The organism is Halomonas eurihalina (genome assembly GCF_008274785.1).
Taxonomy (GTDB): Bacteria; Pseudomonadota; Gammaproteobacteria; order Pseudomonadales; family Halomonadaceae; genus Halomonas; species Halomonas eurihalina.
Genome location: NZ_VTPU01000001.1, coordinates 1 through 55116 on the forward strand (window position 1 = coordinate 1; position 55116 = coordinate 55116).

Consider the following 55116-nt stretch of genomic DNA (forward strand, 5'->3'; position numbering starts at 1 on the left):
TGGGGTGGATGATGGGGATCGAACCCACGACCACCGGAGCCACAATCCGGGGCTCTACCACTGAGCTACATCCACCATGGACGACACTGCTCGACCGCTTCGCTCCGCCAGACGGGAACCATATATGGCGCGCCCAGCAGGACTCGAACCTGCAACCTACGGCTTAGAAGGCCGTTGCTCTATCCGGTTGAGCTATGGGCGCATTCTACGTTCCCAAGCGCCTTCCCGCAAGCCACTGACGAAAAATCTTACTGATCATTCAATAACTTGTGGTCGGGGTGGAGGGATTCGAACCCCCGACATCCTGCTCCCAAAGCAGGCGCGCTACCAAACTGCGCTACACCCCGCCGGCTCTTGCACGGCCCTGACGTCGCCGCAGAGGCCTCGTCAAGCGCTGCGTATTCTACGGAACTTTCCTTCTCCGTCAAGTCGAAAGCCTCATTGCCGCCGCTTTGCCTGAACGCTCCATCATGCGAAAATCCCTTCCTTCTCCCATCCGACCACCAGAGGGAAGCTCGATGACCGCCCAACTGATCGATGGCAAGTCCATTGCCGCCCGCGTTCGCCAGCAGGTTGCTCGCCAGGTGCAGGCACGCCGCAAGGCCGGCGCACGCAATCCCGGACTCGCCGTCGTTCTCGTGGGTGAGGACCCCGCCTCTCATGTCTATGTGCGCCACAAGCGGCGCGCCTGCGAAGAGGCCGGCATCGCCTCGGTCATGCATCAACTGCCTGCCGATACCTCTCAAAAAGACCTGGAGGCGCTGGTCGATGAGCTGAATGCCGACACCGCTATCGACGGCATTCTGGTCCAGCTTCCCCTGCCCGAACATCTCGACTCGCGCCCCATTCTCGAGCGCATTCATCCGCACAAGGACGTCGACGGTTTTCACCCCTACAACCTGGGACGGCTCGCCCAGCGCCTGCCACTACTGCGCCCCTGCACGCCCAAGGGAGTGATCACCCTGCTGCAGGAAAGCGATCTCAAGATTCGCGGCCTGGACGCTACCGTGGTCGGTGCCTCCAATATCGTCGGTCGCCCCATGTCGCTCGAGCTGATGCTGGCCGGCTGCACCACCACCGTCTGCCATCGCTTTACTCGAGACCTCGAAGCCCACGTGCGACGCGCCGAACTCCTGGTGGTCGCGGTGGGCGTGCCCGGCCTGGTCAAGGGCGAGTGGGTTCGCGACGACGCCATCGTCATCGATGTGGGCATAAACCGTCAGGAGGATGGTCGGCTGATCGGTGACGTGGAATTCGAGCCGGCCGCAGCCCGGGCCAGCCACATCACGCCGGTGCCCGGCGGCGTCGGGCCGATGACCGTCGCCTCCCTGCTCGAGAACACCCTGCTGGCTGCCGAGATGCACGACGCCATGGCATGACCGCAACGTGCAAGAACCTCGCGACTCGGTTAAAATGTGCCGCCTAATTTTCTGACTCGCGAGGCGTCTCGATGAGCGACAAGATGAATGTCGAAAGCTTCAACCTCGACCACACCAAGGTGAAGGCGCCCTATGTCCGCCTGGCCGACATCAAGACCGGCCTGCATGGCGACACCATCCACAAGTACGACCTGCGCATCTGCCAGCCCAACAAGGCGCACATGGAGATGCCGGCGCTGCATTCCCTCGAGCACCTGATGGCGGAACTTTCCCGCAATCACTCCGAGCAGGTCGTCGATATCAGCCCGATGGGCTGCCAGACGGGCTTCTATGTCGCCATGATCAACCATGATGACTACGACGGCGTACTCGCGCTGCTCGAAGGTACCCTGAAAGACGTACTCGAGGCCGATGAAGTGCCGGCCTGCAACGAGATGCAGTGCGGCTGGGCCGCCAGTCACAGCCTGGAAGGCGCCAAGGATCTTGCCCGCGACCTGCTGGCCAAGCGTGACGAGTGGACCCAGGTGTTCGCCTAAAGCCTGGTTGAAAAGTGGCTCAGCTCGGCAATACGGCGTTAAAAATCACCTCGAAGTCCTCGTTTACAGCTCCGGAGAAGCTCGTTTCATGAAACGCATCGGTATCATTGGCGCCATGTCCCAGGAAGTCGCGCAACTGGCGGCCATGCTGGAAGATCGCGAGACACGCCACCATGTCGGCAGCACTTTCCATTGCGGCCGGCTGCAGGGTGTAGAGGTCGTGATCCTGCAGTCGGGCATCGGCAAGGTGAACGCCGCCGTCGGCACCACCCTGCTGCTCGACATGTATCAGCCCGAGGCGATCATCAACACGGGGTCGGCCGGCGGTTTCGGCGAAGGGCTCGAGATCGGTGACGTGGTGGTTTCCAGCGAGGTGCGTCATCACGACGTGGATGCCGTGGTATTCGGCTACGAGCACGGCCAGGTGCCACAGATGCCGGCCGCCTACCTGCCCGACGAGCGCCTGGTACGGGTCGCACGCCAGAGCGTCGAGACCATGAACGAGGTCAATGTGGTCGAGGGGCTGATCGCCACCGGCGATGTCTTCATGGCCTGCCCGGAACTGGTGGAGCAGACCCGCTCCCGCTTCCCCACCATGCTCGCCGCCGAGATGGAAGCGGCCGCCATTGCCCAGACCTGTCACCTCTATGGCTGCCCCTTCGTGGTGATTCGCGCCCTTTCCGATATCGCCGGCGGCGGCGACAATCACCTCTCCTTCGAGGAATTCCTGGTCAAGGCCGCCGATCACTCGACGCGCATGGTCAGCGCCATGGTCGAGCGTCTGGCGAGCGAAGCTGTCGTTGTGGAAGACGCCACCGCCGAGTCGTGATCCCGAACATCACATCTCGCAGCCAACATCGCCCGGCCTACGCCGGGCGATGTTGTTTTAGGCTGTACCGGCAGACTGAGGAAACGCTGAAGAAATCTCCGAGCGTAGTGAAGCGCTAGGCGCACGGAGCGCAGGAAGCGAGACATAACAGTTAGTTAGGCGAGCTTTCGAGCAGCGCGCAACACAGCGATTTGCACGCGCAGGTATTTAAGCAGTGTTTCCCTGACGCATTCGCCACTCCAACACCTCCCCTCCCCGCAACGGCACGATGTCCTGCCCGTCCATGTACGGCAGCGTTTCCGGCACCGTCCAGGGCTCACGCACCAGGGTGACGGTATCGGTGTTGCGCGCCAGTCCATAGAAGTCCGGCCCGGCATGGCTGGTAAAGGTTTCCAGTCGATCGAGGGCCCCGGCCTGTTCGAAGGCAGTAGCATACAACTCGAGGGCCACAGGCGCCGTGTAGGCGCCGGCACAGCCGCAGTCGCTCTCCTTGTCACCCTTGGCATGGGGAGCACTGTCGGTGCCCAGGAAAAACTTGCCACTACCGGAAGTGGCGGCCTCTACCAGCGCCTGGCGGTGCCGTTCACGCTTGAGGATCGGCAGGCAGTAATAGTGGGGACGAATGCCGCCGACCAGCATGTGGTTGCGATTGAACAGCAGGTGATGGGCGGTGATGGTGGCAGCCACGTTGTCCGGCGCGGCGGTGACGAAGGCCGCGGCGTCGGCGGTGGTGATATGCTCGAACACCACGCGTAGCGCCGGGTGACGATCCAGCAGGGGCTTCATGACGCGCTCGATGAACACCGCCTCGCGGTCGAAGATGTCGATATCGGCATCGGTCACCTCGCCATGCACCAGCAACGGCATGCCGAGGCGAGCCATGGCGGCAATGGCCGCGTCGCAATGAGCCAGGTCGGTTACACCGGCGGCTGAATTGGTGGTGGCGCCGGCGGGATAGAGCTTGACGGCATGCACCAGGCCACTGGCATGGGCACGTTCGATTTCCTCGGCGCTGGTACGATCGGTGAGATAGAGCGTCATCAAGGGCTCGAAGCCCTCTCCCTCAGGAACCGCCGCCAGGATGCGCTGCCGATAGTCGAGGGCCTGCTCCGTGGTCGTCACCGGCGGCTTCAGGTTGGGCATGATGATGGCGCGGCCCATCTGACGGGCACTGGCGGGCACCACTGCTGGCAGCGCCGCTCCGTCGCGCAGGTGCAGGTGCCAGTCATCCGGGCGGGTCAGGGTCATCGAGTTCACGGCGTATCCTGTTCTTGGCGTGGGTTGGCAGTCCAACAGTATACCGCAATGTGACACACGCCTCAGCGCCCCGCTCGATCCACAGAAAGTCCTTCACGCCACGCGAATTTGACGTATCATCCCCGGCTGAGAACAGCCACGAGGACACCATGCCGAAGGTACGCCATTACGCCGATCTCGTCGCCATCCTGGCCGGCCTCATGTGGTTGATGGTCTACTGGTCGGTCAGCTACTCGGTGCATATCGGCAATATCGAGCCCTCGCTCGCCGCAATGCTGCTGACCGGCAGCCTGATTCTGACCAGCTTCGTGCACCGCCCCACCCGGGTGATGCTGAGACGCTACCATGTTCGCAAGCGCCGAACCGAGATGTGGATGCACATCCTCGCCCTGCCGCTGGTCCTGGCCTTTTTCCTGGCCATCGGGCTCGAGCAACTGATCACGCCTTTGAACGGCGAACAGAAGATGCTGCTGTTCAACGTCATGGCCACCGCCGGCTGGCTGGTGTTCATCTTCACGCTTGCCATCAAGCTGCTGATCCACACGATCACCGAACGGCGCAAGAACCGGCGCTGAACGCCAACGACCGTTCTCGTCGGTCCTCAGAAGCGCTCGAAACGATACGGCGCCATATCGATCTCCGTCGCCTCTCCTTCCATCATCTGCGCCAGCAACCGCCCAGTAGCGGGCCCGAGCGTAAAGCCTTGATGGCCATGGCCGAAGGCGCACCATAGCCCTCGACGGCCCGGCGCCGGGCCGATGACCGGCTTCATGTCGGGCATGCACGGCCGGGCGCCCTTCCAGGGCGTCGACTCGAGCCGCTCGCCGAGGGGGTAGAGCTCCCTGGCCCGAGCCTCGGCTGCCGCCAGCTGCTGGTGGTGGGCCGGCGCCTCGAGCCGCTCCAGCTCGGCGCCCGTGGTCAGGCGAATGCCGGCCCGCATCGGCGCCAGTAGATAGCCCACCTCGGCATCCATCACCCAGTGGTTCAGGTGCGCCCCGTCGGCGCTGCCGTAGTGCATGTGATAGCCGCGCTTGACGAACATCGGCACCGACAGGCCCAGGCGCTCGAGCCAAGTGCGCGACCAGGGCCCCATGGCCAACACGACATCTGCCGCCTGCCGTGTCTGACCGTCGATCTCGACACGCCATCCTTCGCTGTCCTGCACCACATCATTCACCTCGCCGCGCAGCACACGACCGCCCTCAGCCTCAAAGGCACGCGCATAGGCCTGCACCAGGGCGCCCGGGTCGGCCACCGACCAGGAATCCTGCCAGTGCACCGCCCCCGCCAGATCACCCGACAGGCTGGGTTCCATGGCAGCCAGATCCTCGGGCGCCAGCCGCCGGTACCGAACTCCGAAACGCGCATCGTTTTCCTCGGCATCCTCGAGCCGCGCCGCCAGCTTGCCAGCATTGCGATAGACCTCCAGCCAGCCATCGTGACGAACCAGCGACTCGGCCCCGGCGGCCTCGATCATGGGTCCGTGGGCGTCGAGGCAGAGGCGAATCAGGGCGGCATATTCCGGGACAAGGTGGCGATAACGGCTCGGGGCGGAATTCCGCCAGTACTGCAGCAACGGGCCCGCGGCTCGCAGCATGCCGCCCGGACGATAGCGAATATCGACTTCACGATTGGGCAGTACCCGCGCCAGGGTGGCCAGATCGCGGGGGAAAGGATAGGGACGCACCGCCTCGCGCTGGATCAACCCGGCATTGCCAAAGGACGTCTCGCGCCCGGGCTCGCGCCGATCTACCAGCGCGACATCGTGACCTCGCCGAGCCAGATGCCAGGCCACCGACACTCCGACCATGCCGGCTCCCAGAACAATGATTTCGCGCGCCATCCGACTCTCCTTTTTCCGCCATGGATCGGGCCGCCCAACGCAGGCGGCTACGGCTCAACAGGGCCGCGCAACGATTCTATCAGGACGGTGTCGATCGAGCCGTCTCAGTCGGTCGTACCCTCGGCTCGCTGCTCTTCCAGCAAGCGAGTACGCACGAAGTCCGAATGGCTGACATGCAGGAGTTCTGCCAAGCGACGGATGCGATGTTCCTCCAGCGCATCCTTCTTCCCATCGGAGTAGGCCAGCGCCCACATTGCCCTTACCAGCTCGACCCGCGCATCGTAATCGCATTCATCACGCACCAGCCGAACAAAACGGTGATGATCCACCGCCGTCTCGGCCTCGTGCTGGGCCAGGTCCATCAACTCGGCAAGCGCTTCGTCATCAAGACCGAAACGTTGCTCGAGTTCATTGCGCAGGGCATCGAGCTCGGCTGGCTCGAGGCGATAATCCGCACGTATCACCTCGCACAACAGCACCGCCGAGGCCAGGGCCAGTGTCGGCGGCTCCCGCGTCTCCGACGTCGCCGTCATGTCGTTGATCCAGCGTTGTAGCGACGCCAGCATGGCAATCTCCTCTGATATCTTGCTGTTGCCCCGGCATGCCGGCCGGGAGTTCATGTTGGGGTCGACCGCAGCATCGAGCGGATGTTCCCCCGTCCGGTTTAGGCTCGCAAGGTCTTCAACCGAGCCTGATCGGCGTTGCCGAAATCGGGGTCGACATAGATATGCATGCGACGGATCAAGTCGCCCTCGAAGGCGAAGACACTGCAGAAGCGCCCCTGGGAGATCTCGCCGTCGGGCCATGTCGTGCCATCCCGAAGACGCCCGGACTCGGTTCCTTCCACCACGACGTGATCCTTATCGACGATATAGCGAAAGGCATCGATGTCATGGACCAGTTCGGGCACCTCGCGGCGGATGCGCTCCTCGAACTCGATCAGCGCGGTCTTCCCCGATGCCGGCCCGAACTTGGGAAAATAGAAGCTGACGTTCTCGGTGAACAGCGCCGTCACCGAAGGGTCACCGGCATCTACCCGCCGGAAGTAATCCTGCACGATATCACGTCGTGAATTCATGCATTGGCCCCTCCATCGATGGTGAATTCCGCCCCGCTCACCGAACGGCCCTCGGGGCCTACCAGCCAGCGCACCAGGTTCGCCACGTCATCGGCTTCGTTGTAGCGGGGGATCGCCATGACGCCGCGCTGCAGATCCGATAATTCTCCATCGGCAGGATTCATGTCGGTATTCGTGGATCCCGGATGCACGACATTGACGGTGATTCCGCGAGGTCCCAGATCCCGTGCCGCCCCCTTGGTGAGTCCGATCAGGCCGGTCTTGCTCATCGCGTAAAGACTGAGTCCCGGCCAGGGAACGCGTGGCCCGAGGTTGCTGCCGATCGACACGATACGCCCCTCGTCGCGCATGCGACGCGCCGCCGCCTGAATGGCCACGAAGGGCGCACGCAGATTGGTGGTCAGGGTGCGATCGAGATCGTCACGCCCCAGCTCGGCGATATCCCCGGTCAAGAATACCCCGGCGTTGTTGACGAGAATATCGAGTCCTCCGAGGCTCGACACCACGCGCTCCACCGCGTCCTCGACAGCCTGGTCGTCGCGGCTGTCGGCCTGGATGGCCATGGCGCGACCACCCGCCTGCTCGATGTCCGACACCATGGCTTGTGCCTTGTCTTCGCTACCGGCATAGGTCACGGCCACCGCCGCGCCATCACTGGCCAGCCGTTTCGCCACCGCGGCACCGATACCCCGGCTGCCTCCCGTTACCAACGCTACCTTGCCTGTCAGCTGAGTCATGTTGCGGCTCCCGTCGTTTCTTGCGTTCGTCGTTTCTTGCATTCGATGGATCAAGATATTTATGTATTGATCAATACAAAAACAACCATGGCTGGACAATCTCGACCCTGTCAAGATATTTTTGTATCGAATGACACACAAAGGGAGGCCGATATGGCAACACGCGGCAGGCCACGCGGCTTCGACAGGGAAGCGGCCCTGACAAGGGCCATGGAAGTGTTCTGGGAACGAGGCTTCGACAACGCCTCCCTGGGTGAGCTGACTCGCGCCATGGGCATCAACTCCCCCAGCCTGTATGCCGCCTTCGGCAGCAAGGAAGCCCTGTTCCAGGAGGCCATGGCGCTCTACGTGAAGACTGCCGGCGGAGGCATCTGGGATCCCGTCGACAGCCTGGCGACCGCGCGAGACGCCATCGCCCATATTCTGTATGCCACCGCCCGGGCCTTTACCTGCCACGACCGGTCACGGGGCTGCATGATCGTGCTCGCATCACCCCAGGCTCAGGGCTCCAACCCATCGATCAGCGACGAACTGGAACAGCACCGACGCGGCAACCGGAACTGCCTGGAACAGCGTCTGCGCCGCGCCATCGACGAGGGTGAGCTGCCCAGCGACACGGACTGCCATGCCATCGCCACCTTCTACTCGACCGTGCAGCACGGCATGTCGATCCAGGCCCGGGACGGCGCTTCGCGGGAAGAACTGCTCAGTGTCGCTGACTGCGCCATGAGCGCCTGGGACAACTTGACGCGTGCTTCCTGACAGAAGATTCAGCGCTCCAGCCTATCTTTCTCTGCATCATGGGTATCCTTCAATTCCTTTCCTGCCATCACCGTCCATCAATCACTTGAACGTCATGCAACACGGACGCATTGTTGAACAGGGACGCGCCGACACTCTCTTTCTCCGGCCTCGCGGATCCTGTGCGCATAAACCCAGGGCTCGCGCTCAGTTGCGCAACTCTGACGGCCCGACGGACAACACGGAATCGACATGGACACAATGCAATCCCAGCCCTCGGCCTCTCTCTCCACACTGCTCGACCAGCTGTGCGAGCGACTCGGCGCCGGTGCCATACTCACCGGCGATGACGTCGCCGCTCGGTCCGTCGACTGGCTGACCGGTACGCCCTGCCACGCCGCTGCCATCGTGCGCCCCGGCACGCCCGATGAGCTGGCCGAGACACTGCGCCTGTGCCACGCAGCCCGCCAGCCGGTGGTAACGCACGGCGGATTGACCGGCCTGGTACACGGCACCGAGGCCTCGCCCGAGGAACTGGTGATCTCGCTGGAACGTCTCGATGCCATCGAGGCCATCGACCCGGTCGGCGCCACCATCACCGTTCAGGCCGGCGCGCCATTGCAGAAGGTACAGGAGGCGGCCGAAGCGGTCGGGCTGCAGTTCGCCCTCGATCTGGGAGCGCGCGGGAGCTGCACCATCGGCGGCAATATTGCCACCAACGCCGGCGGCAATCGGGTGATCCGCTACGGCATGATGCGTCAGCAGGTGCTGGGGCTGGAAGCGGTACTGGCCGACGGTCGAATCATCAGTTCCATGAGCCCGATGCTCAAGAACAACGCCGGCTATGACCTCAAGCAACTGTTCATCGGCAGCGAAGGTACCCTGGGGATCGTTACGCGGGCGGTGCTTCGCCTCCAGCCCGCCATGCCCGACACCCGCACCGCCCTGGTCGCCTGCCCCTCCTTCGATGCCATGACCGGACTGCTCACCCACATGCGCCAGACCCTCGGCGGCGAACTCAGCGCCTTCGAGGCCATGTGGCGCAACCACTATCGGCTGCTCACCGACGTCAGCGGCCGCCATGCACCACCCGTGGGCACCGAGTCGCCCTTCTATGTCATCATCGAATCCCAGGCCATCGATGCCGACCGCCATGGGGCACGTTTCGACCAGGCCCTCGAGTCGGCCTTCGAGGAGGGCCTGCTGGCGGATGCCGCGATTGCTCAGTCCGATGCCCAGCGTGACGGCCTGTGGGCCATCCGCGAGGACATCGAGGGGCTGGTCCATCTCCTCTCCCCCTTGATGACCTTCGATGTCAGCCTGCCAATCGGTGACATGGCAAGCTATGTCGAGCGAGTGGAAACGACGCTGCAAGAGCAATGGCCGCAGGGACGTCTCTCGGTGTTCGGCCACCTGGGCGACGGTAACCTGCATCTCATGGCCAGCGTCGGCAGCAACGACGCCGACACTCGACACCGGGTGGAAAGTTGCGTCTACGCGCCGCTGGCCGAACTCGACGGATCAATCTCGGCGGAGCACGGCATCGGCCTGGAAAAGCGCAACTGGCTGCCGATCTCGCGCTCTCCGGACGAGCTCGCCCTGATGGTGACCCTCAAGCAGGCCCTGGACCCGCATGGCCTGCTCAATCGCCACAAGGTCGTCACCTGCGCCGCTCAGGACGAGCACTGATCATCCGCCTTTGCCCTTCACTTTCACCAAGGGAGATGTCATGCCCCGCTTCGCCGACCACCTCTACCGCCCGGGCCCGGACAACCCCTTCCCCGGCATCTGGGTCCTCCAGCGCCGCATCGGCCGTGAAATCCCCCACCGCCTGGGATCCAACGAGGGCCTGGATATGCCGCACTCGGCCCTGCGCCGACATTTCGGCGATGCCATGGCCGAACATGCCTACTGTTATGGCGACGCCGAGGCGCAGGGTATTCGCGAACGCCTGTCCCGTCAGCAAGGCATTCCCGTGGAGGCCCTGCTGGTGGATGCCGGCGCCGACAGCCTGCTGGCCCTGGTGTTGCGCGCCGTGGCCCCCTCCGAGGCCAGCGTGATCGCCTCGGCGGGCACTTACCCGACCTTCGGCTATTTCGCCCGTGGGCAGGGCTGCCGTCTGATCGAGGTCGCCTATGACGAAGGTAGCGATCGACTCGCGCCCGACCTGGACGCTCTCGCACGTGCTGCACATGAAGAAAAGGCGCGCCTGGTGTATCTGGCCAATCCCGACAATCCCACCGGGCACCTGCACGACGACGACGCCGTGCGCCGCTTGCGCGACGCCCTGCCCGATGACTGCTGGCTACTGCTCGACGAGGCCTACCACGATTTCCGCGACGATGCCGACACACCCTTCGCCTCGGAAGTACTGCCGGGCGTGATTCGCTGCCGGACGCTCTCCAAGGCCCACGGCATGGCCGGGCTGCGTATCGGCTACGCCATCGCCGAACCCACGACCCTGGCGATGCTGATGAAGGTGCGCATCCACTATGCCGTCTCGACCCTGACCCAGGCCGCCGCCGAGGTGGTGCTCGATCACCCCGACGAGACCCGGCAGCACATCGCCAACGTCATCGACCGTCGACGGCGCCTCAGCGCTCATTTCCGGCAACTGGGCGCCGATGTCCTGCCGAGCGCCACCAACTTCATCGGCATCCGCCTGGGTAGCCCCGAACTGGCCAAACGCGTGCATGCCGAGCTGCTCGAGGAAGGCAAGCTCATCGCCCGCCCCGCGCACCCGGATCTGGGCCATGTACTGCGCATCACCGCAGTGGAAGATGCCATGGTTCCCGGACGCCTGGACACGCTGGAACAGGCCATCCGGGAAGACACGGCTTGAAGTCAGGGGCGCCGCAAGGAGTCACCGCGCCCCACGGCAAAGTACAGCAACCCTGCCTTGCGCACCGTCTCGGGATCATAGAGATTGCGGCCGTCGACAATCACCGGCAGGCCGAGCTGCTGCTTCAGCCAGCCAAAATCCACCATGCGGAAAACCTTCCATTCGGTACAGATCACCAGCGCATCAGCGTTCTCGACCGCGGCTTCCCGCGCGTCCACCAGCGCCAGGTCATCCCGATCACCATACAGGCGATGGCACTCCTCCATCGCCTCGGGGTCATAAGCCTGCACCCTGGCGCCGGCACGCCATAATGCCTCCATCAAAGTACGGCTCGGCGCATCGCGCATGTCATCGGTATTCGGCTTGAAGGCCAGCCCCCACAGGGCGATGGTGCGACCGGCCAGGTCACCATCGAAGGCACGCTCCAGCTTCTCGAACAAGGTCTGCTTCTGGCGGTGATTGACGCCCTCCACCGCCTCCAGCAATTGCGCCTGATACTGTACTTCTCCCGCGGTGCGCGCCAGTGCACGCACGTCCTTGGGAAAGCAGGAGCCACCATAGCCGCATCCCGGATAGATGAAGTGGTAACCGATGCGCGGGTCCGAGCCAATACCACGCCGCACCTGTTCCACGTCAGCCCCCAGGCGTTCCGCCAGGTTGGCGATCTCGTTGATGAAACTGATCTTGGTGGCGAGCATGGCATTGGCCGCATACTTGGTGAGCTCGGCGGCACGCACGTCCATGAACATCAGCTTTTCCTGCAAGCGGATATAGGGCGCGTAACATTCGCGCATCAATTCACGAACCCGCTCGGAATCGGTACCGACCACGAAGCGCGCACCATGCGTGAAATCCTCGATCGCCGCGCCTTCCTTGAGGAATTCCGGGTTCGAGCAAACATCGAAGTCGAGCGTTTCACCGCGCTCCTCGAGCACATTGGCAATGGTCTCTCGGACTCGGTCGGCCGTTCCCACCGGAACCGTGGACTTGTCGACGACGGCCTTGAACCCGTTCATGTGCCGCCCGATGGTCTCGGCAACCGCCAGCACGTACTGCAGATCGGCGCTACCGTCCTCGTCGGGTGGCGTGCCGACGGCAATGAACTGCAGGGTGCCAAACTCGACCGCTGCAACGGCATCGGTGGTGAACGACAACCGCCCCGCGGCGGCATTGGTGTTCACCAACTCCTCCAGACCGGGCTCGAAGATCGGGATTTCGCCGGACTCGAGCCGGGCGATCTTGTCGGCATCAACGTCCACGCACAGCACATCGTGTCCGACATCGGCTAGACAAGCGCCCGTGACAAGCCCCACATAACCGGTACCGAAAATGGTGATCTTCATTCCCTATTACCCCGCCAGAATCCTTGGGAAATACAATGTCATGACTCATCGCGCACGAACGAGACACCGATCGCCGCCCTTGCATCATCACGACAGACAGTGCGATGTGGAATCATTGTAACAGGGCTGCGGAGAAGGCCCAGAATTGCGCGGCCCCCGAACAGGCACGCTATGCTGATGAGTACGGACATCACCCACGCCACACAAGGACGCCCGGCATGATCGTTCGGCCCCTGGCGGCCGAAGGAGCTGACGTCATGGCCATGACAATGACGATCCGGGAGTACCTCCGCGCCTGCGATATCGATTACGAGGAGGTCCCCCATCCACGAGCGGTCTCGACCAGCCGCATCGCCCGTGTCTCGCACGTCGAGGGCGACCAGCTGGCCAAGGCCGTCATGCTGCACGGCGATGCCGGTTATCGCATCGCCGTGTTGCCCAGCGACCGTGATGCTGATCTGGAGCGGATCACTCAACTCTTCCATGAAGACCTGGAACTGGCCACGGAGGACGAGGTGCGCCACGAATTCGATGACTGCGACCCCGGGGCGGCCATTCCAGTGGGACAGGCCTATGGCCTGCAGGTCTATCTCGACGATCATCTGCGCCAACAGTCAGATGTCTACTTCGAGGCCGGCGACCATGAAACCCTGGTGCACATGAGTGGTGGAGAGTTCGACCGGCTAATGGCCGGCAGCCAGCACGGTGATTTCAGTCGTCCCCGCTGAATCCGGGACGAAACGACGGCCGGGGCATAACGCCCCGGCCTTCCTTCAACCGGCCGGTGTTGCCTCGATCACCAGGTTACGCGGGGTCAAATCACGCTTGCAGAAAGTCCCGAAGCCGACCTGAAAACCGGCCTCTTCCATCAGCCTGACGCGATCCAGCGCCAGCCAGACTTCCAGCGGCCGCCGGAACACATGACGCACGAGTTCGAGCCGGGTGACCTCATCCAGGCGCCGGAAACCTTCGGCCTCGTAACGTGCCCAGTCAATATGGGCGGGCAATGCCACGGCCTTGCGCCCGGCCGCCCATTGGCAGAAGGCGGCGAAATCATCGGGCATGCGACCATAGGCCAGGCTCGGCACCGGAAGATAGGCATCCCGACCCGAGACATCGCGTTGCAAGGCATCGAAGCCCAGGCGCCAGGCATTGGCGCGTCGGCGCTGACGACGCACTCCGCTCGGCGCGGTCACCGTTTCCTGCACTGCCATCGCCAGGTCGTCGCGGCACAGTCGCCAGCCTTGCTCGGCCATGTCCTGCCACCCCTGCTCGGACAAGGGACGATAGCGCTCCGCCTCGGTTCGCTGATAACAGCACGGCGCCAGTGTCACCGACGCGCCGCGCCGGGCGGCCAGCTCGAGCAGGCGACCGTGCAGGTCGCCACAGGCATGCAGCGCCATCACCCGGGTGCTCGGCGTCAGCCAGTGGCTGACCCCCTCGGCCAGCACATCCTGCTGATGCAGTTGCACCGCCACTCCCTGACGTCGCGCCAGTTCGTGGCCGGACCGACACAGCTCGGCCTGCCACTCCAGAGCCTCGACACCAACGCCATGCCAGCGTGCCATGCCGCGCGCCAGATGCCCCTTGCCGGCACACCATTCCACCAGTTCGGCGTCTGATGTCACCAGGGGAGCGAAGGCCTGGATCTGGCGCCACTTGCGGCCACCGACGAAGGCTCCCCAGGCATCGGGCAGTGTCGGCCCCTGCGGGGCTAGATCGGGCAGCTGCACCAATTCGGCCAGTTCGGCCACCGGCAACCATCCCGACAAGGGAGACGCCGTGAACGGATCGGCCTGCAACCGCTCCGCCTCGTCCTCGGACAACGCCCTCAGCGCCTCGGCCATCGCCGGATAACGACACTCCCAGGACAAGCGGCGATGCTGGAAAGGCAAGGGCTGCCACACCGGTTGCCACTCGGCCAGCACGGCACCCAATCGCCGAAAGCGGTGTTCATGACTTGGCGCCATCGCAGCCTCGCGGTAACCGGCAGTGAATGGAATATCGCAACGGGGCAGGATAACGCCGACCGTCGCAGCTAGCGAGCACCCCGAACAGTCATCCTATTCGTGTCTCACGATGCTGGAAGAGCATGAACTGCCGGAAGAGTTCCGCCTGACTACCTATATTGAGCTTGGCATAGAGACGCTTGCGATGATTCTTCAGTGTGCCGTGGGTGATTCCCAGCTCCTTGGCCATTTCCGGGCCGGTATGGCCACGCAGGATCAGCCAGGCAACCTGTCGCTCACGTTCGCTGAGACATTCTTGCCCAAAGCTTTCGAGTAATGTCGGCGACTCATGAGGTGCCGGCAGATGCAGACTGCTGGCGAGCCAGAACTGGCGAATCAGCGCCTCCAGCAAGGGAAACAGATAAGCTAGAGTGGCCATGAGTTCGGCTTGCCCGGTGGCGTGATGACGGCGATAGAAACCGAAGGACAGCGACAGACACTCGCCCTGTCCCAGTGGAAAGAAGGCTGCGGCCTCGTCGTACAGGCCAAGATCGCGATAGTAGGTCGCGAAATAGTCACTGTTGCGAAAACCGGCTGGAGCGATCTCATCCAGCGTCCAGAGCCCGGCTCGCGCTACCATCTGCCAGTGCCGATAGAAAGGGTCGAGCAAATACATGCGCTCGACGTATGGCATCAACACACGCCGATCCAACTCGGCCGAAAGGTTACTGGCCAGCACGGCCGGCCTTCCACCGCAGGGAAAGTGAAAGACCACATGGCTGATATCGGGAAAATAGGCCTCCAGCCCCTTGCCTAGCCCTTCCAGAAATTCGGGCGAGCGCACCTGGCCGGCCAGCCGGGCCACCGGAGCCAGGCTTGCGGGAGGTCGTGTATCGCGCACGGCCGGTGTCATGGGCACTCCCTCGCCGGATGGTGAGCCAGCGTTACCGTCGACCTATTGAACTCTCAGCCTACCTGATCGACTCGAGCATGGCAGCTGCCCGCTCAATCAACGCTGCCTGGTGAGGTTGCAAGGATTGCTGCCCCCATTGGGCGATCTCCTCGGCTGACGGATCCCTCGCCGAGACGGTGCTGCCAGCCAGCGTCTGTATCACGGCATGACCACAGAACGGTACATAGCCTTGGGAATAGCCGCCCTCATGCACCATGACCAAGCGCCCCCCACAGAGCTCGTCTGCAGCCTCTACCAACATCTGCGTCATGCGCCCGAAGGTTGTGCTGTTGAGCAACATGCACCCCAGCGGGTCCATCGCCGACGCGTCATAGCCACAAGCCACCACGATCAGTTCCGGCTGGAAGCGTGTCAGCGCCGGCAACACCACACGTTCCATGCAGGCGAGATAGGCACCGATTCCGCTGCCAGCCGGCAGCGGTACGTTAAGGTTATAGCCATAACCGGCCCCCTCGCCCCGCTCCTCGATGCTGCCACTGCCCAGCGGGTAGTTGTTGTCATGATGAAGTGAGAGAGTCAGCACCTCATTGGTGCCCCAGAAGGCTCGTTGGGTGCCATTGCCATGATGCACATCCCAATCGATCACAACCACACGGCCCAGGCGATGTCGTGCCTGCATGGCCATGACCGCCACCGGAATGTTGCCCAGCAGGCAAAAGCCTCGTCCACGATCGGGTTCGGCATGATGGCCCGGGGGACGGCACAGAGCATAGGCATTGTCGCAGTCGCCTCGCAGTACGGCCTGCATGGCTTCGATCGCCTGACCAGCGGATCGCCGAGCAATCGCGTAACTGTCACGGCCCACTGGAGCACATTCACCGGCCTCGCCATGCCCCTGCTCGCTCATCTCGGCAAGCTGCTCCAGATAGCGGCGAGAATGGAAGCGCAGTAGATCAGCCTCATCGGCCGGCTGCCCCTTGAGGGGAACCAGGTCGTCGACCAGGCCGGTCATCTCCACCAGATTGCGCAGCCTACGCTTGGTCTCAGGGTGCTCGGCAGCGCCCGCTGGCTGAACATGCCCCCCGGAGGAAGGAAAGACCGAGCAAGGACCGCCGTCATGCCACATGCAGTGTTCGTGAAACGCAAAACCGGTACGACGCATCGCATCATCCTCATTCAAGCCAACAGGAAATAGGCAACGGCACTGATCAGTGCCGCCAGCAATACATACGGGAGTTGAGTCAGCGCATGCTGGATTGGCGAAATACCGCAACCACGAGCACTGAGTACGGTCGCATCACCGAAAAAGCAGGCATGCGAGCCAAAGGCTCCGGCAGATATCATCGCCCCCAGGGTGAGCGGCAGAGAGGCGTCCGTAGCCTGAGCGATGGGAATAACAATAGGAAAAGCAATAGCGTAGACGCCCCAGAACGAGCCGGTCGCGAAAGCCAGCGCAGCGAGTAGCAGGAAGGTCACCCCGGGCAGCCAACTGCCGCGCATCACCGGCTCTACCCAGGAAATCAGGGTCTCGGTAAGTCCCAGGCTCTCGTTGACGGACTGCAGAATAAAGGCAGCAAAGACAATGCCCAACGGCAGCAGCATCTGCTGAAATCCCGCCAACAGCTCGTCGAACAGTCGGTTAAGCGGTGCGATATCCTGGGCAATGTAGAGTCCCAATGTCACCAGTAGCGCGAAGCCGACCCCAATCAAGGCATCGATATCGAACCACCAGGTCGCCAGCAGCAGGGTAACCACCGGCAAGACGAAGTTCACCAACCGCGGCGGACGATGGGTCTGACGTTCGGTATCGTCGCTCGCCAATTCGTCGTCACGTGCCTCTTCGCCCCGCTCGGCAGCCTTCATCCGACCAAGCGCAGGGACGATCCCCGAGGCGACCAAAATGACCAGCATCAAGGCTACCCACGGGTAGATCAGATAGGGCACCAGCCCCAGATAATAGCTGAACCCCTGCCCGGCCTCGGCCAAATGGTGGCTTTCCAGCAGCCCCGCCAGGTAGATCGCCCAGGTGGAAAAGGGGATCAACAGGCAGATCGGAGCCGCAGTGGAGTCGACGATATAGGCCAGCATCGAGCGCGAGATTCTCAAACGGTCGAACAGCCGCTTCATGGCCGCCGAAACCGTCATCGCGTTCAGATAGTCATCGATGAAGATCAGCGCCCCAAGGCCCGTCGCCCCGAGCATTGCGGTACGACGATTCTTGAGATAACGACCGGCACTATGGCTGAAGGCCTCGGTGCCACGCGCGAACTGCAGCAACCCGATCAGGCTCCCCAACAAGCCACAGACCAGAATGATCCACCCCATGGTGGGGTTCTGCATCACCTCGAGACCGGTCACGGCCATGTCCTGCACCGCCGTGGTCGGCGACAGGATCAAAAAGCCGCTGAGACAGCCCGCCAGTAGAGCCTCCAAAGTACGGCGTGTGATCAGCGCCATGCCGATCACTACCAGGGTGGGCAGCAACGCATAGAGGCCATAGGCCGCGTCCTCAACCAGCAGATGACCACTCAGACTCGCGGCCACTACGATCGCCAACAGGCCCAGGCCGCGACGCAGTCTGTTCTCCGCTCCCAGGCCATGTTCACGTGGATAGTGCGTCGATTCGTCCATTGCCATCCCCTTATTGTTGTTGAAGGACATGGCATTGATAGCACTGCCGCCTGCAGGGAACGATATCCCCAAGGGGACAACCGAAGATGCCTGCCAGCCACCACCCGCCGGTCGGGCGGATGGCTTTTTCATCCTCGACGGGCGGTGGCAGGAAGATTAACGTTCGTCGATCTCGGGTCGGAACCCGCAGGACAGCACGATGCGGTTCCAGCCGTTGATGACCACCACCAGGGAGGTGAGGCTCAACTGCTCCTCCAGGCTGAAGCTTGCTTTCATCCGGTCGCGAAGCGCCTGATCAACCTCGCTTTCGGCCAGCAGGGTGAGCGCTTCCGTCCAGGCCAGCGCCGCGCGTTCGCGCTCACTGAAACCCGGGGACTCTCGCCAGGCCGGCAGCACGTCGAGACGTGCCTGCCGTTCGCCATCGCCGCGAGCCTCTTCGGCATGCATCCGCTGGCAGAAGGCGCAGCCATTGAGCTGGGAGGCACGCAGGAAGACCAGATGAATCAGGCCAGGCTCGATGCCTGATGCCGCTACAGCCTCCTGGGTCGACTGGAGCCCCTTCACCAGAGCGGGCTGCAAACGATAGAAGTCGGCACGAGAAACATACTCTTGCATGATGCACTCCTGTTCGGGACATGGAGTGCCCAGCATGCGCGGGCGTCGCCGTCACGCCTTGTAGATTTGCGCCAACTTGCGTCGACGATATTCGGCCGGCGTTTCTCCGCCGTGGCGGCGAAAACGATGGGTAAAATGCGCCTGATCGTGAAAGCCGCATGCCAGGGCGACCTGGCTGATCGACGGCTCGGAGCGCGACAGCAGAGCCCTGGCATGCTTGAGGCGTTGCAGCAGATCCATCTGCGCGGGCGCCAATCCGACCTGATGGCGAAACGTTCGCTCGAGGGTCCGGCGACTCAAACCATGATTCGCCACTGCTCGTTCGATCGTGAAGCGCCCGTTGTCGATCAGCGGCAGAAGACGCTGCACATGACCGATTCGGGGACCACTCGCTTCCGCCCGGGCCAGCAGCCAGGCATCGAGCCGCGCCAGTCGATCCTCCAACGACAGGCGCGGCAAGGCATCACGTATGGCTGGCCAGTCATCGGGTGCCCGCCTCGCCCATTGCTCGGCATCGCTCAGCGTCTCCAGTGACATACCGAATAACTGGAAGGCCCCACCGGGGCGAAAGCGAATGCCCAGGCTGGCTCCCACGGTCGTGGTATAGGCCGCCACCGGGCGCCGTGTGATGTCCCAGCCGGCGGATGGTCTCGTGGTATCGAGCCCCCTGAACGTCAGAGTGATCCCGCCATCGGGGTAGAGCTTGTCACGGGTCGGCGTCTCCGGAGGCGGGCCTTGCACGAACCAGTAATGATCCACCCAGGGCCGCAAGGCCGGCACCGGCAGCAGACGATGGATGACCAGGCGCGGCAAGACCAGTGGCGTCAGACCGGAGCGATGCCGGCGTGGATCAACGGACTGTCGGAACGTCATTCAGACCCCGCAATATCGGTGACTCGGCAACGCAGGACAGTATAGTTCAGCTCCCCTCCCGTCATGCCAGACGCAGCAGGGCCGCAATGCAGCAAAAAAAGTTCCTCGAAGAGAGTAATTAGCCGGCTCAAGAGATGACGAACACTGTTTCTTTCATGTAGAATTCGCCTCGTTTTATCGCCCCTTCCGCCCTCCCGTCTCAGGATGCTTCCGTCATGCTGACAAACCATCGTTCTCCACACTGGCTCCGGCACAGCGCCCGGTGGCCAGGCTTTCTCGTGCTCGCACTGTCGATTCTGCTGTTCAGTCCTCTCGCCCAGGCGGCCTCCGCCGGCGAGCTCGATCTTACCTCTACCCTACCTGGCTTCATCGCCGTCACCCTCTTCCTGGTCGCCTATGCGCTGGTGATGGCCGAAGAGCAGTTGCACATGCGCAAGTCCAAGCCGGTGCTGGTCGCCGCCGGCCTGATCTGGGCGATGATTGGCTGGGTCTATGTCCACTCGGGTCTGCCCGATCCCGCCGAAGAGGCCTTCAGCGAAACCCTGTTGGAATACAGCGAGTTGCTGCTCTTCCTGCTGGTGGCCATGACCTACATCAATGCCATGGAAGAGCGTCGCGTCTTCGATAAGCTGCGCGCCTGGCTGGTCGAGAAGGGCTTCAGCTACCGGGCGCTATTCTGGATCACCGGCATCCTCGCCTTCTGGATCTCGACCATCGCCAACAACCTCACCACCGCCATGCTGATGTGTGCCGTGGTGCTCAAGGTTGCCGAGGGCGACAAGCGCTTCATCAACCTCTGCTGCATCAACGTCGTGATCGCTTCCAACGCCGGCGGCGCCTTCAGCCCCTTCGGCGATATCACGACCCTGATGGTCTGGCAGGCCAAGCTGGTCGAGTTCCAGGAGTTCTTCAAGCTGCTCGGTCCTTCGCTGGTGAACTATCTGGTGCCGGCGATCGTGATGAGCCTGTTCATCAAGAACCGCAAGCCTGCTGCCCTCGAGGAGCATATCTGGCTCAAGCGCGGCGCGCGGCGCATCGTCCTGCTGTTTCTGGTGACGATCGTCATCTCGGTACTGTGCCACACCATGCTGAACCTGCCGCCGGCACTCGGCATGATGACAGGCCTCGGTTTCCTGCAGTTCTTCGGCTACTACCTGCGCCAGAGCCTGCCTCGCTCGCTGGAGCGCAAGCGTACCCGCTACAGCCAGCGCGGCGACTGGCGCAAGCTGGAGTCACTTGGCAGCGTGGTGCCCTTCGATGTCTTCACCCGAATCGCCCGCTCCGAATGGGATACCCTGCTGTTCTTCTACGGGGTGGTGATGTCCGTTGGAGGACTGGGCTTCATGGGTTACCTGGCTCTGCTCTCCGAGACCCTCTACACGGGTTGGGATCCGGTCTGGGCGAACATCGTGCTGGGCCTGGTCTCGTCGGTGGTCGACAACATCCCGGTCATGTTTGCTGTCATCTCCATGGAGCCCGACATGTCCATGGGCAACTGGCTGCTGATCACCCTCACCGCTGGCGTGGGCGGCAGCCTGCTCTCGGTGGGCTCCGCTGCCGGTGTGGCGCTGATGGGCCAGGCGCGCGGCATCTACACGTTTGCCAGCCACATGCGTTGGGCGCCGGTCATCGCCCTGGGCTATGTGGCCAGCGTGATCGCCCACCTGATGATCAACGCTGACAGCTTCGCCATCTTCCACTAAGCTCCGAATGACCTGCTCCCGCCCGGCGCCCGCCGGGCGGGCTTTCACTCCTCACCTTCTTCCAGCCCGAGGCGTGCGTGCCATTCGGCGATGCTCTCGTCTGGATAGCCGGCGAAGCAGCGATCCCGCTCTTTTGGCTCGATCTCCACCCAGTCCGGCTTGTTCTCCAACATCAGGTGCACGCGCTCGGGAGGCCTTGGCAACTCGCTGTCGATGGCCGAGGCGAAGGGATGCACGAGCTCCGGCCAGCGCGGATCGAACACCCAGAGCGCGCTGGCACACCGCGAACAAAAATGTCGCTCCCCGGGGCTCGTCCGGCCGTCGATCTTGGCCTGATAGATCGACGTGTGCTCGGCACCATGAACCACCAGGGTGTCCGCATCGCCACTCAGGTTGACGGCATAACCGCCCCCACCGGCCGTCTTGCGACAGATCGAACAATAGCAGCGATTGAAGGGATAGGGATGCGGCGACACGACGCGAAACTGCACCGCTCCGCAATGACAGGAACCCTCGAGTAACATGATGATTCTCCCTGACGCCTTGCGTTAACTGGACTAAGCGTAGAAAACCGGGGGCAACAGAACCAGGCACTTTCTCCCCACAGCAACTTCTCACGCCTCCCCCGTATCCGAAACGCCAATGTTGGTGGACGCGGGTGTGCAGCGACGCTTCCCGCGCTAGGATGACACGGGTCGCCATTCACTCCATGAGGGAGTACCGATGCACAGGACAGCCAGCGCACGCCGAACACGTGCCGTGACACCAAGCGTGCCACCAGCGACACGGGAGGTGGCCAGTGAGTGATGCCACGGTGATTCATGTCGAAGATTTGTCGAAGGTCTATGACAGCGGTTTCCAGGCCCTCAAGGGCATCGATCTCGAGATCCGGCGCGGCGAGATCTTCGCCCTGCTCGGCCCGAACGGCGCCGGCAAGACCACCCTGATCAGCGTGATCTGCGGGCTGGTCAATGCCAGCGGCGGCAAGGTGCTGGTGGATGGCCACGACAATGTCCATGACTACCGCGAGGCCCGTTCGCGCATCGGCCTGGTGCCGCAGGAATTGACCGGCGAGGCCTTCTCCACGGTCTGGGACACGGTGAGCTTCAGCCGCGGCCTGTTCGGCAAGCCGGCCTCGCCCGGCCATGTCGAGAAGACCCTGCGCTCGCTGAGCCTCTGGGAAAAACGCCGCAACAAGTTGATCACGCTTTCCGGCGGTATGAAGCGACGCGTGCTGATTGCCAAGGCACTGGCCCACGAACCGCAGATTCTCTTTCTCGACGAACCCACCGCCGGCGTCGACGTCGAGCTGCGCCGCGACATGTGGGAGGTGGTGAGGGGCCTGCGCGAGAACGGCGTGACTATCATCCTCACTACCCACTACATCGAAGAAGCCGAAGAGATGGCCGACCGCATCGGTGTGATCCGTGCCGGCGAACTGGTGCTGGTGGAGGAAAAGCGCGAACTGATGCGCAAGCTCGGCAGCAAGGCGCTGACTCTGCATCTCAGCGAGCCGCTGACACGCATCCCCGACACCCTCACCGGCCATGACCTGACCCTCGAGGAAGACGGCCACGCCCTGGTCTACACCTACGATGCCGCACGCCAGGCAGAGGGCGAGGACGAGCCCGCAGGCATCGCCGAGTTGCTGGCCGACCTGGAAGCCGCCGGCATTCACTTCAAGGATCTCCACACTCGGCAGAGTTCCCTCGAGGAGATCTTCGTCAGCCTGGTCCGGGAGGACGCATGAACCTGAGATCCGTGAAGACCATCTACGTCGCCGAGATGGCGCGCAGCCTGCGCACCGTGCTGCAGAGCATCGTCTCGCCGGTGATCTCGACATCGCTTTACTTCGTGGTATTCGGCGCGGCCATCGGTACCCGCATCAGCGAAGTGGACGGCGTCAGCTACGGTGCCTTCATCGTACCCGGCCTGATCATGCTGATGCTGCTCACCCAGAGCGTTTCCAACGCCTCCTTCGGGATCTTCTTCCCACGCTTCACCGGCACCATCTACGAGATTCTCTCGGCGCCCATCTCGTATTTCGAGGTAGTGCTCGGCTTCGTCGGCGCCGCGGCCACCAAGTCGGTGATCCTGGGCCTGATCGTGCTGGCCACGGCCAGCCTGTTCGTGCCCTTCACCATCGCCCATCCATTGATGATGCTGCTGTTTCTGGTGCTCACCTCCCTGACCTTCAGCCTGCTGGGCTTCATCATCGGCATCTGGGCCGACGGCTTCGAAAAGCTCCAGCTGGTGCCGCTGCTGGTGATCACGCCCCTGACGTTTCTCGGCGGCACCTTCTATTCCATCGACATGCTGCCCCCTGCCTGGCAGGTCGTGACGCTGGCCAACCCGGTGGTATATCTGGTCAGTGGCTTCCGCTGGAGCTTCTATGGCATGGGCGATGTCAGCATCTGGGCCAGCCTCGGCATGATCGCGCTCTTCCTGGCGGTCTCACTGGCCGTGGTGAACTGGATCTTCCGTACCGGCTATCGGCTCAAGCCCTGACGCTCGCTTTCGCCACCTTCCACCGCTGCTCCATCGGGGCAGCCGAACCCGGGGCTCTTGCGGTATCATCGCCGCCCGTCATCCGCGAGCCGCGAGGTCCCCATGCCGATCCTGCACAGCATCATCCACCGCATCGACAAACGAGACGGCGAGAGCCCCGCCCGGGTCGTGCCCGCCTCGGGGGAACTCGAGGCCTCGGCCGCCCTCGACGAGCTGCTGGCCGGGCTCAACGACGCCTATCATGCCAAGGCCAAGAGCTGGGGACGCTTCAACGACGACACCCAGGCCAGCCTGCCCGGCCATCTGAAGCGCTACCTGGACGACGAACTCGATTTCACCGAACTGACCCACGAACTGGCCCATGCCATCGCCCCCCTGGTCGACGATCACCTGCCGTTGGGCGGCCACCTGCTGGTCGTCGATCATCGCCAAGGCGAGGCGCGCTACCTGATCATGGCGCTGCTTCACCACCGCGAGGGCTTCGGTATCGGCGAGCAACTGGAGATCGTGCCCAGCCGGCAACTCAACCTCTCCCAGATGACACTCGGCGCGCGCCTCGATATCGGCCAGTGGCACTCCGGCAGCGCCTCTCACCCCTATCTGTCCTACACGCGCGATCGCGGTGGCCGCAAGCTCGCCGACGCCTTCGCCGAGGTGCTGGGCGCCAGCGAATCGCTCGATGCCTCCCAGGAAACGCGCACCCTGCTCAAGGCCTTCAGCGACTACGTGGAAAACGAGGACCTGCCGGAGGAAACCAGCCGCGAGAAGACCGACGCCCTGATCGACTACGCCAGCGACCAGGCCAGCCGTGGCGAGCCGATGACGCTGGAGGAACTCTCCGAGTTGGTCGACGAGCAGCAGCCGAAGGCCTTCTACGAGCACATCCGCAACAGCGATTACGGCCTGGCACCCGAGATTCCCCCGGACAAGCGCACCCTCAAGGCCTTCAAGCGCTTCACGGGACGCGCGGCCGGCGTTTCGATCAGTTTCGACTCCCACCTGCTCGGCGCCGCCGTGGAATACGACGAGGAAAACGACCGGCTGATCATCAAGCAGGTGCCCACCGGACTGCGCAAGCAACTACGGAAAGAGGAATAAAGGGGCAAGACATAAGAGGGAAGAAGGAAGACAGCTGAGCGCAGCAATAAATCAGCGTTTCCCCCTAGCGCTCGCTCAGCGCCAACTTCACCCCCAATAGCACGAACAGGCCCCCCAGCCCCTTCTCCAGCCAGGCGCCGAGTCGCCGATGGCCGCTCATGGCACGCGCCAGCCGAGCGCCGAGGAACACCAGCGGCGGCTCGATCACTGCCGCCACCAGGATGATCAGGGCGCCGTGCAGGGCCAGTTGCAGGGCGGCGGGACCGGCCCCGGGCACCACGAACTGGGGCAGAAAGGCCAGGAAAAATATCGCCACCTTGGGGTTGAGCGCCGACACCAGGATCCCCTGACGGAAGATGGCCCCTGAACGAGGCGTGCTCGGCACGCTGACGCTGGATGCCGCTTCGGCCCCGCGACGCAACAGGATCTGCAGCCCCAGCCACACCAGGTAGGCCGCGCCGATCCATTTCACCAGCGAGAACGCCAGTGCCGAGGTGGCCAGCACTGCCGAGAGTCCCAACGCCGCCATGCCCACATGCAGCGCGGCACCGCTCCAGACCCCGAACATGGCGGCGACACCGCCACGCCGACCGTGCCTGGCAGTCTGTCCGAGAATGAACGCCATATCGGGGCCCGGCGACAGATTCAGCAGAACCGCGGCGGAGAGGAAGGTCATCCAATGGGCCAGCGAATAGGTCAGCATGATGACGGGCTCCTTGTCACTGTGACGACGATGGGGAGGACATATCAAGACTATCGCCGTTGAGCCGGAAAGGCGACGCCGATTCGACTGCCCTGCCATGAGGCACGCAGGCGCTCGACGGTAACCAACTGGTGCAGCCCAACATGAAAGCGGCGGCCCAAGACATGGGCCGCCGCATGACGAAATCCTCAACTTTTTGTTTTTGTTTTACTTTTTTTATACAGGCATGATTTTCGGATAATAAAGGACGTGAGCTGGCGTGCTCCTCTTGTCCCCTTCGGGGGACATTTTTTTTGTTGGGCCCCCGAGGTCCACCGACATGCCTGTCGTGATCTCGTTGTTTGCGCTCATGAAACGTCATTCGACACGCCGCGACAATCCGACCTTGGTTGCACGTATTCGACTCACGATGCTCACACGATTTGATGGAAATGGATTCCATGAAGCATTCTAGGCATCGGAAACGCCACAATGGAGTCTTTTCCCATGCCCCACTCCCGCCTCGGTTTCATCGGTATCGGCCTGATGGGCGATCCCATGTCACGGCGCCTGAGCGACGCCGGCTTCGATGTCACCCTCTGGAACCGCTCGCCCGAGAAAGCCGCCGCCGTGGCCGCCGACAGCAGCGCACGGCTTGCCGACGACGTCGCCTCGCTGATCCAGAGCGTCGATGTGATCATGCTGTGCCTGGCCAACACCGAGGTCGTGCAGGAGCTCGTGTTCGGTCCCGATGGCCTGGCCGAGCATGGGCAGCAGGGTCAGTTGGTGATCGACCTGTCCAGCAGCGACCCCGACGCCACCCGACACATGGCCGCGGCACTTGCCGAACGCCGCGGAATGCGCTGGGTGGATGCCCCCGTCTCCGGCGGTGTGGTCGGTGCCGAGGCCGGCACGCTCGCCATCATGTGCGGTGGGGAGAACCACGACATTGACGCCGCCCGCCCCCTGCTCGAACCGCTCTCCGCGCGCATCACGCACATGGGCCCGGTGGGCAGCGGCCAGGTGACCAAGCTCTGCAACCAGATGATCGTCGGCTGTCAGGCGGCGGTGATCGCCGAAGCCGTGGCCCTGGCCGAGACCAGCGGCGTCGATGCCTCGCGGCTCACCGAAGCTCTAGCCGGCGGCTTCGCCGACTCCACGCCGCTGCGCATCCTCACCCCGCGCATGGCCGCCAGCGACTTCACGTCGCCGCCCTGGCACCTGCGTACCCTGCTCAAGGACCTGGACATGGCCGTGACCCAGGGCGGCCGCTCCCTCAGCGCCACGCCAATGAGCGGTCTGGCCGCCCAGTTGATGCGGGCCCATGCCGCCCATGGCCACGGCGAGAGTGATCCGGCCACGCTGGTCGAGACCTATCGCCAAGCCTGACACCGCAGGTGATTGTCGGCACAGGCAGCCTTACGTACACTCGTTTGAATACAGACACGAGGCGATTCATGGCATTCGACAGCAGCTCGACCTATGTGGCCACCGAGGCCTTGAAGCAGGCGGTCAACGCCGCCGTCACCCTGCAGCGCCCCCTGCTGATCAAGGGCGAACCGGGCACCGGCAAGACGCTGCTGGCCGAGGAGCTGGCAGCATCACTGGATACGCGACTGATCACCTGGCACATCAAGTCGACCACCAAGGCCGCCCAGGGGCTCTACGAATACGACGCCGTCAGCCGGCTGCGGGATTCGCAACTGGGCATCGAAGGCGTGGAGAACGTGGCCAACTACCTGCATCCCGGCAAGCTGTGGGAAGCCTTCACCAGCGACGAGCGGGTGGTTCTGCTGATCGACGAGATCGACAAGGCCGACATCGAGTTCCCCAACGACCTGCTCCAGGAACTCGACCGCATGGAGTTCCACGTCTATGAAACCGGCGAGACCATTCGTGCCCGTCAGCGCCCGGTGGTGGTGATCACGTCCAACAACGAGAAGGAACTGCCCGACGCCTTCCTGCGTCGCTGCTTCTTCCATTACATCGACTTTCCCGACAAGCAGACGATGCAGGACATCGTCGACGTGCACTTCCCCGAGATCGCGCCACGCCTCGTCGGCCAGGCCCTGGAGGTGTTCTTCGAGCTGCGCGAGGCCCCGGGGCTCAAGAAGAAGCCCTCCACCTCCGAGCTGGTCGACTGGCTGAAGCTGCTGATGGCCGACGAACTGGCCCAGGAAGCGCTCTACCAACGCGACCCTGCGCGCGCCCTTCCCCCGCTGGCCGGCGCCCTGGTCAAGAACGAGCAGGATACCCAACTGCTCGAGCGGCTGGCCTTCATGATGCGTCGGCAAAGGCGCTGATCCGCCATGTTCATCGGTTTGTTCGAGACCCTGCGGCGCTTCGAGGTCCCGGTGTCGCTGCGCGAGTTGCTCGACCTGCACGCGGCGGTCGAGCAAGGCGTGGTCTTCGCCGACCTCCAGGCGTTCTATCACCTGGCCCGCACCGTGCTGATCAAGGACGAGCGCCATTTCGATCGCTTCGACCGGGCGTTTTCGGCCTGGTTCGAGGGTCTGGAGGACCTGGACGCAGGTATCGAGGCGCTGATTCCCGATGACTGGCTGCGTCGCGAATTCGAAAAGCAGCTCAGCGAGGAGGAGAAGGCGCGAATCGAATCGCTGGGCGGACTCGAGTCCTTGATCGAGACCTTCAAGCGCCGACTCGAGGAGCAGCAGGAACGCCATGCCGGCGGCAACAAGTGGATCGGCACCGGCGGCACCAGTCCCTTCGGCGCCTACGGCTACAACCCCGAGGGCATTCGCATCGGCCAGGATGGCTCGCGGCATCGCCGGGCGACGAAGGTCTGGGACGAACGTCGCTTTCGCGACTACGACGCCGACCGTGAGCTCGGTACCCGCAACATCAAGATGGCATTGCGCCGCCTGCGTCGCTTCGCCCGCCAGGGTGCGGCGGCGGAATTCGATGTCGACGCCACCATCCGCGCCACCGCCCGGGATGGTGGCCTGCTCAACGTCCAAATGCGCCCCGAACGCCGCAATGCCGTGAAGGTCCTGCTGCTGCTCGATGTCGGCGGTTCCATGGACGATCACATCCGTACCTGCGAGACACTGTTCTCCGCCGCCCGCGCCGAGTTCAAGCACCTCGAGCACTTCTATTTCCACAACTGCCCCTACGAAGGGCTGTGGCGGAACAACGCCAGGCGTGTTCGCGAGCGCACGCCCACCCGGGACATCCTCAACACCTACGGCGCCGACTATCAGGTGGTGATCGTCGGCGACGCCGCCATGTCGCCCTACGAGATCACCCATCCAGGAGGCAGTGTCGAGCATTTCAACGAGGAAGCCGGCGCGGTATGGCTGTCGCGACTGGCCCAGGCCTTTCCCAAGCTCGCCTGGCTCAATCCCATGCCGCATCGTTTCTGGGAGTTCACCCACTCCACCCAATTGATCCGCGAATTGATCGCGGATCGCATGTACCCCATGACGCTGAGTGGGCTGGAAGACGCCATGACGGAACTGGCTCGCTGACTGACGACAGTTAATAGCCCTTTATGGCTATAAAATAAGAATATAGCCTTTTTTAGCTATAAAGTGGAAAAATAGCGTTTATTGGCTATACTCCACCCATGACGCAACCCATAGCCGTCCTCACGGGCGATATCATCGATTCACGCCGCATCGACGACAGCCAGCATCTGCATGGCGTGCTCGACGACGCCCTCGACCGCCTGGCCTCGCACCACGGTGGCCGCTACGAGCGCTTTCGCGGCGACGGTTTCCAGCTTGCCGTGCCGCACGCCGAAGCCGCCCTGGAGATCGCCGTGGCGCTGCGCGCCTATCTCATCATGCACGGCAAGACGCGCCGCTGGGACGCTCGCGTCGCCGTTGCGATCGGTCAGGACGCCTGGCAGCCCGACACCGCCCTGGCGGCCGCCGATGGTCCGGTCTTCGTGACCTCGGGCCAGTGCCTCGATGCCCTGGACGACGATGCCCACCTCGCCCTTTCGCTGGTCGACGCACCCGAGGATGCCGGTCTCGACCTGCTGATCCGCTACGTTGACGAATTGATCGAGGGCTGGTCCCGGCACGCCGCCGAAATCATTCACCTGCGGCTCTGGCACGACGAATCGCAGCAGGCACTGGCCGAACGCCTGGGCATCCGCCAACCCAGCGTCCACAAGCGACTGCGTACCGCACGCTGGACGCTGCTGGCCGATACTCTGGCCTTCTTCCGTTCACGCCTGGCCACGGAGGGCCCGTCATCATGACCGCCGCGACCACCGCCACCCTGCTCGGCATGCTGCTGGTGCATCTGGCCGGCGATTTCCTGCTGCAGCCTCGCCGCTGGGTGGACTCGCGCCAGCAGCACAAGGCACGCTCGGCATCGCTCTATCTGCATGCCGGCCTGCATGGCGTACTGATCCTGCTGGTCCTGCTGCTGGCCGGGGCCAGCACCGCCTTCGCCGCAACCGGCGCCCTGGTGGTGGCGGCGAGCCACTGGCTGATCGATCTGGGCAAGTCGCACCTCGACCCCGGCAAGCTGCACTGGTTCCTGCTCGACCAGGCCCTGCACCTGCTGGTACTGCTCGGCCTGTGGCTGGTCTGGGTCGATGGCACGGCTCCGCTGACGGCCGCCCTGGCGTGGTTCACCCATCCCGACACCCTGGGCCTGTTGCTCACCTACCTGCTGGTCACGCGCCCCATGTCGCTGGCCATCGCGCTCGCCCTGCGCCCCTGGAGCCAGGACGTCGTCGACCCCGGCACTCTGGTGGCCGCCGGCGCCCGCATCGGCATTCTCGAACGCCTGCTGGTACTGACCCTGGTGCTTCAGGACGAACTCGCCGCCGTCGGCTTTCTGCTGACCGCCAAGTCGGTGCTGCGCTATGGCGACCTACGCGAGCGCAAGGACCGCAAGCTCACCGAATACGTCTTGCTGGGCACGCTGCTGAGCATCGCCCTTACCCTGGTGCTCGGCCTGCTGGCGCGTTCGCTGTTCTGGGGTGGATGAGGTCAAGATGATCAGACATCGGCGATTGGGAGCCCTGCCGTTGAGCGCTCTTGTGTTGAGCGCGCTGCTGGCAGGCTGCGCCCCTCTGGAGTCCCGCGACGGCTACCGCGTCGACCACGGGCACCCGTCATCCGCCCATGACAGTCGGGTTAGCCAGTTGATTATCCATTACACCCATGAGGACGAAGCGACGTCGCTGTCGATCCTGACCGGCCCTCGAGTGAGCAGCCATTACCTGCTGCCGGTGCCGGCGCGGCAAGGCGAGCAGCGCGTCTATCAGCTCGTCGACGAATCGCGTCGGGCCTGGCATGCCGGGGCCAGTCACTGGCGCGGCCAGAGCGGTCTCAATGCCACCTCCATCGGCATCGAGATCGTCAATGCCGGTCCCGAACCCGGTGCCGACCAGCGGCGCTGGGCGCCTTATCCCGACGCCCAGATCGACACCCTGATCGCCCTGCTCCGCGATATCGCGGCACGCCACGACATCGCGCCCGACGACATCCTGGGTCATGCCGATGTCGCCCCCGAACGCAAGGTCGACCCGGGGCCGGCCTTTCCCTGGAAACGGCTGCACGAGGCAGGCATCGGCGCCTGGCCCGATGCCGACGAGGTGGCCCATTACCGTCGACGCTTCGCCACGCGACCGCCCGACCTGGCCACCTTCCAGCAGGCGCTGGCCGAATGGGGCTATGCGCTGCCCACGAAAGGAAAGCTCGACGAGCGAACCCGAGCCGTGCTGCGCGCCTTCCAGATGCATTTCCGTCCGGCCGATTACCGGGGACGCCCCGATATCGAAAGCGCCGCCCGCTTGTGGGCCCTGCTGGCGAAGTACCGTCCCGAGGCCCTGGCCCGGCTGGAATCGCAGGAGCAAGCAGCGGAACTCAGTCGTTGAGCGACTCGATATCACGCGGATAGTGGATCACATTGTGAAAGCGGGTCGACGTCGTGGCGGCATTGCGATAGGCATGGGGACGATCGGCGGCGAAGCGCAGCCCCTCTCCCGTTTCCAGGCGCTGCCAGTCGTCGTCCAGGCGCATCTCGAGGGCCCCTTCGATCACCACCAGGTGCTCCACCACGCCCGGCGCATGAGGCGCCGACTCGCTGATCGCGCCCGGTGCCAGGGTGATCACGAACAGCTCGAAGCCCAGCAGCGGGTCGAAGGGAAACAACGGCTCCACCTGCATGCCGGAGGCATCCTCGCCCCACACGGTCTCGGCGCCGTGGCGCACCCTCTCCGACGGCACCGGGCCGCCACCCAGCAGGCCGGAAAATGACACCCGAAACCCGCTGGCGAGCTTCCAAAGGGTGGCCACCGTGGGGCTCGACTCGCCGCGCTCGATCTGCCCCAGCATGGCCTTGCTGACGCCGGTTTCCCGTGCCGTGCGATCCAGGCTCCAGCCGCGCTGCTCGCGCAGCGCCCTGAGCGTGGCGGCGATGTGTCGCGAAATATCCTCCATGCGACGCCGATCCTCCTCCGAGACATTCGCTGCTTCGACTCGCCCGCGGCGATCTCCACGAGCCCTGCCGCGGATTGTACGCGATAACGCACGATGCTATCTTGCCGAACTTGCCAAGAATGTGCGCTATAACGCACAACCATTCAGGAGACCGCACCATGTCCAGCAAACCCTCGGCAAACCGCCTTGCTGCGCCGCTCGGTGATATCACGCTCTCCACCCTCACGGCGGGCTTCATCGCCGTGCTGATCGGCTACACCAGTTCGGCGGTGATCATCTTCCAGGCCGCCGAGGCGGCCGGCGCCAGTCAGGCACAGATCGGCTCCTGGATGTGGGCGCTGGGAATCGGCTCGGGACTGACCACCATCGTCTTCTCGTGGCGCTACCGCATGCCGCTGCTCACCGCCTGGTCGACGCCCGGCGCCGCCCTGCTGGCCACCAGCCTGCCCGGCGTGGCCATGAGCGATGCCATCGGCGCCTTTCTCTTCTCGGCGCTGTTGATCACCCTGTGCGGCGTGACCGGCCTGTTCGAACGCCTGATGCACCGCCTGCCCCGCGCCCTGGCCTCGGCACTGCTGGCCGGCGTGCTGCTGCGCTTCGGGCTCGACCTGTTCATGGCCATGGAACGCAACCTGAGCCTACCGCTGGCCATGTGTGCCGCCTACCTCGCCGGCAAGCGCTTCTGGCCGCGCTACGCCATCCCGATGGTGCTGGCCGTCGGCATCGCCATGGCACTATTCGAGGGCTCGCTGCACCTGGGCGAGGTCACGCCGGCCCTGGCCAGCCCGGACTTCATCATGCCCAGCTTTTCGCTCTCCGCGATAATCGGCGTGGGCGTGCCACTGTTCGTGGTCACCATGGCCTCCCAGAATTTGCCCGGCATAGCCGCCATCCGCGCCGCCGGCTATGCGCCACCGATCTCGCCATTGATCGGCGGCACCGGTATCACGACCCTGGCCCTGGCCCCGTTCGGCGGTTTCGCACTCAACCTGGCGGCGATCAGCGCGGCGGTCTGCCAAGGGCCCGAGGCCCACGCCGATCCCGAGCGCCGCTACACCGCCGGCCTCGCCGCCGGCGGCTTCTACCTGCTGCTCGGCCTGTTCGGCGCCACCGTCACTTCACTGTTCGCCGCCTTCCCGGCCGAGCTGGTGATGGCCGTGGCCGGCCTCGCCCTGCTGCCGACCCTCGGCGGGGGCCTGGCCAACGCCCTGGCTAATGCCGAGCATCGCGACGCCGCCCTGGTCACGTTCCTCATCACCGCCTCGGGCATCAGCCTGGCCGGCATCGGCGCCGCCTTCTGGGGACTGGTGGGTGGCCTCGTCACCCTCTGGGTGCTGCACCGTCGAGCCTGAGAGGCGTCGCCGACTCGGCAGAAAACGTCGCCGTGGCGATGGGCAGCCCGACACTGGCCTGATAGTGTCATGACACGAACGAAGCGCTGACGCGCCGTCTGACCGATCCCCGACATCGTCGACGAGAAACGCCATGCCGACACCGCAACTGACGACTTGCCAAGGGGCGGAAATCGTCCCGTATCTTGAAGCGCTGGCGGATCTGCGTATCCGCGTCTTCCGCGATTACCCCTATCTGTACGACGGCGACCCGGCCTATGAAGCCGACTATCTCAAGCGTTACGCCGACAACTCGCGCAGCCTCTTCGTGCTGGCCCTGGACGGTGAACGCCTGATCGGCGCCGCTACCGCCCAACCCCTGGCCGACGAGTTGGAGGAGTTCCGCGCCCCCTTCGAGAAGGCCGGCTACCGGGTCGAAGACGTTTTCTATTACGGCGAATCGGTCCTGCTCCCCGGTTATCGCGGCGCCGGCCTCGGCCACGCCTTCATGGATGCCCGGGAGCGCCACGCCGCCAAGGCCGGCTTCACCTGGGTGGCCTTCTGCGCCGTGGAGCGGCCGGACGACCACCCGCGTCGCCCAGCCGATTATCGTCCTCTGCACGATTTCTGGCAGGGCCGGGGCTACCGGCGTATCCCGGAACTCGCCACGAGCTTCAGTTGGAAGGACCTCGACGACACTGAGGAAACCGCCAAGCCCATGGTGTTCTGGCTGAGGGAGACCCCGGCATGAGCAACGCCATTCTCAGCGTGGCCACCGCCCAGTATCCCATCGAGGCTCTCGAGGATATGGCGGCATTCCGCACCAAGGCGGCCCGCTGGGTGCACGATGCCGCCAGCCGGGGCGCCGAGCTGCTGGTGTTCCCGGAATACGGCGGCATGGAATTGACCTCCTTGCTGCCCGAGGCCGAACGCGACGACCTCCAGGCGCAGTTGCATGGCCTGCAACCCTGGCGCGAGGCCTTCCACGACACCTGGCGTGAGCTCGCCATCACCCATGGCGTGACACTGCTCGCCCCCTCCCTGCCCTGGCAACGCGAGGACGGCCGTTTCGTCAATCGCGCCTGGCTGTTCACTCCAGGCGGCGATGCCGACTTCCAGGACAAGCAGCTCATGACGCGTTTCGAGACCAACGAATGGGGCATTTCCCCGGGAGATGGCCTGCGCGTGTTCGATACCCCGGCGGGACGCCTCGGCGTCCTGATCTGCTACGACAGTGAATTCCCGCTGCTGGCACGGGCACTGATCGAGGCCGGGGCCGAGCTGCTGCTGGTGCCGAGTTGCACCGACACCCAGGCCGGCTACCAGCGCGTCAGGCTCAGCGCCCAGGCACGGGCCATCGAGCAACAGGTGGCGGTGATCCACTCGCCCACCGTCGGTGAGGCACTGTGGTCGCCGGCCGTGGATATCAATATCGGCCATGCCGCCGTCTACACGCCCTGCGATCGCGGTTTCCCGCCGGACGGCATCCTGGTGAAGAGCCACGACGCCACCCCGGGCTGGCAATTCGCCACCCTCGACCTCGAGGCCATCGCCGCCCTGCGCGAGCGAGGCCAGGTCGACAACCACGCCGACTGGGAGCGACAGCTCGAACGGCTCGGGTCTGGCGTCGAGCCGCGCCGGTTGATCTGAGTCCGAGCTTTTGCCGCCGATCCCGCCACACCGTACAATGCCATGATATCCCGCCCAGCGCGGCTTCATTCATGCTCAAGACAAGCCCCAGACCCGAGGTGACCCAGGACTCATGCGCGCCAGTCAACTTCTGATAGCCACCCTGAAGGAAACCCCCGCCGACGCCGACATCGTCAGCCATCAACTGATGCTGCGCGCCGGCATGATTCGCCGCCTCAATGCGGGACTCTATACCTGGCTGCCACTGGGGCTGCGCACGCTCCGCAAGGTCGAAAACATCGTCCGCGAGGAGATGAACCGCGCCGGCGCCCAGGAAGTGCTGATGCCCGCGATCCAGCCGGCGGAGCTCTGGCAGGAATCCGGCCGCTGGGACCAGTACGGCAACCTGCTGCTGCGTATCCGCGACCGTCATGATCGCGACTTCTGCTATGGCCCGACCCACGAAGAAGTCATCACCGATCTGGTGCGCAACGAGCTGCGCTCCTACAAGCAGGTGCCGTCCAACTTCTACCAGATCCAGACCAAGTTCCGTGACGAGACCCGCCCGCGCTTCGGGGTGATGCGCGCCCGCGAGTTCATCATGAAGGATGCCTACTCCTTCGATGTCGACCAGGCCGGCCTGCAGCGTTCCTACGACGCCATGTATGACGCCTATGTGCGCATCTTCACGCGCCTCGGGCTGGACTTCCGCGCCGTCGAGGCCGACAACGGCGATATCGGCGGCTCCGGTTCCCATGAGTTCCAGGTACTGGCCGACTCCGGCGAGGACGCGGTGGTCTTTTCCACCTCATCCGACTACGCCGCCAACATCGAGAAGGCCGAGGCACTGCCCGCACCGTTCGGCGAGACACCCGAGCGCCCGGCGCCCCAGGAAGAACTGCGCCTGGTCGACACGCCGAACGCGCGCACCATCGCCACCCTCGTCGAGCAGCATGGCCTGCCCATCGAGAAGACCATCAAGACGCTGATGGTGCACGGCGCCGAAGGCGGGCTGGTCGCCCTGCTGGTGCGTGGCGACCACGAGCTCAACGAGGTCAAGGCCGAGAATCTCCCCGAGATCGCCGCTCCCCTGACCATGGCCAGCGAGGAAGAGATTCGCGCGGTAGTGGGTGCCGGCCCCGGCTCGCTCGGCCCGGTGAACCGCGAGATGCCGCTGATCATCGACCGCAGCGTGGCGCTGATGAGCGACTTCGGTGCCGGCGCCAACGTCGACGGCAAGCACTACTTCGGCATCAACTGGGAGCGCGACGTCGCCCTGCCCAAGGTCGCCGACCTACGCAACGTGGTCGAGGGCGACCCCTCACCGGACGGCCAGGGCACTCTCTCCATCGCCCGCGGCATCGAGGTTGGCCACGTTTTCCAGCTCGGCACCAAGTATTCCACGGCGATGAACGCCACCGTGCTCGACGACAACGGCCAGGCCGTGCCCCTGCTGATGGGCTGCTACGGCATCGGCGTGACCCGGGTCGTCGCCGCCGCCATCGAGCAGAACCACGACGACGCCGGCATCATCTGGCCCGACGCCATCGCCCCCTTCAACGTCGCCCTGGTGCCGATGAACGCCCACAAGTCGCAGCGCGTGCGCGACGAGAGCGAACGCCTCTACCAGGCGCTCTCCGACGCCGGGCTCGACGTCCTGCTCGACGACCGCGACCTACGCCCCGGCGTGCGCTTCGCCGACCAGGAACTGATGGGCATTCCCCACCGCATCGTGATCGGCGACCGCAGCCTCGACAAGGGCGAACTGGAATACAAGGGCCGCCGCGACAGCGAAGCCACCATGATCCCCATCGACGACGTCATCGCCTTCCTGCGCGAGAAGATCGGCGGCTGAGGCATATCCATCTGCGATAAACCATAAAAACCCCACCAGGCTTCGAGAAACTCTCAATCCTGGTGGGGTTGGATTGTTGGGTAAGGAAAGCAGCGCTTTATCGGTGTTTGTGAGAACGCCTACGGCAGTGCCCAAGTTTCCGGTGCCCGTTACAGCTCATCACCATTGACCCCTGACCAGTGAAAAGGCTGTAACTCTCTAACAGGCTTGAATATTAGCTTATTATCAATATTTGTAATGGCAACAAGTACGTCCCCACCCCAATGGACCAGGCGCTCCTGGCAGATACCACAAGGGGTCAGAATCTTGAATGTAGAGTGCTCATCATCACGATAAACACATAGCGAATGGGTAACGGCTTCGTTGAATTTATGTGCTTCCAGATATGCCCCAACTTCCATACAAAGCGACAATGCATCATTTTTAGTTTCTGGGGCCACGCTAGTCAGAACCCGCCCAGTTGAAGTCATCACAGCTGCTGCGCCACCCCACCCTTCAGGATATCGGTCTAGAACAAGGTTAACCGCAGCATTGTATAAATCCATCTCGACGCTCATGATTAATCCTTAAAGAGCTATACCCTCACTAATTTAGTCGCTCTATTATTCGCTGGACAAATTATCTTGGTAAGGCGTGCTCCCCATTTATGATTTTTAGAAAAGCATGACTACCCCGCCACTCAAGGCAATCATAACTCGCGAGTCATAAAGGTACTATGTGGGTCCTCTTGGTAGTGAGAGAAGGGACCACAGACTTCGAAGCCAAACCGGGCATAGAGATAACGTGCGGGAACATAGGCTTCTGCAGAGCCCGTTTCGAGGCTCAGTCGCCGATAACCTCGTTTACTCGCGACATTCATCAAATGCTTCATTATCTCTGAAGCTACCCCTCTTCTAAGATAGGAAGAGGATGTATGCATAGATTTTATCTCACCATGGTATGGTGTTAGCTCTTTCAGCGCGCCACATCCGGCCAATTCAGCCCCCGACCAAACGCTCCAAAAGGTTACGTTCTTCGCCTGCAACCCCTTGACATCCAACGCGTGAGCGCTCTCTGGCGGAGAGTGTTTCGCCATATTACTAAGATGCTCCTTCAGTAACTCGGCCACAACCGGGCGGCTTGGCTCGTCCTCTATAACAACAAAAGAAACCGTCATGGTTATCTGACTCCATTGACCAACATCTAAACTAACAGAAAACTTGAATTTCCAAAAAACAACTTCGCATGATAACGCTTGTCAAATAACACTAGGAACTACGGTAGATTGATGATGCAACATTTTCCAGCGACCACTTTCCTTTACCCAAATAGAGCTTCGATAGGCTATTTCCACGGCTGACTTTATCGACCTATACGTAACCAAAATGTGTTTATCACCCAGCGCCCTGAACTCAAAATTACTGAGCTGATAATTAGTTTCACCAGAAAAGTCAGCATTACTTAGTACGTCATGTTTACGAATCACCATTCCGGAGCTACCAAACTCAAGAAACTCATCTGCTAGCAACTTCTGAAGACGGGCAACATTCTTTCGGGTGTCGGGATCTACCAGCTCCATTTCTAATGCTTCAATTTCTCGAAAAACATCCATCTCTAATCCCAATTACCATTTCGACCTATGACGCGCACAAAATGCCTCAGCCAAAGACCGAAACACATAAAGAGGTGCGCTTCCGCTCGTCACCCGGAGTCAACAGTTAGGCACTCACTTGGCATTCCATTCATAAACAGTGACGATTGACGACTTTGATATATGCACCGGATCACTAAATGCGATGGCCTTTGCTTCCTCCAGATCCGCCGCCCTAATCAGATAAGCACCTCCAGATTTATCCGTAAAAGGGCCAGCAAGCTCAAGCTGGCCTTTCTCTCTAAGATCATCAAGAAACGCATAGTGCGCTTCGATGACTGATGGATCAAACTGAGGTGTGCGGAAGGTCGTAACCAGATACCTAAGCATGCGTTTTCCTTTTACCAGATACCTAACACTCAAATATGCAGCATCCACATAGTTGTGCTCGTCACACTATGCGACACTACTCAGATTTTGACGAAAACAGCCCCCCTTGGCAGGTTTTCTTGCCAAAAAACATCGGGGACTACATGCTCCATCGAAGTCTTTTGTCACGCATATGCCATGTAGACTGAGACGCCTCCCTTTGGATGCCACGTCAACAAGCAAACAGTGCAGCCACCCAAACGCAACACATTACGCCACAAAGAATAAAATTGATTCAAAACTGCAAATGTAAAAAGCCATCTTGAACATCATGTTAGTTTTAAAGCCAAACGAGCCCATCATATGGCTTTCTTTTAAGTTCCTCGAGCCTGCTCTCGAGCGAGCCTACGTGTAATTCTAATTTGTGGCCATCGGGATCCAGAATATAAAGCGACTGCCCTTCACTTTTGTTTTTCTTCCAAACTTCCACACCTAGAGAAACGATGCGGGAAGCGTAGACCTCGAATTCAGTCGATGAAACGTCGAATGCAATATGAGTGTAGTCGCTCTTGGGACACGGTTCATCGCAAGACAGGCAGAACCATAAGTTACCCACAGATAGATAAGCCCCTTCATTCCATCTGACGTGAGCAGAAAAATTCAGAACATCTCGATAAAACTGGAGAGAGCGCTCCAAGTCACTGACTGCGATAGTTATGTGATTGATTCCTGAAATCACCATTTACTCCATTAAATATAACTCCCAGCTCACCGGAAAAATGGGAGCAGAGCGAGTAATTTATCCGGCGAAACTGATTTGTGACTTACTTCCCCCTATCCTCAGATACTGTATTTACCCATGCTTCTTCGTATATTCTTGGAGTTCTGGAAACTTTTCCTGCGGCGGAAACTTAGGAAAGCTATGCTCTGCTCCAGTAGTGGCCCACCCAAGCTTTTCATCCGTGTAAGTTTCAATGAATGGCTTGTACGTTCGAGAATCATCTAGCATAATTTAGCGTACATTTACAAAGTCATCCATGACTTCATGGTCGAGTGAAAAACCAGCTCATGCAATGCCCACAGAAAAAGTGATGCGTGGTTCCACGCAGCCCGCCGATAACAGGCTCCCCGGATGTGATCGACAAGTCAGTACTCGAAAATAGCGAACTCAAACTAAATGCGCTTGACGTCATTCTCTGACATCCTGTGCAGTGACAAGCCATTGTGATCATTGGAATTGCAATAACTTAAAATTCTATCTTCCCGCACCGGCAGCGACCCTTAATGTTATGATATATACTGTTCACTATAACCTATCTCCAAATTTAATAGGTTTAAAACTTTTACGCATCCCGACGAGCCAAGGAATTGGCGGCAAGGTACGGTCATTCACGCAGAGCTAACGTGCTGGATGAAGCGAAGCGTAAGCCAGTCACGTTGAGCGACGTGTTGAACAGACCTTCGGTGTGACTACTACCGGACCAGGGCTTGGAGCATTCCAAGCCTTTCATCGGCCGTAAAGACACCTTCCGAGACTGCGTTCTCGAACAGTCGAACCCAGTTGACTACATCTATATCCGCTGGACGTGTCTGGAACTGGCCATTTTTCCACCACGCCATCCGGATTTCTTCGCAACGCCCTTTCGTATAAATCCGTTCGAGACAGATTCCGTGCTTTTCCTGGTCTTCCCACGCACGCGCAAGGACATAGCAGTAGTCTGTCTCTTGGATTGCGAGAGCCCTAGCTTCACCTTCGGTCATATGCCGCTCCATGATCCGTGCACCGACCAAGCCCATCCGACGAAAACCGCGAAGCATTTTTTGGTCGAGTGGAAAGCATGGTTGGACGTTTTCACTCAAAGTCACCCTTCTGTGTGACTATTGTTGTAATTGCAGCAATCATGGTTGCGATACTACCCAGTGATGCTTGAATAGCCTCGCCTAGCTCGCGATATGGATTTAGCCACATAAACAGCAAGCCAATAGCTGAAATCACACCAAGAACCGTAACCATTACTGAGGCAGTGATAACTTTTCCTTTGGGTGCAAGATATAGTGTTATGTATGCGTAAAGCCACCCAAAGGCTAACGATGAAATGACAGGAAGGATATATAAAAAGTACCAACCGTCCTCACTAAACCCACCCTGCATCTTCATTCCAAACCATTGCATTAGGGTAAGCAGAAATGTGCCAATACTCGCGCCAACTACTGCTGCAAATGGAAGCAATGGCCATATCCACCATTGTGATGAACTTCGTTGTGGATTCTTGTAATTCATAAGAGTAGCCTCCGAACTACTTACCGCCCACAGCACGGGAAAATTTACCCCTGTGCCTTTGATAGTTAGGGCTTTGCTCACTACAGATCACCAAGATTCTCCTCAATTTTCTTTTTCATATGTAAAACAAGTTCCTCCATACCCTCATACTTGTCTTCCCATCTATCTTTAATCCTTCCAAGGTAGCCTTCTCGGGCGTACTTCAACAACCTCGCATGCTTAGGAGGGGCTTGATTTTCAGCCCATACCGAGGCAATATCCTTCGATGCGATATCACCAGTAGTAGCCGTCAGCCACATCCGCGACAATGTCAAAACCACATTTCGTTCATCACCAACAGTCTCGGTTAATAGATCTGGCAAGAAATCACGGATAGCATTTTTGATATCAGCTAGTGGCACCGGCTCAAAAAACCTCAGAAGCATCACTTCCATACAGCGGCAAGCTGTTATCGAGTACCTTTTTCAGAACAATGGTTAGATCAGGATCGCGTGTAGGCTCCGACACGCTCTCAGCCTCGAGCTTTTCTCGCAACCACTCACCATAGACGAATTCAGCCCGAGGCGGAAATCGCCAAGGGACAGCATCAGGCACTGCGACCACAGTAAGCTCTACCGGCCTTGTGCCTTTCGAGTTTCCGATAGCCCCAGATAATCTCATCAGTCGGGCAACCAAGGATTTCCTTTGCAGAAAGGTAGGCGAATGAGTGACCGCGACCAACACGTCAACGTCACTGTCACGTTTTAGGCCACCCACGATCGCCGATCCGTAAAGGTAGACACCGACGATCAAATCACCAAGCACGGCTTCAACGACTGACTGGGCGTGCTTTGCTTCTTCTGGGATCTCTAGATCTGCCATATGCATCGGAATTCCTTTTGCCCTAACGCTCAGCTTTGGGGCGGCTGAAGCGAAGCGTAAGCCGTCCCAGCCGCGATAGCGGCGACAATAGCGCCTTATTATGTGAACACACCCCCACCTACAGACCTTTCCTTGTTCTTTCTATTGCGGACTTAACCGCCGATAAAGCCTGAGGACTATTCGTTCAACGGGTAGTTCTGAGCATAGACGCCATTCTCTCAGTAATTTCTTTTGGCTCATAGCTCGCCAACTCAGAAGAAGAATCCATACTTATTTCCTCAAAACATTTAACTACCGTAGCCCCTTCACTTCGAGTAGAGTTGCTTTTCCTGGTCTGCTGAATGCCATACCTAAACTCCTTAAGCCACATAACGCCTAAAGTAGCGGCCGAGTGGAGTGAGGCCCAACCCCGCGGGGCGGTGCTGCCTGTTCTTATTATGCCGATTATGCCTACTTCCTCCGAACCTTGGGCCCCAAGAAATCCTCAACTTCATTAATAGCGTCTAAAACCCTCACACTAAACTCATCATCATCTGAGACGAAGTAAACCACTTTGTCGTTTTCAGCCACCCTATCTGGGTTATTGTCGACTTGTGTGCCTGGACCAGCGTATGCTCCCTTCATCCAGAAATGCAGCCAGATTGCGCCTCTAACATCTCCGATTCTTTTTTTGATTTCATTGAAGCAGTCATGAGCCTCATCAGACCAAACAATTTTTGTTTCTAGACGTATAGTTTGCATCTCGGCCCATATTTCATACAGGTGATTCATGCGCTCACCATAAATTCGCTGCTCTTCCTCGATTCTACGTCCGGCTTCAACCTCTTCCTTGCTCAAATGGAGAACAGGGTTTCTTACGTTTTGAAGAGCCAGCTGAATCTCATAATCCTTTAAAATTGCTTTTTCGCCAACTCGTACTCACTTGTTCCGCGAAGCTGTCTTCTCCATGTCGAAAGACCAAACACATTAATAAGTAGAGCACCAACTGCACCAATAATAGAAATCACATCTTTGGTTAAAGACCAATCAACTTTGCTTACTAAAACCATAAACTCAATGCATTCTCCTAAACATAACATTGCGTATCACCAGCAGAAAAAACATAGCAACAAGTAACGAAGAGCGGTGCTTTTTTCTATCCTAGTGCATGCGATTGTTATGATCGGCGCTCACGAAGCCTCTTAATTTCTTCAACACTGAACGGCTCTTTTCGGGTATGTGCGATACGGTGACAAGTGGGGCAAAGACAAACTAACTCATCAAGAGAAACGTCGCGCATCCCGTTTTCAGCAAGCGGCTTTATATGGTGGCACTCGATGACAAACCGTCCTTCGAGCTGAAGACGGAACTCGCAGGCTTGGCATGTATAGTCATCCCTCTTCTTGCACTTGGCCACTATACTGGCGTTCCGAGCCAGAGTAGTGATCTTTCTATCAATCTCATAGCCTTCAATAGCTTTTATATCGTCAAGAGCGTAGTCGGCTCGTAGCTTAGTTGCATTTGTTGTATCACGCATGCGGTGGCTAAGTGAACAATCAGGGTTTCTATCTAGGTGTTCAAAATGAGCAGAAGCGTGGCCGCCGCCACGATGTGGTCTGACAGGCTCTCCGCACTCGATGCAACTAAAGTTAAGATGTGACCAGCGATTTCCGCCGTCGCTCCGCTTCAGTTCAAGTTCAAGTTCAAGTGCACGATCAACACTGATTTTCTGGTTACGGTACAGACATTCGGTTACCGTTGGCATAATTTTCACCAGATTGTTTTTAGTTCATAACACCCACTTAAGTGGTGAGCAACGCTACCACGACACTCAATTATTACACCTTATATACAAAAACAAAATCAAACCAAAGCCCGCCGAGCGTTGCGAACCCATCTTGAAACGTTTGTTATATGCGTGTTTGAGTAGACAGTGTAACTAGATCATCGCTGTCGTATAAACGCTGTTTAGACTCTTGCATACCCAGCTTGCGGAGTAGTTTTTCTGATGCCAGATTTTCAACTACCGCCACACCAAAAACCTCAGATACAAAGCCCGTCTCCAAGGTAAAATTTAGAACGGCCTTTGAAGCTTCAAACGCGTACCCTTTACCTTGATATTGAGGTATTAATGCATATCTAATATCTGAAAAGTTAGATTAGGGAATTAGCTCAATGCCGACATAACCGATTTTTTGAGACGGATTATCCTTTAACGCTACAACAAAAGTGCCATAACCTCTCGACCAGTGAGCCACTTTGCTTGGTACGTAATTCTGGATGCATTCCAAGCTAAAAGGTTCTCCACCAGGCAAATATCTCGTTATTTCAGCGCAAGCAAGAAGCTTTTCATAAATATCAATATCTTCTGAGGTTACAGGTCTGAGTATTAATCTTTCAGTCTCAATCATCGAATTATCCATTTCCTCTAAGCATATAACGCCAGAGTTAAGTCGACCCGTGGCGAGGTGAATACTGCGTGCTAGCGTAGTGTAAAAGCACGTAGGTGGAGATCCGATACGGGTTCGGCTTGAACGAATTGTTAGTCGGCGCCTATGGCATTGACGTACCGTTGAGAGCAAACTTGAAATCCGAGGCTCTCGTAGAAGCGGTGCGCCTTTTCCCTATGGTCGCCGCTAGTAAGTTCGATGCGCTCACAGCCAGACTTTCGGCAGTAATCTTGCGCTTGACGTACGAGAAGGCTTCCAATACCGCGGCCACGAGCATGGCTGTACACCACCAATGATGTAATGCGACCGAGATGGCCTGGGGCATGGAATAGCGGGGTCAAATGGACACTCACTAGCCCAAGAAGACCATTGGGGGCTTCTGCAACCCAAGCCCGATCGGCAGAGCCGTTTGAAAGGCTACGAATATTGTCGCGTACAGTCTGCTCACGGACGACATAACCAAGCTCTGCGAATAGCAGAACGAGGTCGGGAGCATCCTCAGCGATAGGTGCCCGGAGGCGGACTGATGAGTTCATAGGTTTCAAGGATGGTTGTTCAGCCGCCTAACGCCGCTAATCATCCACGCGGCTTGTTTCGTCGGCTGAATTAGCTTTGTTAGGCGATTGTCTCGTTGCTGATTTTGTAGCGAATATGACTATTCCAACACCCAAGGCAATCATAACAACCAATATCATTATCATAGCACTCGATTGAACGCCAGTGACGTTGCTACTACCCTTTGACATGAACATATAGATAAGTGATAGAAGTAATAGCGGTATGGATAGGAGAAGCCCGACAACCTCAATCCAAAATAACGCGCGAGGCATCCTATCGGGAGAGACGGGGAAAATTTTTCCTAAATCCAAGGCATACACGAGGAAATACGATATTCCACACAATGCTGCTGCGATAAATGCAACCTCAAACCCTTCAATTGAAAAATAGACTAAGGGAAAACTACCAACCCCTAAAGCAGTTAGGAACACATTAAACACTCCCAGTTTTAAGGGAGATATATGCGAGAAATCTCTTTTCTCAATTGGGCCTCCAGGAATCAAGGTCCCAAGTAATACAGCGGATATAGCAAGCAAGCCCGCCACAGCATATCCAATGTAATTTTCCATAGGGTTTCCTCTCGCTTAACGCCGCAATCACGCGCTTGTCGCGTGCATTGCTTTGTTAAGTGGCTGTCGGATGAACGCGCGGTAGCTGGACGCGGACTCACCACTCATAGTACTTGCGCTCACAACCTCATCATGAACGCAGAAGAAACCAGCGAACACGTCGCGGAGCTCTTTCGGGCTACTGTGCCGCATCGGCAAACCGAGGCCGGAAATAAAGTCCTTACTTTCTTCCGAACAGAACTCCGATATATGAACGATCCCACTTGGCTTCAACACACGGATTATTTCCGCAGCCACTCGACCCCGTTCCTCGAGTGAAGTAATGCACGTAAGTACCGCGCAAATGATGACGGCATCGAATGCATTATCATCGAATGGCAGATCAAGCCCATCCGAATGTAGGAGAGGCAACCCAGGAAACGCCTTCCTTCCACGTTCGATCATTGCGTAGGAAGGATCAACGCCCGTTACATCAATGTAACCGCACTCAGTAAGTTCATTGGAAATCCGGCCGTATCCACACCCAAAGTCTAGCACCTTGGCTTTTCGGTCGATCATGCCTAGAAAGCTCGCTCGGTCAATTTCTAGGTTGAAATCGACGTCAGTCGCCACCTGCTCCCAACTGCCTTCGAGCATCGAACTCCCCACTTAACGCCGGCGATCAGCTGCGCCGCTTTTTGGTGTCAGCTGCATCGCTTTTGTTAGGCGTCAACGTGCTGTCAAGAGTCGCTGAACGCACGTAGCCGATCCTCGAGACCCTGCTTGAGCTCTCGATAGCTATCAAAGAAGATGACCGGGTAATCCTGCAGATCGAACTCTAGCTTCGTTCCCGCCCTAGCAATATAAATGGGCAGCTTGCCTATGCCGTGGGCGTAGCCCGCTTCGTAGAAAACGTTTGGTCGCGCTTCGGTCAAATCGGCGACTACGAACTGTGCCTTTTGGATAGACTCGAGAATTCGGTCCGTGATCCGTTCGTTGCTCTGAACCTCGTCAACACGCTCGGCCGAAAGGCCGCAACGTGAGCATGCTTCCTTGATGGAATCGAGAACGTCGTCGTATGGAGACCCGGTACCGATCGGCATCGCAACAAAGACGTAGCCAACTTGGACCTCGTACGAGATCTCCGGCTCCCCTTCGGGCTCGTCCGGGAGTGGATTGTCCCTTTCTTCCTCCAGCACGCCGATGGTCTCAGCGATCATGTCCAATACGACAGGATTCAGGCTTCGAAGATAGATGTCCTGAAAGATGTGTTCGAACGGATTGACATTTCGCATGATGAGGCCACCGACTGCGGGAGGTGGCGATATGGTCATCGTCTTCAAGCATCCCGCCTCCATCACATCGCGCTGCACCGATCGCTTTAGCTTGTTGATCTCCGTTCTGGCTTGCTCAGAGTGGGAGGCCTCCCACTCGCGCACCAGTTCGGCGAACCTCTGAAGCCTTTCGATCTTTGCGTTGTAGTCGCTCATTTGCTTTGACGCCTAACAGATATTAAATAGCCCGCTTGTTTATTCACTTGAACGAGCGGGCACGTTCAATATTTTTACACTTCAAACCTTAACCCATTGATTTTAAACTAAAAACATCATAACCGTGCAGCCTATCCAAAATTCGCGTGCTTGCGTGTTTTCTGGCATCAATAACACTGTATAAAAATCATGCCAAAAGATCGGAACGAACAGGCATGTGCAGTGGCCGCCGGTGGGTATCCAGAAGAGACAAAGTTTCTGGCACGCTACCGCCACCTACCCTGCACGGTGCGATGGCGCTCGGCCCTCTCCTTGCGGTAGTCCCCGGCGTATTGTCTTGTCATCATGCGGGCAATCTGGGTTGCCTTTCGTCCTTGAATTCAAGACTAATTGCCCCTTTGTGAGAGTGCAAAACAAACAAGGCGGGATGCTGATCGCATCCCGCCTTGTGGGTATAAGGGCTCGATTTCTGTCGCCGCGGTATCGAAAAGAGCGATTTTGCAGGGCAGCGGCTGCCTCAGACCATCTTCTTGTCTTCGACCTCGTCCGGAGTGGTGCCGGGCGGTAGTGGATGCCCCTTGGCCAGTTCGGCACGGGTGGCGTCGCGGATATCGAGCACTTCTACTCGGTAGGTGAGCGATTGCCCTGCCAGCGGGTGATTGGTGTCGATCAGTACGCCGTCATCGCGCATTTCCAGTACGGTGACGATCTCGGGGCCGTCGTCGCCGGGGGTCTGGAAGCGCATGCCGGGCTCCAGGTCGCTCACTGGGAAGGCATCGCGGCCGACCTCGCGCACCAGGGCTTCGTCACGCTCGCCGTAGGCTTGGGCCGGTGACAGAGTCACGCTCAGTTCGTCGCCCTCAACCCGATCCACTAGGGCGTCTTCCAGGCCGGGCAGGATATTGCCGTGCCCATGCAGGTATTCCAGAGGCTTTTGGCGAGCACGGGAATCGTCGAGTACCCGGCCTTCGGCGTCGCTGAGTACATAATGCAGGGTCACGACCCGCTGCGGCGCGATGGTCATCGCTGTCTCCTGGCTATCGGAAAAATCATCGGGAACAGTGTCGGCGGAAGGGCCGGAATGGGGCAGCCTATTCACAGCGCTTCAGTTGACTGACGGACATCTCCAGGCGCTGCCGCTTGTGCAGCATGTTGAGCAGCACGATGGCTCGCTCCTCGCCCTTGTGAGTCGCGAAGACCGCCTGGAGGTCCTTGAAGGGACCTTCGGTGATTTCCACCTGTTCACCGGCACGGAAATAGACGGTGGCAGTTTCGCCCGCATGCTGGCTGCCATGCTCGCGCAACGACGCGACCAGCTCGTCGTCCACGGGGACCGGCGTGTCGAGGCCGAAGGTGACGATCTTCAACACGCCCCGGGTGGAGCGGATCGGACGCCAGTTGCTGTCCAGCCGGTCGAGGCGGATGAAAAGGTAATACGGGAACAACGGTTCGACGGCCCATACGAGCTTGTCGCGCCGCTTCTTCTGGACCTGCAGCACCGGATGGAATATCTCGTATCCCTGGTTGCCGAGGTGTTCGACGGCGCGGAAGGATTCCCCGCTCTTGCACTGAATGACGTACCAGCGAGGCACGGCATCGTCGATCCCCGTCGGGGACAGGCTGTCGTCGCTCATGTCACTCCTGATGGTTCTGGCTGGTATCACTCTCGGTGCTCTGCAACAATCGGGACCTCTCGAGATCCCGATCCTGTTCATCATTCTAACATCGTTGGCCGCCCCCGCGAGGGAGCGGCCAGGCCCGCCGCAAGGAGAGCTCGCGCCATGCCGACACCAACCGCGCACCGTAGCTGGGGTGACGCCCTGGCGATATACCTCAAGGCACCGGTGCTGACCATGCTGTTTCTCGGCTTTTCGGCGGGCCTGCCCTTCCTGCTGGTGTTCTCCACCCTCACCGCCTGGCTGCGCAGCGATGGCGTCGAGGTCGCGGCCATCGGCTTCTTCGCCTGGATCGGCATTCTCTACTCGATCAAGTTCTTCTGGGCCCCGGTAGTCGACCGCCTGGCGCTGCCCGGCCTGACCCGCTGGTTCGGCCAGAGACGCGGCTGGATGCTGCTGGCCCAGATGATGATCGCTGCCGGGCTGGCGAACCTGGCGCACCTCGATCCCGTCGGACACCTGCCCATGGTGGCGATATGCTCGCTGCTGGTGGCCTTCGGCTCGGCGACCCAGGACATCGCCATCGACGCCTTTCGCATCGAGTCGGCGCCCGATGACATGCAGGCCGCCATGGCGTCGACCTATATCGTCGGCTATCGCGGCGGCCTGATCGCTGCCGGCGCCGGGGCACTCTATGTGGCGTCGCTGGTGTCATGGAAGGCCGCCTATCTGTGCATGGCGGCGCTGGTGCTCGTCGGTGTCGTGACGGTTCTGCTGCGCCCGGAACCGGAGCGGCTGTCGCTTTCCACGCAATTGATTCACGAGCCGCGAGTGCGCGCCTTCCTGCGTGTCAGCCGTGGGCGCCCCGACTGGCTGCGGCGCCTGGGAGCCTGGGTCATCGGTGCCATCGTCTGCCCGTTCACCGACTTCTTCAGCCGCTACCGGCGGCAGGCACTCTGGCTGCTGGTGTTCGTGGCGGTCTTTCGGATCAGCGACCTGGCAATGGCGTCCATGGCTCATCCGCTGTATATCGATTTGGGCTTCTCGCTTGCCACCATCGCCAACGTGACCAATGTCTTCGGCATCGCCATGAGCATTCTTGGCGGCATCCTCGGCGGCCTGCTGGTGGCCCGCTACGGCATCGGGCCATTGCTGGTATTCGGCGCGACGGCCACGGCACTGACCAACCTGCTGTTCGTGGTGTTGGCCTCGACCGGCGACAACCTGGCGATGCTGGTCATGACCATCGTCGGCGATAACCTGTCCAACGGACTGGCCAGCGCGGTCTTCATTGCCTTCCTGTCGAGCCTGACGTCACGGGCCTACACAGCGACCCAGTACGCGCTCTTCTCGTCGCTGATGACCCTGCCGGGCAAGTTCCTCAGCGGCTTCGGTGGACTGGTGGTGGACGTTCAGGGCTATGCGGGATTCTTCCTGCTGGCATCGCTCCTGGGCCTGCCGGCGATTTTCCTGGCGCTATGGGTCAATCGCGGGACGCTGCTGCGCCCCGCAGAGAGCGAGACCTGAGATCACTCAGCCGGGGCGCTGCTCACACAACCACTCCAGCGCGCCCGGTGTGATCCGCCACTGGTCGCGCATCAGGGTACGATATTGCCAGGCCTCGGCACGCGAGCCGGGCTCGGCCTCCCCGCCACTGGCGGCGGGGGCCGGGCGTGGTGATTCAGTGCACAACAGGGTCAACACATAGGGGTTCTGCTGGTGCGCCATGGCCAGCGCATGCCCGGCCTCGTCGGGGCGATCGAGTCGATAGAGCGCTAGCACCCGACCCATCAGCATCCCCAGCAGCGAGCTGGGATCGGCCTGTTCATCCGCCGCCGCCTGCTCGCTCAATGCCAGGGCCTCGCTGTCACGTCCTTCGCGCAGCAACTGGTCGAGCACCAGTTCGCGCAGCCCCAGACTGTCCTGGTCGTCCAGCGTCAGCAGCGTCTCGGCGAGTTCGCGGGAGTGCTGGCGAGCACCGCGCTCCATGCCCACCACCAGCGCCAGACCGGCACGCAACAGCGAGGCGTTGTCGGCGACTTCCCAGAGCAGGGGCGCGTCACCGGCCCCGTCGACCTGCGCCAGCCAGCCTTCCAACCGCCGCGCCAATGGTTCGAACAGGCTCGGCGCCATCCACGGCAGGCTTCCGAAACGGCTGGTCAGCGCCAGCGCCAGGGATTGCACCACGGCCGGTGAGTCCAACCATTCGGGGTGAGCGCACAGGGCTGGCAGCCAGTCGCCGGCCTGAGGCCAGGGGTCCGTGTCGAAGCCCATCAACGTCCTGCCTTCGACCTGGGATTGGAAGACCGCCTGGAAAGCGGCGAACAGAGTGTCCTCACGGGCGCTGCTGTGGTAGCTCAGCGTTCCGTTCTCTTGACGAATATCCAGGCGTGGCGCTTCGGACAAGGCATCGAACAGTGCCTGCAGCGACATCAGTGGCTCGGCCAGGTCCGCTTCGGCGTTGAGCAGTTGCTCGGCCAGGGTGGCGCCGGGGTTCTCCGCCAGGTCGGCGAGGAACTGCAGTTGTTCGGGTTCGAGGTCTCCCTGGCGGGCCAGGCGGCGATACCAGAAACGCGAGCGCTCGGCGGCTTCCTCTTCGTGGCCCTCGTGCAACAACAACATGGCCTCGATATAGGCCAGGGTCGGTGAGTCGGGCAGGGTCTGCTGAGCGCGCACGAAGGCCGCCCGGGCGCTGTCCAGATCGTCGTTGTCGAGATGCAGCAGGCACAGGCGCTCGAGGGCCACCCCGCGCAGGAACAGCGGGCCTCGATCGAGCACCGCGTCGAGCAGGGCTTCGCGCTTGCGGTGGAAGCCGCGCTCCTGGTAGAGATCGACGAGGATCTCGAAGGCCGGCTCGGCCTGCTCGGGCAGTCGCGACCAATCGGCATTCTCGAACAATGATTCGAGGATCTGCTGGGCGCGTCCGCGCTGGCCGGACTCGGCGGCGATCAGGCCGGCCTCGAGCAGTGCCTGGGCCGGCGCGCGGCCACTGGCCAGGGCCGCCTTGAGGGTCCCGCCCTTCCATTCGCGCAAGGAGAGCATCCACATCAGATGCGTGGGCACATGGCCGGGCAGGGAGACGGCGCCGCAGCACTGCTTGGTCTTGCGTCCCGAATCGCACCAGCAGGGCTCGTTGCGACCGGGACGGGCCAGGGGCTCGCAAGCGAAGTCCAGCCGCTCCAGAGGCGTCTGCGACCACAGCTCAGGGGCCAGCGCCTGGGCCAGCGCCAGGTCGCCATCGACCAGTTCCGGCCCCTCGCGACGCGCCCAGGCCATCAGCGTCGGGTAACGCTCATCCTCGCGAATTGCCGCCAATGCCCCGGACGCGAACCCCAGCAACTGCTCAACCCATACCGCCAGCATCGACGTCTCCACCACTCTCGGAAAACCGCATAGTCTATCAGTCGAGCGCCATGCTGGCAGCCGTTCAGGAAGACGCCCACGCCAGCAATGGACGCACCCGTGCCGCCATGTCGAGCCGGGCACCGAGACGCACCAGATTCCAGTAATGGCCGTTGAGGGTACGCGACAACAACAGGGTATCCGCCGGCGGCTGGAGCCGATCCATGGCCGCCCACACCTTGGGGCTCAGCTCGCGCAGGCGACGGTGGACTCTGACATCGCCGAAATCCTGCGTGCCGGGCTGGAACAGCGGCGCTACCGCGTCCGCAGACTCGCGATAGAGCGCCAGGGGAGCCCCCTGCCCCTGCCGGCCACCGAGTGCCGTCACGGCCTCGTCCATGGCCATGGGATCTCCGGCAAGCGTTGCCTCGAGCAGGCGCATCATGGCCCTCAGGCGCGACGCCGGTACCTCGATCACCGCGCCCAGGTCATAGATCACCAGCCGCCCCTCGGCATCGGCGGCGAAGTTGCCGGCGTGAGGGTCGGCATGCAGTTCCCCGTGGGTGAAGAGCTCCTCGGTGAGCCAGTCGGCCAGGGCCGTGCCGAGGCGTTGTCGCGTGGCGTCATCGGCGCCTTCCAGCTCGCGCAGCGGCGTGCCGGGCACATGCCGCATGGCCAGCACGCCGGGGCCGCACAGCGCCGGCAAGGGTTCGGGAATCACCAGGTCGTCGCGCTGAGCGTAACGGGCTCGATAGCGGGCCAGCGCCTCGGCTTCGGCACGATAATCCAGTTCCCCCCGCAGGCTCGCCGCCAGTTCCTCGAACAACGCATCCAGGCGGGCCTGCGGCATGCGCAGCCAGCGGCCCAGCCGCATCAGGCGATGTACCTGGCGAAGATCGTCCTCGAGCACCTCGGCGAGCCCTGGATACTGCACCTTGAGCACCACCGTCTCGCCGTCATGGGTCGATGCCCGGTGCACCTGCCCCATGGACGCGCTGGCGAACGGCCGTTGCTCGATGGAGGCAAAATGCGTCGCGGGATCGCCATAGCAGGCTTCCAGGGTGCGTCGGATGTCGTCCCAGGGCATGGGTTCGGCCTGACGCTGCAGGCGCGCCAGTTCATCGGCCAGGTCCGCGGGCAACAAATCATCCCACTGGGCCATGATCTGGGCCAGCTTCATGGCCGGCCCCTTGAGCTCCGACAGCCCCTCGAACAGTGCCTCGCCGAGCGCGCGCCAGTCGGCCTGCCCACCGAGGCGATGCTTGAGCAGCGCGCCACCGGTACGCGAACCAAGCCCCAGCAGGCGCCGACGGCGACCCCGTTCTCGCATGTACGTCCCCTCATTGTGATGCCTGGCGTTCACCCCACCAGCCCGCCCCCTGGCGGATACCATAAAATACTGTAAGAATCCCCATGTTCGCTCATTGCCGCACGAGATGCCATGCGCCTGATCATCGCCGAGAAGCCCAGCCTGGCCCGCGCCATCGCCAATGCCCTGCCCACCTCACCGCGCCGGGAGGAAGGCGCCCTGGTGGCCGGGGATACCGTCGTCACCTGGTGTCTCGGCCACTTGCTGGAACAGGCGCCACCGGATGCCTACGACCCGACCCTCAAGACCTGGCGGCTCGACAGCCTGCCGATCCTCCCGGATCACTGGAAGCTCATGCCGCGCCCCAAGGCGCGCGGCCAGTTGGCAGTGATCCGCCGGCTGCTGAAGAGCGCCGACCAGGTGGTTCACGCCGGTGACCCGGATCGCGAAGGCCAGTTGCTGGTCCAGGAGGTGATCGAGCACCTCGGCTGGAAGCGCGACGTGGCACGCCTGCTGGTCAACGACCTCAATCCACCGGCCGTCAAGCGCGCTCTTGAGCGCCTCGAGGACAATCGACGCTATGCCTCGCTCTACCGCGCCGCCCAGGCGCGTGCCAGGGCGGATTGGCTATATGGCATCAACCTGACCCGAGCCTGGACACTGGTCGGGCGTCAGGCCGGACACGACGGCGTGCTCTCGGTGGGTCGTGTACAGACGCCGGTGCTCGGCCTGGTGGTCCGGCGCGACGCCGAGATCCGCGACTTCGAGCCGCGTCCCTTCTTCGTGCTGTGGGTCGATCTGGCGGTCTCCCGAGGCCAGTTGCGCGCCTGGTGGGTGCCGGGCGACACCCATCGGCTGGACGACCAGGGGCGCCTGCTCGACCGAGCTCCGGCCGCCGCCCTGGCCGAGCGACTACCCGGCGCCGAGGGCCGTCTGGACAGCCTGGCCAGTCGCGACAAGCGCCAGGCGGCCCCGCTGCCCTACTCGCTGTCGGCCCTTCAGGTCGACGCCGCACGCCGCCACGGGCTCTCGGCCAAGGCGGTGCTGGACGTCTGCCAGCGCCTCTACGAACGCCACCAGTTGATCACCTATCCACGATCGGACTGCCGCTATCTGCCCGAGGAGCATTTCGCCCAAGCGCAGCGCACCCTGAGCGGTGCCTGCCGTAACGACGAGACCCTGAGCCGCTGGTTGGCCGGAGCCGACTTTTCCCGTCGCTCCAAGGCCTGGGACGACAAGAAGGTCGGCGCTCACCACGCCCTGGCCCCCACCGGCAAGCCCGCCGACCTCGATCGGCTGTCGCGCCAGGAAGCCGACGTCTTCCGCCTGATTGCCCGCAACGTGCTGGCCCAGTTCTACCCGGCCCTGCAGACCCGTGAGGTCAAGGCCGAATTCCTGATCGCCGGGGAACGCTTCCGCGCACGCGGCCAGGAAGTGCTCGAACCCGGCTGGAAGCCCTTGTTCACCACTCGTGACGAGGCACCGCCCCTGCCGCCACTCAGCGAAGGCGAAGCCTGCCGTGTCGAGCAGGCCGGCGTGGAGGACCGCGAGACCCGGCCGCCCGAACACTTCACCGACGCCAGCCTGATCAAGGCGATGATGAACATCGCCCGCTACGTGGACGACCCGGCGATCCGCCGCACCCTGCGCGACTCCGACGGTCTCGGCACCGAGGCGACCCGCGCCGGCATCATCGAGACGCTCCTGGAGCGCGGCTATCTGGTACGCGAGGGCAAGAGCCTCAAGGCCAGCCGGCTCGGCAGCGCCCTGATCGCCTCATTGCCGGAAGCCGTGGGCCGCCCCGAGCGTACCGCCCAATGGGAACAACGCCTGGCGAACATCGCCGAGCAAGACGATGCGCCGGCGCCCTTCCTCGATGGGCTGATCGACGATTTGCGCGGCTTGCTCGGCCATGCCGACGCCGGACGAGTGCGCAACGCCCTGAG

At 61.3% G+C, this 55116-nt stretch carries 57 protein-coding genes, 3 tRNA genes and 2 pseudogenes (1 of these 62 only partly in view); 24 read left to right on the top strand and 38 right to left on the bottom strand.

Annotated features, from left to right (window positions below; all coding sequences use genetic code 11):
• The 3 genes from FZZ93_RS00005 to FZZ93_RS00015 all read right to left on the bottom strand — a co-directional run bounded on the left by FZZ93_RS00005 (position 1) and on the right by FZZ93_RS00015 (position 347).
• Positions 1–75, bottom strand: a tRNA-His gene (locus FZZ93_RS00005).
• Between the two features lie 50 nt (positions 76–125).
• A tRNA-Arg gene (locus FZZ93_RS00010) sits at positions 126–202 on the bottom strand.
• A 68-nt stretch (positions 203–270) separates the two neighbouring features.
• Positions 271–347, bottom strand: a tRNA-Pro gene (locus tag FZZ93_RS00015).
• 171 nt (positions 348–518) lie between these two features.
• Here FZZ93_RS00015 and folD point away from each other — a divergent pair.
• From folD to mtnN, 3 genes are all read left to right on the top strand, one after another.
• Positions 519–1379, top strand: coding sequence for a bifunctional methylenetetrahydrofolate dehydrogenase/methenyltetrahydrofolate cyclohydrolase FolD (gene folD / locus FZZ93_RS00020; RefSeq protein ID WP_149320291.1), 861 nt, complete (start codon positions 519–521; stop codon positions 1377–1379).
• A gap of 71 nt (positions 1380–1450) precedes the next feature.
• The gene (locus FZZ93_RS00025) at positions 1451–1915 is read left to right on the top strand and encodes an S-ribosylhomocysteine lyase (RefSeq protein WP_149320292.1); all 465 of its coding nucleotides are present in this window, start codon (positions 1451–1453) and stop codon (positions 1913–1915) included.
• An 88-nt stretch (positions 1916–2003) separates the two neighbouring features.
• The gene (gene mtnN / locus FZZ93_RS00030; RefSeq protein WP_149320293.1) at positions 2004–2744 is read left to right on the top strand and encodes a 5'-methylthioadenosine/S-adenosylhomocysteine nucleosidase; all 741 of its coding nucleotides are present in this window, start codon (positions 2004–2006) and stop codon (positions 2742–2744) included.
• A 207-nt stretch (positions 2745–2951) separates the two neighbouring features.
• On the opposite strand, the gene pyrC is transcribed toward mtnN, so the two are convergent.
• Positions 2952–4001 (bottom strand): dihydroorotase, encoded by a 1050-nt coding sequence (gene pyrC / locus FZZ93_RS00035; protein ID WP_149320294.1) that lies wholly within the window; start codon positions 3999–4001, stop codon positions 2952–2954.
• A gap of 149 nt (positions 4002–4150) precedes the next feature.
• Between pyrC and FZZ93_RS00040 the strand changes: the two genes are divergently transcribed.
• The gene (locus tag FZZ93_RS00040; protein WP_149320295.1) at positions 4151–4576 is read left to right on the top strand and encodes a hypothetical protein; all 426 of its coding nucleotides are present in this window, start codon (positions 4151–4153) and stop codon (positions 4574–4576) included.
• A gap of 26 nt (positions 4577–4602) precedes the next feature.
• On the opposite strand, the gene FZZ93_RS00045 is transcribed toward FZZ93_RS00040, so the two are convergent.
• The 4 genes from FZZ93_RS00045 to FZZ93_RS00060 form a co-directional block, all read right to left on the bottom strand.
• On the bottom strand, positions 4603–5844 hold the full coding sequence (locus FZZ93_RS00045; RefSeq protein ID WP_149320296.1) for an NAD(P)/FAD-dependent oxidoreductase: 1242 nt from the start codon (positions 5842–5844) through the stop codon (positions 4603–4605).
• 104 nt (positions 5845–5948) lie between these two features.
• Positions 5949–6410, bottom strand: coding sequence for a tellurite resistance TerB family protein (locus FZZ93_RS00050; protein WP_149320297.1), 462 nt, complete (start codon positions 6408–6410; stop codon positions 5949–5951).
• 98 nt (positions 6411–6508) lie between these two features.
• Positions 6509–6922: a nuclear transport factor 2 family protein gene (locus tag FZZ93_RS00055; RefSeq protein WP_149320298.1), complete on the bottom strand. Its 414-nt coding sequence runs from the start codon at positions 6920–6922 to the stop codon at positions 6509–6511.
• Positions 6919–7659, bottom strand: coding sequence for a 3-oxoacyl-ACP reductase family protein (locus FZZ93_RS00060; protein WP_149320299.1), 741 nt, complete (start codon positions 7657–7659; stop codon positions 6919–6921). The genes FZZ93_RS00055 and FZZ93_RS00060 overlap by 4 nt, the downstream gene beginning before the upstream one ends.
• A gap of 153 nt (positions 7660–7812) precedes the next feature.
• Between FZZ93_RS00060 and FZZ93_RS00065 the strand changes: the two genes are divergently transcribed.
• The 3 genes from FZZ93_RS00065 (at position 7813) to FZZ93_RS00075 (ending at position 11242) form a co-directional block, all read left to right on the top strand.
• A complete protein-coding gene (locus FZZ93_RS00065; RefSeq protein WP_149320300.1) occupies positions 7813–8421 on the top strand; it encodes a TetR/AcrR family transcriptional regulator in 609 nt (202 codons plus the stop codon).
• Positions 8422–8652: 231 nt separating this feature from the next.
• A complete protein-coding gene (locus FZZ93_RS00070) occupies positions 8653–10089 on the top strand; it encodes an FAD-binding oxidoreductase (RefSeq protein WP_246146048.1) in 1437 nt (478 codons plus the stop codon).
• Between the two features lie 40 nt (positions 10090–10129).
• The gene (locus FZZ93_RS00075; RefSeq protein WP_149320301.1) at positions 10130–11242 is read left to right on the top strand and encodes a pyridoxal phosphate-dependent aminotransferase; all 1113 of its coding nucleotides are present in this window, start codon (positions 10130–10132) and stop codon (positions 11240–11242) included.
• Positions 11243–11244: 2 nt separating this feature from the next.
• On the opposite strand, the gene FZZ93_RS00080 is transcribed toward FZZ93_RS00075, so the two are convergent.
• Positions 11245–12585 (bottom strand): UDP-glucose dehydrogenase family protein, encoded by a 1341-nt coding sequence (locus FZZ93_RS00080; protein WP_149320302.1) that lies wholly within the window; start codon positions 12583–12585, stop codon positions 11245–11247.
• A 218-nt stretch (positions 12586–12803) separates the two neighbouring features.
• On the opposite strand from FZZ93_RS00080, the gene FZZ93_RS00085 reads away from it, so the two are divergent.
• Positions 12804–13313 carry an aminoacyl-tRNA deacylase gene (locus FZZ93_RS00085; protein WP_246146049.1) on the top strand — a complete coding sequence of 170 codons (510 nt, stop codon included), beginning with the start codon at positions 12804–12806 and terminating at the stop codon, positions 13311–13313.
• Between the two features lie 45 nt (positions 13314–13358).
• Here the strand turns inward: FZZ93_RS00085 and FZZ93_RS00090 are convergent, their stop codons facing one another.
• The 6 genes from FZZ93_RS00090 to FZZ93_RS00115 all read right to left on the bottom strand — a co-directional run bounded on the left by FZZ93_RS00090 (position 13359) and on the right by FZZ93_RS00115 (position 19566).
• A complete protein-coding gene (locus tag FZZ93_RS00090) occupies positions 13359–14555 on the bottom strand; it encodes a methyltransferase (protein WP_149320303.1) in 1197 nt (398 codons plus the stop codon).
• A gap of 88 nt (positions 14556–14643) precedes the next feature.
• Positions 14644–15447, bottom strand: coding sequence for a helix-turn-helix transcriptional regulator (locus FZZ93_RS00095; protein WP_149320304.1), 804 nt, complete (start codon positions 15445–15447; stop codon positions 14644–14646).
• Positions 15448–15505: 58 nt separating this feature from the next.
• Positions 15506–16609, bottom strand: a complete 1104-nt coding sequence (locus tag FZZ93_RS00100) for a class II histone deacetylase (protein ID WP_149320305.1) — start codon at positions 16607–16609, stop codon at positions 15506–15508.
• 14 nt (positions 16610–16623) lie between these two features.
• The gene (locus tag FZZ93_RS00105; protein ID WP_149320306.1) at positions 16624–18078 is read right to left on the bottom strand and encodes a Na+/H+ antiporter NhaC family protein; all 1455 of its coding nucleotides are present in this window, start codon (positions 18076–18078) and stop codon (positions 16624–16626) included.
• 156 nt (positions 18079–18234) lie between these two features.
• Positions 18235–18693 (bottom strand): carboxymuconolactone decarboxylase family protein, encoded by a 459-nt coding sequence (locus FZZ93_RS00110; RefSeq protein WP_149320307.1) that lies wholly within the window; start codon positions 18691–18693, stop codon positions 18235–18237.
• 51 nt (positions 18694–18744) lie between these two features.
• Complete coding sequence (locus FZZ93_RS00115; RefSeq protein WP_149320308.1) at positions 18745–19566, bottom strand: AraC family transcriptional regulator; 822 nt, start codon at positions 19564–19566, stop codon at positions 18745–18747.
• Positions 19567–19781: 215 nt separating this feature from the next.
• On the opposite strand from FZZ93_RS00115, the gene nhaD reads away from it, so the two are divergent.
• Positions 19782–21269, top strand: a complete 1488-nt coding sequence (nhaD, locus tag FZZ93_RS00120) for a sodium:proton antiporter NhaD (RefSeq protein WP_149320309.1) — start codon at positions 19782–19784, stop codon at positions 21267–21269.
• Between the two features lie 44 nt (positions 21270–21313).
• Here the strand turns inward: nhaD and FZZ93_RS00125 are convergent, their stop codons facing one another.
• Positions 21314–21793, bottom strand: a complete 480-nt coding sequence (locus tag FZZ93_RS00125; protein ID WP_149320310.1) for a GFA family protein — start codon at positions 21791–21793, stop codon at positions 21314–21316.
• A 275-nt stretch (positions 21794–22068) separates the two neighbouring features.
• On the opposite strand from FZZ93_RS00125, the gene FZZ93_RS00130 reads away from it, so the two are divergent.
• The 3 genes from FZZ93_RS00130 (at position 22069) to yejK (ending at position 24875) form a co-directional block, all read left to right on the top strand.
• A complete protein-coding gene (locus FZZ93_RS00130) occupies positions 22069–23019 on the top strand; it encodes an ABC transporter ATP-binding protein (protein ID WP_149320311.1) in 951 nt (316 codons plus the stop codon).
• Positions 23016–23777 carry an ABC transporter permease gene (locus FZZ93_RS00135; RefSeq protein WP_013332076.1) on the top strand — a complete coding sequence of 254 codons (762 nt, stop codon included), beginning with the start codon at positions 23016–23018 and terminating at the stop codon, positions 23775–23777. The genes FZZ93_RS00130 and FZZ93_RS00135 overlap by 4 nt, the downstream gene beginning before the upstream one ends.
• 102 nt (positions 23778–23879) lie before the next feature.
• The gene (gene yejK / locus FZZ93_RS00140; RefSeq protein WP_013332075.1) at positions 23880–24875 is read left to right on the top strand and encodes a nucleoid-associated protein YejK; all 996 of its coding nucleotides are present in this window, start codon (positions 23880–23882) and stop codon (positions 24873–24875) included.
• A 64-nt stretch (positions 24876–24939) separates the two neighbouring features.
• Here the strand turns inward: yejK and FZZ93_RS00145 are convergent, their stop codons facing one another.
• Entirely contained in the window at positions 24940–25578 is a 639-nt protein-coding gene (locus FZZ93_RS00145; protein ID WP_041601986.1) for a LysE family translocator, read from the bottom strand.
• Between the two features lie 486 nt (positions 25579–26064).
• On the opposite strand from FZZ93_RS00145, the gene FZZ93_RS00150 reads away from it, so the two are divergent.
• The 6 genes from FZZ93_RS00150 (at position 26065) to FZZ93_RS00175 (ending at position 31417) form a co-directional block, all read left to right on the top strand.
• On the top strand, positions 26065–26946 hold the full coding sequence (locus tag FZZ93_RS00150) for an NAD(P)-dependent oxidoreductase (protein ID WP_149320312.1): 882 nt from the start codon (positions 26065–26067) through the stop codon (positions 26944–26946).
• Between the two features lie 68 nt (positions 26947–27014).
• Complete coding sequence (locus tag FZZ93_RS00155; protein WP_149320313.1) at positions 27015–27860, top strand: AAA family ATPase; 846 nt, start codon at positions 27015–27017, stop codon at positions 27858–27860.
• Positions 27861–27866: 6 nt separating this feature from the next.
• A complete protein-coding gene (locus FZZ93_RS00160) occupies positions 27867–29045 on the top strand; it encodes a vWA domain-containing protein (RefSeq protein WP_149320314.1) in 1179 nt (392 codons plus the stop codon).
• A gap of 98 nt (positions 29046–29143) precedes the next feature.
• The gene (locus FZZ93_RS00165; protein ID WP_149320315.1) at positions 29144–29785 is read left to right on the top strand and encodes a hypothetical protein; all 642 of its coding nucleotides are present in this window, start codon (positions 29144–29146) and stop codon (positions 29783–29785) included.
• The gene (locus FZZ93_RS00170; RefSeq protein ID WP_149320316.1) at positions 29782–30525 is read left to right on the top strand and encodes a DUF3307 domain-containing protein; all 744 of its coding nucleotides are present in this window, start codon (positions 29782–29784) and stop codon (positions 30523–30525) included. Before FZZ93_RS00165 ends, FZZ93_RS00170 begins: the two co-directional genes overlap by 4 nt.
• A 7-nt stretch (positions 30526–30532) precedes the next feature.
• On the top strand, positions 30533–31417 hold the full coding sequence (locus FZZ93_RS00175) for an N-acetylmuramoyl-L-alanine amidase (RefSeq protein WP_149320317.1): 885 nt from the start codon (positions 30533–30535) through the stop codon (positions 31415–31417).
• Here the strand turns inward: FZZ93_RS00175 and FZZ93_RS00180 are convergent.
• Positions 31407–31982 (bottom strand): helix-turn-helix domain-containing protein, encoded by a 576-nt coding sequence (locus tag FZZ93_RS00180; protein ID WP_149320318.1) that lies wholly within the window; start codon positions 31980–31982, stop codon positions 31407–31409. The genes FZZ93_RS00175 and FZZ93_RS00180 overlap by 11 nt on opposite strands.
• Positions 31983–32140: 158 nt before the next feature.
• On the opposite strand from FZZ93_RS00180, the gene FZZ93_RS00185 reads away from it, so the two are divergent.
• The 4 genes from FZZ93_RS00185 to FZZ93_RS00200 all read left to right on the top strand — a co-directional run bounded on the left by FZZ93_RS00185 (position 32141) and on the right by FZZ93_RS00200 (position 36797).
• Positions 32141–33334, top strand: a complete 1194-nt coding sequence (locus FZZ93_RS00185; protein WP_149320319.1) for a benzoate/H(+) symporter BenE family transporter — start codon at positions 32141–32143, stop codon at positions 33332–33334.
• 133 nt (positions 33335–33467) lie between these two features.
• The gene (locus FZZ93_RS00190; RefSeq protein WP_149320320.1) at positions 33468–34064 is read left to right on the top strand and encodes a GNAT family N-acetyltransferase; all 597 of its coding nucleotides are present in this window, start codon (positions 33468–33470) and stop codon (positions 34062–34064) included.
• Positions 34061–34963 carry a carbon-nitrogen hydrolase family protein gene (locus FZZ93_RS00195; protein ID WP_013332064.1) on the top strand — a complete coding sequence of 301 codons (903 nt, stop codon included), beginning with the start codon at positions 34061–34063 and terminating at the stop codon, positions 34961–34963. The genes FZZ93_RS00190 and FZZ93_RS00195 overlap by 4 nt, the downstream gene beginning before the upstream one ends.
• 112 nt (positions 34964–35075) lie before the next feature.
• Complete coding sequence (locus FZZ93_RS00200) at positions 35076–36797, top strand: proline--tRNA ligase (protein ID WP_149320321.1); 1722 nt, start codon at positions 35076–35078, stop codon at positions 36795–36797.
• 149 nt (positions 36798–36946) lie between these two features.
• On the opposite strand, the gene FZZ93_RS00205 is transcribed toward FZZ93_RS00200, so the two are convergent.
• The 18 genes and pseudogenes from FZZ93_RS00205 to rfaH form a co-directional block, all read right to left on the bottom strand.
• Positions 36947–37354 (bottom strand): cytidine deaminase, encoded by a 408-nt coding sequence (locus tag FZZ93_RS00205; RefSeq protein ID WP_149320322.1) that lies wholly within the window; start codon positions 37352–37354, stop codon positions 36947–36949.
• A 131-nt stretch (positions 37355–37485) separates the two neighbouring features.
• Positions 37486–37953 carry a GNAT family N-acetyltransferase gene (locus tag FZZ93_RS00210; RefSeq protein WP_149320323.1) on the bottom strand — a complete coding sequence of 156 codons (468 nt, stop codon included), beginning with the start codon at positions 37951–37953 and terminating at the stop codon, positions 37486–37488.
• A gap of 81 nt (positions 37954–38034) precedes the next feature.
• Positions 38035–38388 carry a nuclear transport factor 2 family protein gene (locus FZZ93_RS00215; protein WP_149320324.1) on the bottom strand — a complete coding sequence of 118 codons (354 nt, stop codon included), beginning with the start codon at positions 38386–38388 and terminating at the stop codon, positions 38035–38037.
• 114 nt (positions 38389–38502) lie between these two features.
• Positions 38503–38757: a YciI family protein gene (locus FZZ93_RS00220; RefSeq protein ID WP_149320325.1), complete on the bottom strand. Its 255-nt coding sequence runs from the start codon at positions 38755–38757 to the stop codon at positions 38503–38505.
• Between the two features lie 319 nt (positions 38758–39076).
• A complete protein-coding gene (fos, locus tag FZZ93_RS00225) occupies positions 39077–39475 on the bottom strand; it encodes a fosfomycin resistance glutathione transferase (protein ID WP_149320824.1) in 399 nt (132 codons plus the stop codon).
• 304 nt (positions 39476–39779) lie between these two features.
• Complete coding sequence (locus FZZ93_RS18455) at positions 39780–39968, bottom strand: GFA family protein (RefSeq protein WP_342780033.1); 189 nt, start codon at positions 39966–39968, stop codon at positions 39780–39782.
• A 241-nt stretch (positions 39969–40209) separates the two neighbouring features.
• Entirely contained in the window at positions 40210–40497 is a 288-nt protein-coding gene (locus FZZ93_RS00235) for a hypothetical protein (protein ID WP_149320326.1), read from the bottom strand.
• 91 nt (positions 40498–40588) lie between these two features.
• Entirely contained in the window at positions 40589–41017 is a 429-nt protein-coding gene (locus FZZ93_RS00240) for a hypothetical protein (protein ID WP_149320327.1), read from the bottom strand.
• 80 nt (positions 41018–41097) lie between these two features.
• Positions 41098–41890: pseudogene (locus FZZ93_RS00245) on the bottom strand (aminoglycoside adenylyltransferase family protein).
• A gap of 438 nt (positions 41891–42328) precedes the next feature.
• Entirely contained in the window at positions 42329–42649 is a 321-nt protein-coding gene (locus FZZ93_RS18380) for a hypothetical protein (protein ID WP_223111743.1), read from the bottom strand.
• A 385-nt stretch (positions 42650–43034) separates the two neighbouring features.
• Positions 43035–43622 carry an HNH endonuclease gene (locus tag FZZ93_RS00260; RefSeq protein ID WP_149320328.1) on the bottom strand — a complete coding sequence of 196 codons (588 nt, stop codon included), beginning with the start codon at positions 43620–43622 and terminating at the stop codon, positions 43035–43037.
• Positions 43623–43767: 145 nt separating this feature from the next.
• Positions 43768–44280, bottom strand: a pseudogene (locus FZZ93_RS18460) (GNAT family N-acetyltransferase).
• 119 nt (positions 44281–44399) lie between these two features.
• Positions 44400–44843 (bottom strand): GNAT family N-acetyltransferase, encoded by a 444-nt coding sequence (locus FZZ93_RS18675; RefSeq protein ID WP_149320329.1) that lies wholly within the window; start codon positions 44841–44843, stop codon positions 44400–44402.
• Positions 44844–44879: 36 nt separating this feature from the next.
• Entirely contained in the window at positions 44880–45434 is a 555-nt protein-coding gene (locus FZZ93_RS00275; protein WP_149320330.1) for a DUF8051 family protein, read from the bottom strand.
• A gap of 27 nt (positions 45435–45461) precedes the next feature.
• The gene (locus FZZ93_RS00280) at positions 45462–46070 is read right to left on the bottom strand and encodes a class I SAM-dependent methyltransferase (RefSeq protein WP_149320331.1); all 609 of its coding nucleotides are present in this window, start codon (positions 46068–46070) and stop codon (positions 45462–45464) included.
• 83 nt (positions 46071–46153) lie between these two features.
• Entirely contained in the window at positions 46154–46903 is a 750-nt protein-coding gene (locus tag FZZ93_RS00285) for a hypothetical protein (RefSeq protein WP_149320332.1), read from the bottom strand.
• 517 nt (positions 46904–47420) lie between these two features.
• Positions 47421–47927 carry an FKBP-type peptidyl-prolyl cis-trans isomerase gene (locus FZZ93_RS00290; protein WP_149320333.1) on the bottom strand — a complete coding sequence of 169 codons (507 nt, stop codon included), beginning with the start codon at positions 47925–47927 and terminating at the stop codon, positions 47421–47423.
• Positions 47928–47994: 67 nt separating this feature from the next.
• Positions 47995–48537, bottom strand: a complete 543-nt coding sequence (rfaH, locus tag FZZ93_RS00295; protein WP_149320334.1) for a transcription/translation regulatory transformer protein RfaH — start codon at positions 48535–48537, stop codon at positions 47995–47997.
• Between the two features lie 147 nt (positions 48538–48684).
• Here rfaH and FZZ93_RS00300 point away from each other — a divergent pair, with 147 nt between their 5' ends.
• The gene (locus FZZ93_RS00300) at positions 48685–50046 is read left to right on the top strand and encodes an AmpG family muropeptide MFS transporter (protein ID WP_149320335.1); all 1362 of its coding nucleotides are present in this window, start codon (positions 48685–48687) and stop codon (positions 50044–50046) included.
• Positions 50047–50052: 6 nt separating this feature from the next.
• Here FZZ93_RS00300 and FZZ93_RS00305 read toward each other — a convergent pair whose 3' ends face one another.
• Together FZZ93_RS00305 and FZZ93_RS00310 are read right to left on the bottom strand one after the other, a co-directional pair.
• Positions 50053–51882 carry a YecA family protein gene (locus FZZ93_RS00305; protein ID WP_149320336.1) on the bottom strand — a complete coding sequence of 610 codons (1830 nt, stop codon included), beginning with the start codon at positions 51880–51882 and terminating at the stop codon, positions 50053–50055.
• A gap of 64 nt (positions 51883–51946) precedes the next feature.
• Complete coding sequence (locus tag FZZ93_RS00310; RefSeq protein ID WP_149320337.1) at positions 51947–53191, bottom strand: ABC1 kinase family protein; 1245 nt, start codon at positions 53189–53191, stop codon at positions 51947–51949.
• Between the two features lie 111 nt (positions 53192–53302).
• Between FZZ93_RS00310 and FZZ93_RS00315 the strand changes: the two genes are divergently transcribed.
• Positions 53303–55116, top strand: the 5' portion of a protein-coding gene (locus FZZ93_RS00315) for a DNA topoisomerase III (protein ID WP_149320338.1). 130 nt of this gene lie beyond the right edge of the window; 1814 of the gene's 1944 nt are visible here — the first part of the coding sequence; the start codon lies at positions 53303–53305; its stop codon lies off the right edge, out of view.

Bases quoted from the DNA above. Each gene is read 5' to 3' on its own strand.
- FZZ93_RS00310 (WP_149320337.1), bottom strand. From the start codon at position 53,191: ATGCGAGAACGGGGTCGCCGTCGGCGCCTGCTGGGGCTTGGTTCGCGT.
- FZZ93_RS00070 (WP_246146048.1), top strand. From the start codon at position 8,653: ATGGACACAATGCAATCCCAGCCCTCGGCCTCTCTCTCCACACTGCTC.
- FZZ93_RS00080 (WP_149320302.1), bottom strand. From the start codon at position 12,585: ATGAAGATCACCATTTTCGGTACCGGTTATGTGGGGCTTGTCACGGGC.
- FZZ93_RS00050 (WP_149320297.1), bottom strand. From the start codon at position 6,410: ATGCTGGCGTCGCTACAACGCTGGATCAACGACATGACGGCGACGTCG.
- rfaH (WP_149320334.1), bottom strand. From the start codon at position 48,537: ATGAGCGACGACAGCCTGTCCCCGACGGGGATCGACGATGCCGTGCCT.
- FZZ93_RS00220 (WP_149320325.1), bottom strand. From the start codon at position 38,757: ATGCTTAGGTATCTGGTTACGACCTTCCGCACACCTCAGTTTGATCCA.
- FZZ93_RS00190 (WP_149320320.1), top strand. From the start codon at position 33,468: ATGCCGACACCGCAACTGACGACTTGCCAAGGGGCGGAAATCGTCCCG.
- FZZ93_RS00160 (WP_149320314.1), top strand. From the start codon at position 27,867: ATGTTCATCGGTTTGTTCGAGACCCTGCGGCGCTTCGAGGTCCCGGTG.
- FZZ93_RS00100 (WP_149320305.1), bottom strand. From the start codon at position 16,609: ATGCGTCGTACCGGTTTTGCGTTTCACGAACACTGCATGTGGCATGAC.
- FZZ93_RS00065 (WP_149320300.1), top strand. From the start codon at position 7,813: ATGGCAACACGCGGCAGGCCACGCGGCTTCGACAGGGAAGCGGCCCTG.
- FZZ93_RS18675 (WP_149320329.1), bottom strand. From the start codon at position 44,843: ATGAACTCATCAGTCCGCCTCCGGGCACCTATCGCTGAGGATGCTCCC.
- FZZ93_RS00200 (WP_149320321.1), top strand. From the start codon at position 35,076: ATGCGCGCCAGTCAACTTCTGATAGCCACCCTGAAGGAAACCCCCGCC.
- FZZ93_RS00155 (WP_149320313.1), top strand. From the start codon at position 27,015: ATGGCATTCGACAGCAGCTCGACCTATGTGGCCACCGAGGCCTTGAAG.
- FZZ93_RS00280 (WP_149320331.1), bottom strand. From the start codon at position 46,070: ATGCTCGAAGGCAGTTGGGAGCAGGTGGCGACTGACGTCGATTTCAAC.
- FZZ93_RS00240 (WP_149320327.1), bottom strand. From the start codon at position 41,017: ATGAATTACAAGAATCCACAACGAAGTTCATCACAATGGTGGATATGG.
- FZZ93_RS00235 (WP_149320326.1), bottom strand. From the start codon at position 40,497: ATGACCGAAGGTGAAGCTAGGGCTCTCGCAATCCAAGAGACAGACTAC.
- folD (WP_149320291.1), top strand. From the start codon at position 519: ATGACCGCCCAACTGATCGATGGCAAGTCCATTGCCGCCCGCGTTCGC.
- FZZ93_RS00210 (WP_149320323.1), bottom strand. From the start codon at position 37,953: ATGACGGTTTCTTTTGTTGTTATAGAGGACGAGCCAAGCCGCCCGGTT.
- FZZ93_RS00185 (WP_149320319.1), top strand. From the start codon at position 32,141: ATGTCCAGCAAACCCTCGGCAAACCGCCTTGCTGCGCCGCTCGGTGAT.
- FZZ93_RS00180 (WP_149320318.1), bottom strand. From the start codon at position 31,982: ATGGAGGATATTTCGCGACACATCGCCGCCACGCTCAGGGCGCTGCGC.
- FZZ93_RS00205 (WP_149320322.1), bottom strand. From the start codon at position 37,354: ATGAGCGTCGAGATGGATTTATACAATGCTGCGGTTAACCTTGTTCTA.
- FZZ93_RS00170 (WP_149320316.1), top strand. From the start codon at position 29,782: ATGACCGCCGCGACCACCGCCACCCTGCTCGGCATGCTGCTGGTGCAT.
- FZZ93_RS00055 (WP_149320298.1), bottom strand. From the start codon at position 6,922: ATGAATTCACGACGTGATATCGTGCAGGATTACTTCCGGCGGGTAGAT.
- FZZ93_RS00175 (WP_149320317.1), top strand. From the start codon at position 30,533: ATGATCAGACATCGGCGATTGGGAGCCCTGCCGTTGAGCGCTCTTGTG.
- FZZ93_RS00285 (WP_149320332.1), bottom strand. From the start codon at position 46,903: ATGAGCGACTACAACGCAAAGATCGAAAGGCTTCAGAGGTTCGCCGAA.
- FZZ93_RS00095 (WP_149320304.1), bottom strand. From the start codon at position 15,447: ATGACACCGGCCGTGCGCGATACACGACCTCCCGCAAGCCTGGCTCCG.
- FZZ93_RS00195 (WP_013332064.1), top strand. From the start codon at position 34,061: ATGAGCAACGCCATTCTCAGCGTGGCCACCGCCCAGTATCCCATCGAG.
- FZZ93_RS00040 (WP_149320295.1), top strand. From the start codon at position 4,151: ATGCCGAAGGTACGCCATTACGCCGATCTCGTCGCCATCCTGGCCGGC.
- yejK (WP_013332075.1), top strand. From the start codon at position 23,880: ATGCCGATCCTGCACAGCATCATCCACCGCATCGACAAACGAGACGGC.
- FZZ93_RS00075 (WP_149320301.1), top strand. From the start codon at position 10,130: ATGCCCCGCTTCGCCGACCACCTCTACCGCCCGGGCCCGGACAACCCC.
- FZZ93_RS00060 (WP_149320299.1), bottom strand. From the start codon at position 7,659: ATGACTCAGCTGACAGGCAAGGTAGCGTTGGTAACGGGAGGCAGCCGG.
- FZZ93_RS00165 (WP_149320315.1), top strand. From the start codon at position 29,144: ATGACGCAACCCATAGCCGTCCTCACGGGCGATATCATCGATTCACGC.
- FZZ93_RS00290 (WP_149320333.1), bottom strand. From the start codon at position 47,927: ATGACCATCGCGCCGCAGCGGGTCGTGACCCTGCATTATGTACTCAGC.
- FZZ93_RS00145 (WP_041601986.1), bottom strand. From the start codon at position 25,578: ATGCTGACCTATTCGCTGGCCCATTGGATGACCTTCCTCTCCGCCGCG.
- FZZ93_RS00305 (WP_149320336.1), bottom strand. From the start codon at position 51,882: ATGCTGGCGGTATGGGTTGAGCAGTTGCTGGGGTTCGCGTCCGGGGCA.
- FZZ93_RS00135 (WP_013332076.1), top strand. From the start codon at position 23,016: ATGAACCTGAGATCCGTGAAGACCATCTACGTCGCCGAGATGGCGCGC.
- FZZ93_RS00105 (WP_149320306.1), bottom strand. From the start codon at position 18,078: ATGGACGAATCGACGCACTATCCACGTGAACATGGCCTGGGAGCGGAG.
- FZZ93_RS00300 (WP_149320335.1), top strand. From the start codon at position 48,685: ATGCCGACACCAACCGCGCACCGTAGCTGGGGTGACGCCCTGGCGATA.
- FZZ93_RS00150 (WP_149320312.1), top strand. From the start codon at position 26,065: ATGCCCCACTCCCGCCTCGGTTTCATCGGTATCGGCCTGATGGGCGAT.
- FZZ93_RS00260 (WP_149320328.1), bottom strand. From the start codon at position 43,622: ATGCCAACGGTAACCGAATGTCTGTACCGTAACCAGAAAATCAGTGTT.
- FZZ93_RS00045 (WP_149320296.1), bottom strand. From the start codon at position 5,844: ATGGCGCGCGAAATCATTGTTCTGGGAGCCGGCATGGTCGGAGTGTCG.
- FZZ93_RS00025 (WP_149320292.1), top strand. From the start codon at position 1,451: ATGAGCGACAAGATGAATGTCGAAAGCTTCAACCTCGACCACACCAAG.
- FZZ93_RS00090 (WP_149320303.1), bottom strand. From the start codon at position 14,555: ATGGCGCCAAGTCATGAACACCGCTTTCGGCGATTGGGTGCCGTGCTG.
- FZZ93_RS00275 (WP_149320330.1), bottom strand. From the start codon at position 45,434: ATGGAAAATTACATTGGATATGCTGTGGCGGGCTTGCTTGCTATATCC.
- nhaD (WP_149320309.1), top strand. From the start codon at position 19,782: ATGCTGACAAACCATCGTTCTCCACACTGGCTCCGGCACAGCGCCCGG.
- FZZ93_RS00085 (WP_246146049.1), top strand. From the start codon at position 12,804: ATGATCGTTCGGCCCCTGGCGGCCGAAGGAGCTGACGTCATGGCCATG.
- mtnN (WP_149320293.1), top strand. From the start codon at position 2,004: ATGAAACGCATCGGTATCATTGGCGCCATGTCCCAGGAAGTCGCGCAA.
- FZZ93_RS00215 (WP_149320324.1), bottom strand. From the start codon at position 38,388: ATGGATGTTTTTCGAGAAATTGAAGCATTAGAAATGGAGCTGGTAGAT.
- FZZ93_RS18455 (WP_342780033.1), bottom strand. From the start codon at position 39,968: ATGATCACAATGGCTTGTCACTGCACAGGATGTCAGAGAATGACGTCA.
- FZZ93_RS00125 (WP_149320310.1), bottom strand. From the start codon at position 21,793: ATGTTACTCGAGGGTTCCTGTCATTGCGGAGCGGTGCAGTTTCGCGTC.
- FZZ93_RS00110 (WP_149320307.1), bottom strand. From the start codon at position 18,693: ATGCAAGAGTATGTTTCTCGTGCCGACTTCTATCGTTTGCAGCCCGCT.
- FZZ93_RS00115 (WP_149320308.1), bottom strand. From the start codon at position 19,566: ATGACGTTCCGACAGTCCGTTGATCCACGCCGGCATCGCTCCGGTCTG.
- FZZ93_RS18380 (WP_223111743.1), bottom strand. From the start codon at position 42,649: ATGAATCACCTGTATGAAATATGGGCCGAGATGCAAACTATACGTCTA.